Source organism: Helcococcus sp. KG196, assembly GCF_046035495.1.
Taxonomy (GTDB): Bacteria; Bacillota; Clostridia; order Tissierellales; family Peptoniphilaceae; genus Helcococcus; species Helcococcus ovis.
The window spans coordinates 1-57,671 of sequence record NZ_JBFNFI010000006.1; the positions used below are offsets into that span (position 1 = coordinate 1).

Genomic DNA, 57,671 nt, shown 5'->3' on the forward strand with positions numbered 1-57,671 from the left:
ATCATCTTTCAGATCATCATAAAATAAAATATTTAATTTATTTTGTATATTTATACCCCATTTTTCTGCCGTTAATGGTATTTCAAATGTATCATTTACACTATTTATTGTTTTATCTTCTAATTGTTCTTCATTAATTTTTGATGGAACAGGATTGTTATTATTAGCAGTATCAATTACAAATCCTTCTCCAATATTTTTAGTAGACAATTTTGGTGTTATTTCCTGATTTCTAATAGAATTTAATACTTCTTTTTGTGACATCCCACTATATTTACTTATAGGAAGTTTTATTATATTATTTTGAACATTTAAAACTGGTGTTTCCGGAACTAAACGAGCATAGGCGATATAAATATCTAAATCCTTTCCTTTATCTTTTCTACCTTTATTAAAATATCCGTAAAATATTGCATTTTCACTAGCTACTTTTTGAAAATCATTTTTACTATTTCCTGTTAATATTTTATAAGTTTTAACATTATAATCATTAGTTTTACCTTTTTCGTATCCTTCAGATGTATTATTTCCATAGCTAGATCCTTCAACTTTTTTAGTCCCTTTTATACCTATAGTCCCATTTTTATTATCCTTATATGAAAATTCTAACTTATAATTTGTATTACTATATAACAAAGCTTTCATTTCATATGCTGATTCATTATTCCTTCCTTGTTCATAAAATTTACCTTGATGTATTCTAAAAATTTTCTTACTTGGTGCTCTATTTTCACTTAAAATTTGTGTTTCTACCCTAGTACTTTTACTTGCTTTTTCATATGTTAATTTATCTTCATTTTTTACAAAATAAACAACAGGTAATTCTTGATTATCTATCTTAGTTGGTGTAACAAATCTAAAATCTTGATTAGACTCAGCCATAACAACCGACTCTACATTCAGTCCAGTATTTAATACTGAAACTCCTCCAAACAAAATTGTAACCCCTAACATGCATGACACAAATCCAATGCTTAATTTACGCATTGAATATATAGGCTTTCTAACTATTTCTGATTTTTTATTTAAATTATTGCGATTATACACAATTACCTCCCTTTTTTATAATTAAAATAAATTCTTCTCCTCAAATTTTAATTTTAATTATACGGTTTATAACTTATATATTTTCGTATATAAATTATTGTTACTTTCTTACTCAAAACAAAAAATAATTTAATTAAAGTTATCCTTTATTTTTTTACATTGTATTACATGTGTTTTAATATTTACAAATGTTTAAATTTTTTTTTTATAAAAAAAATTTAAAATTTAAAAAATTATTTTTTTATAAAAGAAGCTTTTTTCAATGGTTTAAAGCAATATTTATAATAATAAGGCTAAAAAATGTAGATAAATATTTTTTTGTCAAATTAAATATTTATGATATAATATTTATAGTAAATAATTAAATTTTTAACCATAAAATTTTTTCTAAAAAAAAATATAAATCAAATTTTTGAAAAAATTTCTAGAAATGAGACTAAAAATGATAAGTATTTTCAACAAAAATATTACAAGAAATTTAAATTTAATAAAGACATTAAATATTTATTCTGACAAAGTAAATAAAAAATTTTTAATGAAAAAACTAAAAATTGATGAAAAAACACTAAAAAATGATATTAATACCATTAATCAAAAATACAGTGCAATATTAAATATTAATATTCATAATTCAGATATAGAAGTTAAATATAAAAAAAACGCAAATATAGAGATGTTTTTTAGTTGTATAATAAAAAACTCTTCTATTTTTAAAATAGTTGAAGCGATATTTTTTAATGATTTTAACACATTAAATGATATAGCAAAACATGAATTTTTCAGTATAACAACTGTTTACAGAGCACTAAAAAAATTTAATAAATCTGTTAGTAAAATTTACGATTTTAAAATAAATAGAAAACTTTTTCAATTTGAGGGAAATGAAGACAATATAAGAACATTTTTGTTTCATTTATTTAGAGAAAAATATTCTTATAATGAATGGCCATTTGAAAAATATGATAAAGAAAAAATAATTAAATTGCAAAATACTTTTTTAAAAAGTATCGGTGTTAAAAAATTTCCATATATAGATAACGAAATTATGACTATTTTATATCCTATACATATTGAAAGATTAAAATCTGGACATTGTGTATTACCTTATTTAATAAAGGAAAACTTTAACACCATAAAAGTGCAAGAAGCATACAATTGCTCAGAATTAAAAAATTTATTTGAAGAGTTTGAACTTGAATTTACAAAAGAAAATATAATAGATATATTTTACTATTACTTACATAAAGATATTGCTTTTTCTTTTTTAGATTTAATAAAAAAGACTAAATCAAATACTCTTATTAATTTTTCAATTTATCAAGCACTTGAATCAACATATAAATTATCTGATAAATTTAATTTAAAACTAAATAATCCTTATGAATTAATAACATATATACATAATGCTAATGTTTTTTTATATGATAATTTTAATTCAAATTATATAGTATTTGATAAACATAATATATATATTTCAAAATTACAAATTGTATTTCCTGAATTTATGAAGGAACTTTCAAAAACTATAAAAAAATATTTACTAATTATTAAAGGAGAAGTAAAAAAATGTCATATTGAATACCTTATATATACAGTTATATCTACTTGGGATAATTTATTACCTCAACTTTACAAGTATAATAAAAAAATTAAAACCCTTGTTATTAGTAGATTTAATTACAAAAAATCTATCTCACTAAAAAATCAACTTGAAATTTTATTCCCCAATTTTTTAGATTTGCACTTATCTAATAATAATGATATATATTATAAAAATATAAAAGATAAAAATTACGAATTAATTATAGCAGATTTCAATATACCAAAATCAAAAAAATTTGAAACTCTATACATAAATGGGAATATAATGAAATTTGAAGTAATAGAAATAATTAAAAAAATTATAAAATTGAGATTTGAAGAGCATAATAAATTAAATTAAAAATTAAACATAATAAAATAAAAATAAGAGCTTGCTAAAGAATAAACCCTAAAATTTATATGATTATACTCTATGCAAGCTCTTATATCCTAAATTTCTCCTAATTTTACTGAAATTTCTTCAATCTCTGAAATTAGTGATCCAATATATGCTACCGTGTCTTTTAATGGAGCATCTGTTGACACATCAACCCCTGCTAACTGTGCTAATTCCTGAGGTGATTTAGAACCTCCAAGTTTTAAAACCTCTTTCCATTGATTTGCAACTTCTTTGCCTTCCGCTCTAATTTTTTTAGAAACTTGTGTACCAATTGTCAATCCAGCTGAATATGTGTATGGATATAGTCCCATGTAATAGTGGGGTTGTCTCATCCATGTTAATTCTGATCCTTCTACAAGTTCTACTGCATCTCCCCAGAATTTCTCTAGAGTTTCTCTAAATATTTTATTTAAAATTTTAGCATTAACTTGTCTACCTTCATCGACTAATTTGTAAACCTCTCTTTGATAATATGCTTCCAACAAATGTGTTACAAAATTGTGGTAATATGTTTTAGCAACCATTTGAGATAATACCCATCTCTTCATTCTTAAATCGTTATCTTTTTCAGCAACATTTAATAAATGATTTTCTACAATTAATTCATTCGTAGTTGATGGTGATTCAACAAAATACATAGAAGGTTCAGAGTTTAGTATGCTTTGGTGTTTATGTGTTAATTGAAAATGTCCAGCATGACCTAATTCATGAGCTAAAGTCATTACATCCGACATATTTTCATTAAATGACATCAAAATATATGAATTTGTGCCATATGGTGATGCACAAAATGCCCCTGTTGATTTTCCTTCACTATCAACATAATCAATCCATCTATTTTCAAAAGCTTCTTTCATTATTGCTAAATAATCATCTCCAAGAATTGACAAACCCTCCAATACATATTTTTCTGCTTCTTCGTATGAAACTTTTTTCGAATAATCTGGATCTACTTCCATCTTTAAGTCAGAATATTTTATAGTATCTAATTTATGAACTCTCTTTAATATACTTGCGTATTTTCTCATATGCGGAGCAAGCTCTTCCATAATTATATCCATTTGTCTGTTATATAATTCTTTAGAAACTTTTTGGCTGCTTAATAAATAATCAAAAACTGAATCATACCCTCTTAATTTTGAAATAATTTTTTCTTTTTGAACTTGTGTATTATATACTGAAGCTGTTGTATTTTCATATTTTCTTAATGTATTTGAAAAAGCTTCAAATGCATTTCTTCGTATTTCTGTATTCTTACTATATTCTAAACTTCCTTCAAATTTATTATATGATAAGGAATGCTTTTCCCCATTTGCTTCAAAATCCGGAAATGCTATATCTTTGAACTTTGTTTCACCATATAATCTATATGGTGAATTTAATATTGGTGATAAACTTTTCAATGCTTTTTCAACATCAGGACTTAAAGTATGTGCTTTTTGCTCTAAAATATCTTCAATAAATACCTTAAAATCTTTTTCTTTCTTTGCTTCTTCTAAAATCTTTGTATCTAATTCTAAAATTTCACTTTCATAAAAGCTTAACATTGCACCATATTCCGCAAATATTTGATTTAAATCATTAGCTCTATTTTCGGCTTCTTCATCAAATGTATTTGCTTCAACCGGTAAAGTTGCATAGTGACTTATTTTTGAAGCAATTTCTGAAAATTCAATCATATCCCTTATTGATGATTTCAATATTTCTAATGAATTAATCTTCCCTTTATAATTTTCTATAAATTTCAAAATTAAATCTTTATATCTTTCTAATTGTTGTTCATACTCTCCAACTGATTTATAAATTAAAGAAATATCCCATGTTTGTTCAATTTTCGCATCTTCTCTTTTCATGATTTTCTCCTATTCTTTATCAATATTTTATTATATTTTATCACAAAAATAAAAGCTGTAACAAAATAATCAAAAAATTAATTTGTTACAACTTTCAATTTTATTAAAAATTCAATTTGATAAATCATATAAATAACCAAATTCTATATATAAATTATTTACCAAATAGAATTAAAATATTTATGCCTATAAAGTTTAATAAATAACTTCTTAAAAAAAATTTCGCAATACCCCTGTTTTAATTTTATTTTTTTATAGAATTCCAAACTATTTCAAACATTTCTTCAAAATATTTATTAGGATCATCTATTTCTTTTTTTACATAATTCGTTACTATCATTTCTATAGGTGCATAAATCAATGGTAAAAATAATTCTTTAGAAATATTTTTTACTTTATTTAGTCTTATTCCCTTTTGTATAAAATTATTTAAAAATAAAACCATTTTTTGTTTACTTTCCTTGCTTTTCTCAGAAATGTAATATGCATTACTATTATATTTTAGAAATAATATTATCTTAGAATTTGCAATGCTAAATTCATAAAAATTTTTATAACATAGCTTGAATTCTTCTTTATAATCTTCTGTTTCTACACTATTTTCAATTAAATATTGATTTAATTTTTCAAAGATTTGACGATATATTTCATTAATTAAAGATTCCTTATTTTCAAAATAATTATACATTGTACCGACAGCTATATTTGCTTTTTTTGCAATCATCGGTATTGTCATTCCATCATAATGCCTATCTGAAAATAATTCAATTGTCGCCTCAATAATAGAATTCCTTTTTTCTGCCATGTCAAAACTCCTTTTTTACATTAATCCTCTATTTTCCTAATATTCTTTACATAAGCAATTATCATCAATACTAGGAATATTATAAACATTACACCCATGTAAATTACAGCATTTATATAGTGAACAAATCCTGTAGAAGTAAATAATGTATAAGTTATTCCCTTCATAGCATATGTCAATGGAATTAGTTTATTTAAAAATACATAAATACTATTTGAAAGTTCTATTGGGAATGTTCCTCCTGCGGTGGATAATTGTAATATAAAGAATAGTAGTACAACAAATTTACCGACATCTCCCATTGTATATGTGAAAAATGCTATAAAATAAGTATATGCTAATGAAATTATAACAATCAATAAGTAAAATAGCAATGGATTTGCAATTTGTACTTTAACAAAATATTGCAAACCGATTCCTGCAATTATTGCAGAAACTACAGCGTGTATTGTCAATACTTTCAATTTATCAATTATGCCCTTTGTTCCATTTTTATTAATTAATGGGAATACCAATACTAATGCTATTGATGCTAAGTATAATCCTAATGGAAGTTGATATGCTAAGAAGCTTGTTCCATAATTTGCAACTTTATTTGTCTGTTTCTCCAATGAAATTGGTGATGTTAAAATATTTGATGACTTTGATGAAAAATTAGATTTATCCAATTTTTCTTTTCCATCTTTTAATCCATTATGCAATTTATTTAACCCATTCGAAATTTGTGTATTTCCATCAGTTAGCTTAGTAGTTCCATCTTTAATTTTTTTATCCCCTTCTGATAATTCTGAAAATCCCGTTTGTAATTTTGAAAAGAACTCATTACCAAATCTATCTGACCCATCTGATATTTTTTGAATTCCATCTTGGATCTTTGAACTTCCATCAACTAACTTATCTCCACCATTTGAAATTTCTCCCATACCTTTATCAAGAGCTTCTATTCCAGACTGATATTTATTATACCCAGTATTTATTTTTGTACTGCCCTCTTTTAATTGAGAAATTCCATCAGCTAATTTTCCAATAGATAATTTTGATTCATTTACTTTAGAAATAAGTAGACTCACACCATTATCAAATTCTGGATATTTCGTATTTAGTTCACTTAATCCATTAGATAATTTTTCAGTCCCTTGTACCAACCCTTTATCCAGTCCGTCTCTAATTTTTATTAACCCATCTATTAAGTCCATTACTTTAGTTTTCTGTTCTTCTGATTTTTCCTTTATTTTTTTACCAATTTCTTTTTGAGCTGTTGCCAAAATACTTTGAATATTATTATTTTCTACTTTTTTAACTTTTTCTAATATATTATTTTGTTCATCCTTTTTCAAAGATAGGAAACTTTTATCATATTTAAGCTCATTATAAAAATTGTCACTCATTTTCTTAACTTCATTATTAACAGCTCTAATTATGGCAAATTTTTCACTATTACTTAAACCTATAGATTTATTTTTTACATCTTTTTTAGATTTTTCTAAAATTTCTGCACTAGGAATCCCTTGATTTATCTTCTTTATAGCATCATTTAGCTTAACAGACCCTTCAGCTAAATCACTAATACCTTTTGAAATTTTTCCACTTCCCTCCTGAAGTTTTGCTAATTTTTTAATATTTTCTGAACTACCAGATTCTTGAATAGATGATTTTAATTTAGAGTCAACATTTGTCAATCCACTTTGAATTTTATTTAATCCATCAGAAATTTTATGTCCATTATTTACTAATTTTGTAGTTCCTTCTTTAGCTTTATATATTCCATCTTTAATTTTTAATTGTCCATTATTAAACTCTTGATATTTAGAATTTAATAAATTTAATCCACTCGAAATTTGTCCGTATTTTTCTTCAGCAAATTTAACCTTTTCGATTACAGTATCATGACCATCTGCAACTTTTGACAATCCCTCAACTAATTGAACTAAACCATTACCTAATTTAATAGACCCATTATGTAACTTTTTAGTACCATCTTTAGCTTTTCCAATACTTTCTTTTATTCCATCAATTTTTTCTGCGATTGTTTCTAAATATTTTTTTGTTATCTCATCATTTAATTTTTCAGAAATAGACTTAACCCCATTTGATGTAATTAAATCTGCTACATAATCCCTACTTTGATTTGTAATATAGTTCATTTTAATTTTTCTGTTTGTATCAAGGAGCTTTACAGAATCTTTAGAAAAATTTTCATCTAAAAATAATGCCATATAATATTTTTCTTTTTTAATTCCTTCCTTTGCTTCATCCTTACTTACAAAACTCCAATTAAAACTTTTAGCGGATTTAAGCTTATTTTCTAAACTTTTACCAATATTTATCTCTTTTCCATTACTTATCGTTCCCTTGTCTTCATTTACCAATGCTACTGATAATCTATCAATTCTACCATATGGATCCCAAACAGACAATGAAAACATTGCTGAGTATATAAAAGGAATAAACATTACAGCAATTATAGAAATCACCAACATTTTATTACTAAAATTTTTCTTCATAATTAAACTTTATAAAATATTTAAATTTTATTTACCTCCATATTTATTTGATGAATATTTTCATTCTTTTCTTGAATGAATGTTCATTCAACTAAATATATTATATACTTTTAGTAAATTTGTCAAATATTTTTTATTTTTTATAAAAAAAATGGTTTGAATAAAATAAATTTTTTTAGTTATTTTAAACTACTGCCTATAAGCTGAACATATAAAATTACATTTTTAATTATTTTACAGCATTCCCTTAAATAATATATTATTTATTTAAATAAAGTATGTTATATATCAGAAAATAAGTTATACCATTTTCTACTAAAAAATCTTTATTATAAATAACTACCCATTTAACAAATCTAAACAAAAAAGAGATATAAACAGTTAATCTTCGTCCATATCTCTCTCTAATTAAACTAATTTCAAGAATTCTCTTGTTCTTTCAAATTTTGGATTTGTGAACATTTCTTCCGCTGGTAAATCTTCCAAAATTTTTCCTTTTTCCATAAATACTACCCTGTCTGAAACTTTTCTCGCAAACTCCATTTCATGAGTTACCACTATCATTGTAAATCCTAGATCAGCTAGTTGTTTCATCGTATTTAAAACTTCTCCAACCATCTCCGGATCAAGTGCTGATGTCGGCTCATCAAATAATAAAACTTTTGGTTCCATTGCCAAAGCCCTTGCTATTGCAACTCTTTGCTTTTGTCCACCAGAAAGTTGAGATGGTTTTGCGTTTTGAAAAGCATGCATTCCTACTAGATTTAAGTAATACTTCGCTTTTTCTTCTGCATCTTTCTGACTTTTTTTCAATACCCTTATTTGACCTATTGTGCAATTTTTCAACACATTCATATTATCAAATAAGTTAAATTGTTGAAATACCATACCCAAATTTTTTCTATGATTATTTTGATCTACATTTTTATCTAAAACATTTTTTCCTTCAAAAAAAATTTCTCCGGAATTTGGTTCTTCTAAAAGATTTAAACATCTTAAAAGTGTTGACTTCCCAGATCCTGATGAACCAATAATTGTAATTACTTCTCCTTCATTTACGGAAAAATCTATACCTTTTAATACTTCATTCTCACCGAATGATTTATGAATATTTCTAACTTCTAATATACCCATATATTCCTCCTAATTACTACTGCTTAATACATCATGTTCTATTTTCTTATATGAAGAATTTCCTCTTAAGTATCTTTCAAGCAAGTGTAATAGTGATGTTATACTCAATGTTAAAACTAAATATATTAATGATGTTATAAAGTATGTTTGGAAAAACTTAAAATTTGCTCCGGCAATTGACTTTGTCGAAAAGAATAGCTCTTGTACTGAGATTACATTCAGTACAGATGTATCCTTGATGTTAACGATAAATTCATTTCCAACATTTGGAATTATATTTCTAAAAACTTGTGGCAGGATTACATAAACCATTGTTTGTAGATGATTCATCCCCAATGCTTTTGCAGCTTCAACCTGTCCTTTATCTATCGAATTTATCCCAGCTCTAACAACTTCTGCCATGTAAGCTCCTGTATTTACAGAAACTATTATGAATGCTGACGTCATAGGGGACATATTTATATCATAAAATAACTGTAATCCGTAATAGAATAAAACAGCTTGTACCATCATTGGTGTTCCCCTTGTAACTTGAACATAAATATTAACGAATAATTTCGCTATATTTACAAAAATTTTCAATACCACATTTTTTACTTTTGGAATTGTCTTAATTATACCGACAAGCATACCTATAAAAAGTCCAATAATTGTACCAATAAATGAAATTACAATTGTATTGATTGTACCTGAAATAAAAGCTGACTTATTGTTAATCGCAATATTCCAAATACTTTCTTCTTTATCTTTTCCAAGTTGTATTTTAATAACTTTATCCATTATCTTTTCTTTTTCTTCTAAACTTATTTCAGCAAGAACCTTATTTATAGGAGCAAGAAGTTTAGAATTTTTTTTCACTCCAATTGCAATTGATGTATCTTCCGGATTTGTCTTAAATCCGGGATTTAATTCAATATATTTGAATGCTTTATTTGATATTTCAGCTGAAACTCCTTCAGGTTTCTCAGCAACATAAGCATCAACTTTTCCACTTTCAACTGCAACTCTCATCGCTGCAAAATCTGTCATAGGCTTTCCATGATTTACCCCTGGAATTTGATCTATTACAGTATCATGAAATGTATTTAATTGGGCAACAACGTTAGCCCCCTTTAACTCATTAATATTTTTGGCATTTGAATATTTTCCACCATTTTTTGTAACTAAAACTAATTTTGATTCGTAATAATTTTGTGTGAAATCTAATTCCTTCTTTCTTTCAGAAGTTGGACTCATTCCTGCAATAATTACATCAATTTTCCCTGATTGTACAGACGGAAGTAATCCATCCCACTCAGTCTTTACAACTACTAAATCCATTCCTAATTTATCTGCAATTTTTCTTGCAATTTGCACATCATATCCATTTGCAAATGAATTTGATCCTTCAATTTTTATCGCACCATTAGAGTTATCTTTCTGTGTCCAATTAAACGGAGCATATGCAGCTTCCATTCCTACTCTTAAAACTTTTTTATTACCAGCATTTATTTTCTGAAATGGAATAACTGTCAAAAATGTTGCAAATAAAAGCAATAATATAAAAACTCTCTTTCTCATTTCCCCTCCAAAAATATATTTATTTATTTCACATAGATATTCAATTTAAACTAAAAAACACCTCGTCCGGTCTTTCGACTTAGGACGAAGTGCATAAACTCCGTGTTACCACCTAAATTTATATATATTTCACAATATATACCTTAGCAAGTACTACCATACTCCTTTGCTGTAACGTGCAAACCACGTCGCCTCATCAACAAATAATGTATCCGAAACGCTGCTCAAAGTCTTTATTCTTTATACCATTTATTGTCTACTTTCACCTTGCTAGACTCTCTGTAAATAAAGAGGATATAAATACTCTTCTCATCTTTGCGTTTAATAAACATATATTAACAATTTATTTTATAAAAGTCAACTATTTATTATATTTTTGATTCCAATTGAATAAAATCTCTCTTATAGCAGAAGGAATACCTGAATCAGAATAATCCGTTTGTATCAAAAACATAAATGGCTTTTCTCCTAAAATAAATCCCAATTCTAAATTATAAGCATATTCATAACTTCCAACAAAGCCCATAAAATTATTTAAATAAATTTTATATATACTATCATAATGTTCTGCTGAATTTGATAAATTATTATATGTATATGGATAAATAAATTCATTGTTTTTTTTACTCAAAACTAAATTTAAAATCTTAAAAATATCTTCAATTTTCATTTCATTTTCTTTGTTGATTAAAATTTTATATTTTTTATTAGCATATGTTTTCCAATCATTTACATTAGTCTTTAATTTTTCTAAAACCAAATTTATTCTCCAATTTCCTCCTTTTATAATCATATCACTGATTAATTGCTGTAATGTAATAATTGTTTTTTCATCTTTTTCAACAAATTTAGATATATCAATATTCATACTATAATCCAATTTTTTTTCTTTAAACAAATCCTCAGCAATCATTGAAATTATAAATACGTTGTTGTTATTCATAGGTATTAAATTAGTTTCACTAATTTTTATAATCTTTTTATCTTTATCTTTTAAATTTAAATATCCAATATTAATATTTTGTTTTTTCAATTTTTGATTATCAATAAACGATTTAATTTCTGTTTTCAATACATTTTCTGAATTTTTCATAATATCTTCAATTTTTTTAATTAATACTTTTGAATTTTCATTTTTTAATTTACTATCATTTGAAATTAGATTTTTATCTTTGATTTGATTATTGCTATTTTTAATAGCAGATTTACTTGTTAGATTTCCAATTAAACTAAATATCTTTGTAAAAATAAGCAATAATATTATTATAAAAAATAACAATACAAAACCAAAAATAACAAGCTTTTTATAATTATATTTTATTTTTATATTTCTTTTTTTATACCTTGTATTTCTCTTTTCTATTAATATTTTATCTTTATCATCTCTTTTCATAAACACCTCATGATGATTATAACATATATTTGATGATTTTTATAACATACAAATTTATGATATAGTATATAATATATTATACATATTTTTATTAAATTAATATTATGAAAGGATTAATTATGAAAAAAATTAAAAACTTTGTAATGTACTTTATAAAGCTATTAACTGTAAGTGAATCAGATTTTGCCTCTTCATTTTTGGCATATTATTTACTTTTATCTTTTATACCTCTATTAGCTTTTCTTTCTCAGGTTTTAATATATGTTACACCAAATTTTGAATCATTTATATATAATCTAATGAAAAGCCTACCAAATGATGTAAATAAAATTTTTATGCCAATTGTAAAAAGTATTTTTAACGGGCAATCATCATCACTTTCATTGATTGCAATTGGTTCTTCCATATGGTTAGGATCAAGAGGATTTTTAGGACTAGTGCGATCTCTTAATAAAATATTTGATGTGAACACTAAAGGTAAAATTCCATATTATGAAGTTATTTTTTCTATATTTTATACAATTGGTTTTATGATTGTAATAGGATCTCTTTTACTGTTTTCTGTATATAATGAAAAAATTCTTTCACTTGTAAAAAATTTTACTAATAATATAATTATAATTGACAAGATTTCTGCATACTTAATTGACGGAATTGGAAATTTAATGCCTATGATAATTTCTACAATTCTATTTGTATTTTTCTATAGATATGCCCCATCTTTTGAAAAAGGGAAAAGAATTTCGTTTAAGCTATCCTTAATTGGTTCTATAATTGCTACTATAGGCATAGCTTTAATAACATTTTTTTATAAATTTACAAATGATACTTTACAAAGATCTCCCAGCTATTATGGATCACTTGGTAGTATCTTAGTCGCTTTAGTATGGTTACTAGGAATTTGTCAAATAATTATTTATGGTGCAGTCTTTATTAAAACTTATAAAGATGTTATTATAGATAAGAAAAATATTAAATATTTAGAGGATAAAAGTAAATGAAAAAGAAAAATATAAAATTTAAATTAAAATTATTTGCATTATCAATATTGATAATATCATTAATTTTACTAGGAGTTGCATCGGCATTTCTCGTAAATTATGCCCTTGCAAAAAAGGGAGATGGGAAAAATAGAAAAGTAAAAACTAACATAGTTTCAATTAATAATAATAAAAACTACAAACTTCAAAAGGAACGTACAAAAATATTTTTAAATGCGAATATAGAAAAAGATACGGAAATCAAATCAAATGATAATCTTAAATTAAAAGGTTACTATTTTGAAAATACCACAAATAAATGGGTTATTTTATTACATGGTTATAGAACAAACCACAAACATAATTATGATTATGCACAAAATTATTTTGAAAATGGTTATAATATACTAAATCCCGATTTAAGAGCTTCAGGAAATTCAGAAGGAAATTATGTTGGGATGGGATTATTGGAAAAAAATGATATTTTATTATGGATAGATTGGATAATAAAAAAAGATCCAAATGCTGAAATAATAATTCACGGCATGTCAATGGGAGCTGCTACTACGATGATGGTTGCAGGAGAAAAAACTCCACATCAAGTAAAATTATTTATTGAAGATTCAGGATATACCAATGCTTGGGATATATTTTCTTCAGAATTAAAACTTAGATTTAAATTACCGGAGTTCCCACTAATGTACACATCTAATATCTTTTCAAGAATAATGGCAGGTTACAAATTTAGTGATGCATCTCCTATTGATGCAGTAAAAAAATCAACAAAACCTATATTATTTATTCACGGCGATAAAGATGATTTTGTTCCATTTGAAATGATGAATAAACTTTTCGAAGCTAAAACTAATGGTGTAAAAGATAAATTAGTTTCCAAAGGTGCCGGACATACTAAATCAATATACATTTCGAATAAGGAATATTGGGATAAAGTTTTTGAATTTATTAAAAAAAATTAATAGTAAATGTTAGGTTATAAAAAATGAGATAATACTGTTTATATTAATATAGAAGCCCTAGATATTTAAATCTAGAGCTTCTATATGTATTTTATTAAAATTTTTACAAGTTATAATCTCTTGTCTATTTTGCAACATTTCCTTTACAAAAAAATAATTAATCAAATATAAATGATTCTATTGTAAGTGTATTATTCTTAAATCCAAATTTAACCTTTAAATCTCCATCATTTACGTTTATTACTTTTCCATAATTATCCTGCGTTTTATATTTAAAATGCAAATCCATTAAAAAACTATTTTCATCTATATACTTAATTTCATCAATATTTTTTTCATTTAATGTTTCAACACCTTTTTCTCCAGTCATTGTAAATCCTGTTGAAAATGTATTAAATGTAGCTATCGCAAGCGTTCTTATATTGGATGGTAATACTTTTATTTCTTCTTCATAAAGCTTATCTTTAGATTTTAATTCAAAGATTTCCTTTAATGCAGAATTCACTACTTGTATTGATTTTTTCTTTATATCTTTATCCAATACTTTTTTATCCTTATTAACCCACAAATAGGAAACTTTTTCTTTTATCACTTTAACTTCTTTTTTTGTTTCTACTTTTTTATCTTCAAATCTTGTGCAAGAAGATAATATTAATATTGAAAAACAAGCTAAAATTATAAATATATTTTTATTCAAATTTACCTCCATTTAGTAAATTATCTTCTCTAAAACTCTATCCAATTCTACAATTTCAGATTCATTTGTATTCCATGTTGTTACAAACCTACATAAACCTTTATTTTCATCTATTGCATCATATTGATACATAAATTTTTCTGACAATTTATCATGTATTTGATTATCTAATTCTACAAAAACTAAATTTGCTTCTGTATTATAAACAGTAGAAATATTATATTTTTCAAAAACATATACTAACTTTTGAGCCATATCTACAGCATTCTTTGCAATTTTAAAAAATAATCCATTTTCAAACATTGTCTTAAATTGAATTCCATATAAAAATCCTTTAGCTAACAATGCACCTCTTTGTTTTATTACCATTCTAGCATAAATATTTTTTAATTCTTCATTAACAAAAACTACTGCTTCACCAAACATAAATCCATTTTTAGTTCCACCTATTGTAAATACATCAAGATATTTTGGTAAATCAGAAAACTCTAAATCCGAATGTTTTGACATAATTGCATTTGCTATTCTGGCACCATCCATAAAAAGATACAAATTTCGTGATTTACAATATTCATATAATTTTTTTAATTCGTCCCTTTTATAAACAGTTCCCAATTCAGTAGCATTTGAAATATATACCACCTTAGGCTTAGAATTATATTCATATGAATGAGAATTTAATGCCTTTTCTATTTCCTCAACTGTCATTTTCCCATTTTTTTCTTTCACTAAAACAATTTGATGTCCAATAGCTTCTATAGAAGCATTTTCAGTATTTACAATATGCCCTGTATCGACCGAAATTACACTTTCATGTCTCTGCATAGTCATCATTAATCCAATAACGTTGGCGATTGTCCCACCATGCAGAAAATGTATTTCAACATCATGATTTTGTAAGTTATCTTTTATATTTGAAATAGCTTCTTGAACCAACTCATCTTTGGAATATCCCTCAAACTTTTCATTTTGATATTTTTGTAATTCATCCAAAATTTTAGGATGAGAAACTTCGTTATAGTCATTTAAAAAACTTATCATTTTTAATTATCCTCATTTTCTGTTTTACTAGATGCGACAGCAAAAAATGTTATATCAACATCATATTCATTTAATATTTCACTTGAAACTGCCTTAAACGTTGAACCAGTAGTTACAACATCATCAATTATTAATATTTTTCTGTTATTTATTTCTAAACCATCTATTATCTTAAAACTATTAGATAAATTTGTAAATCTATCTTTTCTGCTTAATTTGTTTTGATGCTTTGTAGAATTCACTTTTTCTAAAATATCTATTAATTTTATGCCTGTTTGTTTAGAAAATTCTTGTGCTAATAATTTTGATTGATTATACCCTCTATCAAACTCATCTTTTTTATACATAGGAATATATGATACATAATCAAACTCTAATCTATTTTCTTTGTAAAAATTAATTAAAATTTCAGATAAAGGTTTTACTAAATATGTATCACTATTATATTTAAACCTTTTAATAATTCCTTTTATATAATTATTATAAAATAACGGGTATAAACATCTTGAATTATCAATATATCTATTTCCAAAAATAAATTCCAATCTTTCCATGCATTCATCACAAATATATGAATTAGATTTATTTTCTTTACAAAAATAACAATATTCAGTTGAATAGAATAAATAATTAAGCATAAAATTCCTCAATTTTTAATTTTGCATTTCTTAAACTATAATTAAGGGATGAATTTCTAGGTTTTTTGTAAGAATTCTCAATCATTTTATTCATAATTTCTTGATTTCCAACAAGTACCACCAAACTTTTACCTCTAGTTATGCCCGTATATAAAATATTTCTTGTAAGCAGCATATATGGAGATGTAGCCATAGGTATTACCACAATAGGAAATTCTGATCCTTGAGATTTATGTATAGTCGCTGTATATGCCAAAACAATTTCACTAAATTCTTTGCTTGTATATGTTACAATCTTATCATCATAATTAGCTTCTATAGTATTATTATCCAAAAATATATTTCGAATGAATCCCATATCCCCATTATACAAACCTTTTGTAATATTCAAATTCTTATCCTTCAATTCAATATCATAATTATTTTTAATTTGCATTATTTTATCATTTTCTCTAAAAATAAAGTCTGAAAATTTAATTTCCGATTTATTAAATTGTGGTGCATTAAGTTTTATCTGCAATTCTCTATTAATGGAATCAACCCCACAAATACCTTTTCTAGTAGGTGTTAAAACTTGAATATCTGTCAACGGGTTTACATTATAGTGATTTGGAAGCCTATTTACAACTAAATCTACAACTGTATTTAATGTTTCAAAATCATTTTTTGTATTAACAAAAAAGAAGTCTTTATTTTCTTCATTTAATATTGGCTTTTCCCCTCTATTTATTAAATGAGCATTTTTTACAATATTTGAATCTTCTCCCTGTCTAAAAATAGTATCCAACTTGATAGTAGGAATAACTTCCGAATCAATCATATCATTTAAAATATTTCCTGGTCCAACACTTGGAAGCTGATCCGCATCCCCTACAAAAATAATAATTGAATCATCTTTTACCGCTTTTAATAAATTATCCATCAAATAAATATCAACCATTGAAACTTCATCAACAATTATAACATCATAGTCTAAAGGATTTGATTCGTTATATTCTAAAATTAAATCTTCATCAAAAGACTTATATCCCAACATTCTATGAATAGTAAATGCTGAATTTCCTGTAGATTCTTCCATCCTCTTTGCAGCTCTCCCTGTAGGAGCACATAAAACATATTTCATTTTTAAATTTTTTACTATAGAAATAATAGCTTTAATAATCGTAGTTTTACCTGTACCCGGTCCACCTGTAATTATTAATAATTTTTCAATAATAGCTGTAGAAATAGCTTTTTTCTGCATTTCAGAATATGAGATATTTTCTAATTTTTCAATATAACCAATTTCTTTTTTTATATCAATTTCTTTTAAAATATTTTTAGTATATAAAATATTTATCAATCTATTCGTAATATCTATTTCCAAATCATAAATATAACTACTATATATTAAAGTTTTACCATCAATCGAAACCTTTTTTACAATATCCGATATTATTAAATATGGAATTTGATTTTCAACTAAATTTTTATCTAAACTCAATAATTTTACAGCATAAGAAATAAGAATATCATATTCTAAATAACAATTACCATCCCTATTGGCTGATACATTTAACACATAAACAATACCTGATCTTATCCTAAATTCAGAATCAAATTTTATTCCAATCATACGTGCAATCTTATCAGCTGTAGGAAAACCTATGCCTTTTATATCCTCTACAAGTTGATACGGATTATTTTCAATAACTTCAATAGTATGATTTTTATATTTTGCATAAATGCTAGAAACAAGCTTATTTCCCATATTAAATTTTTGTAAATACATTGATACTTGTCTACTATCCTGAAGATTAATTATACTTTCATGTATTTTTTCAACAGTTTTTTTACCTATGCCATTAATATTTAACAATTTTTCAGGTTCTTCGGTCAAAACTCTTATAGTGTCTTCTCCAAATAACTTAACTATCTCTTTAGCTCTTTTTTTCTTTATATGAGAAATTATACCTGAGCTAAGATATCTCTCAATTTGAGATATAGAACTTGGTATAATTTTTTCATAACATTTTATTTGAACTTGTTCTCCATAACTTTGATGATAAACTATATCTCCATCTAACTTTAAGATGTCTCCAACATTTAAATCTAAAATTTTACCTACTGCTGTTATATCACCATCATCAGTTTCTAGTCTAAATACACTATATAAATTTTCTTCATTTCTATAGATAATATCAATAACGGTTCCATTTATTTGTATCATTTTAGTCCTCGATTGTTATTGACTCAATATCCGCCCCTAACTTTCTTAATTTTTCTACAAAATTATAGTATCCTCTATATATGTGATAAACATCATAAACTCTTGTTTCACCTTCTGCAACTAAACCTGCTAATACACAAGATGCCCCGGCTCTTAAATCTGTAGCTCTAACTTCTGCTGCCTGCAACTTATTTACCCCTTTAATCCTAGCTTCATTACCTTCTGTTATAATCAAAGCTTTCATCTTTTGTAATTCAGAAACATGCATAAATCTATTTTCAAAAACAGTTTCTTTAACTAATGAATCTCCTTCTGAAATAGTTAACAACGTCATAAATTGTGATTGAACATCTGTTGGTAATCCTGGATATGGCAATGTTTTAATATCAGTTGCCTGTAATTTATCTGTCCCTATAACTCTGATTTCATCTTCATCTTCATTAATTTCAACAGTACACCCTATTTCTCTTAATTTAGCAATTATTGGTACCAAATGCGAAGCAACAACATTTTTAACTAGTATATTTCCTCTCGTCATAGCTGCTGCAATCATATATGTTGCAGCTTCAATTCTGTCCGGCATAACTGAATGTTCGCCACCTTTTAATTCTTTTACTCCAGTAATTTTAATCGTCCTTGTACCAGCACCTATAACTTTAGCACCTAATTTATTTAAAAAATTTGCTAAATCGGTAATTTCAGGCTCTTGAGCAGCATTATCAATAGTAGTTACTCCATCTGCTAAAATCGCTGCCATCAAAATATTTTCAGTAGCACCAACTGATGGAAAATCAAGATATACATAATTTCCCTTTAATCCATTTTTAGCATTTACATCTATTGCATCTATTCCCATATGAATATCAGCCCCCAATGCCTTAAATCCTTTTAAATGTAAATCAACAGGTCTAGCTCCAATGCTACATCCTCCCGGCATATATGTCACAGATCGTCCAAATCTTGATAAAAGAGGACCTGTAACAACAAAAGAAGCTCTCATCTTATTCATTAACTCGTAAGGTGTTATGTAATCTGAAATTTCATCATTTTTAATTTTATAAGTCTTTTCATCTAATTGTTCTATTTTAGAACCTAAATATTTTAATAAATCCAACATTACTTTTACATCTCTTAACATTGGTAAATTATTAATTACAACTTCTTCTTTTGTCAGTAACGTAGCCGCCAATAATTTTAAACCAGAATTTTTTGCACCTTCAATTACAACTTCTCCCCTTAAAGGACCATTTGGTTTAACTTTTATAAATTCTTTCATCAAATTCTCCTAAATTAAAATTAAACTTACAAAAATTACATAAATAATTAATGAAAGTGTATCAACTATTGTAGTAATAAGTGGTGCAGCCATCACAGCAGGATCCATATTAAGCTTTTGAGCTATAATTGGCAACAAACCACCTACAGATTTTGCTATAAGTATTGTAAATACAAGTGTTAAAGATACTGTTAATGCAATTTCTTTACTTCCGCCAAAAACTATTATTCTAAAATAATTAAATAATGATAGACCTACACCTACTACTAATGATACCCCCAATTCTTTTAAAAAAACTCTGTGATAATCACATAATTCAATTTCTCCTACTGAAAGTCCACGAATAACTATTGTAGAAGATTGAGAACCTGCATTTCCTCCTGTACCGATAATCATAGGTAAAAACGCTATAACCCCTGTAACAGCTGTAAGTATTTCCTCATATTTACTAATTATTGAACCAGTAATTGTAGCTGTAAGTAATAATATTATAAGCCAAACAAATCTATTTTTTGCAATTTCTAATACAGATGACTTTAAATATGGTTTTTCTGATGGTGTCATAGCTGCCATAAGCTCAAAGTCTTCAGTACTTTCCTCTTTCATAACATCAACAGCATCATCGAATGTTACTACCCCTACTAATCTCTTTTCATTATCAACAACAGGAATAGCTAAAAATCCGTATTTCTTAAATAACTTAGCAATATCTTCCTGATCATCAAATGTATTTGCATAAATTACATCTTCTTCCATAAGAGTTTCAACTACAACGCTTTCGTCATTTTTTAATATAGTCCTTATGGACAAATATCCTTCAAGCTTCCTACTTGCATCTGTTATATATAAAGTATAAACTGTTTCACTCTTCATTCCTACTTTTCTAATATGTTCTAAAGTTTGTCCAACCGTCATATTTTTCTTTATATCTATAAACTCAGCAGTCATTATAGAACCTGCAGATTCTTCAGGATATTGTAAATATTGATTGATGATATTTCTCTTTTCAGGATTAATATCCTTCATGACTCTTTTTACAATATTTGCCGGTAACTCTTCCAACATATCAACAAAATCATCAATATACAAATCGTCAACTATCTCTGTCAACTCCGTGTTAGTCATCAAGTTTAATAAATGCAATTTCATATCAGAATCAAAATATGCAAATACTTCTGATGCAATATCTTTTGGTAAAATTCTAAATACAGCCAATGTCTGAACTTCATCAATTTCTTCTATAAATTCAGCGATATCAGCCTCATTATATTTAAGTAATTCTTCTCTAAGTTTTCTAACATTTTTTTCCTTAAGAAGATCTAATAAAAATTCTCTATTTTCCTTTTCCATAAATCCCCCTAAAGTAATAATAATTTTGCAATTGTAAAATAAACAAATAATGACATAGAGTCAACTATTGTAGTTAATAATGGAGCAGCCATAATTGTTGGATCCCATTTTAATAATGTTGCTCCAACCGGAAGCAATGCACCTATTAATTTTGAAAAAATTATTGTAATTAATAGCGACAATGATACTGAAAATGCCATTGTTGTACTAACTCCACCAAATAAAATTATTCTTACAAAATTAATAGCTGCTAATCCAAAGCCAACTACTAAAGCAATCATAAATTCTTTTGCTAAAATTTTTGGCGTATCGCTCAATTCTATTTCTCCTATGGATAAACCACGAATAATAGTCGTAGATGATTGTGAGCCTGCATTACCCGCTGAATCTGTAAGCATAGGCATAAATGCAACAAGTCCAGTTAATGCTGTAATTACATCATTAAAACTATTAATAACAAATTGTGATAAAGTAGATGACATCATAAGTAATAAAAGCCATAAAAATCTCATCTTGGACAACTCAAAAATAGATGTATCCAAATACTTATTTTCATTTGGTGTAATAGCCGCCATCTTTGAAAAATCTTCCTCAGTTTCTTCATTTAAAACTTGAATAGCATCATCAAATGTTACTACCCCTACCAGTTTTTTCTCTTTATCTACTACAGGAATTGTCAAAAATTCATACTTATCAATAAGCTTTGCAACTTCCTCTTTATCCTCTGTAGTTTCAACATATACAACATTTTCGTTTAATATATCACTAATCTTTGTATCAGGTTGATTGATCAACATTTCTCTAATTTCAACATATCCCTTTAACACATTGTTATTATCAGTAATATATAATGTATAGAAAGTTTCATCTAACAAGTCCAACTTTCTCATTTTTTTCAAAATATCTTCAATAGTTCTATTTTCATTAACAGAAAAAAATGCTGATGTCATTATGGATCCTGCAGAATCTTTAGGATAATTTAAATACTCATTAATTAAATTTCTTTTTTCTCCTTTAAGATTTCGCATAATCTTGTTAACAATACTATTAGGCATTTCTTCAAGCAAATCAACCATATCGTCAATATACAACTTGTCAACCAATTCTACAGTTTCATAACTTGTCATAGCAGAAATAAATTGTTCTTGAACATCAGATTCTAAATATGAAAAAGTTTCAATTGCAATAGCTTCCGGCAACAATCTAAATATCGCCAAAGCCTCTAATTTATCTATCTCTTGTAAAAATTCAGCAATATCAACTTCGTTATATTTTATTAAATTGTTTTTTAATTCTCTATAATTATTGGTTTCCAGCAACTTCAATAATTCAATTCTATTTTCTTCATTCATAAAAAACTCCACAACATTTGCTATATTAATAATACCATATCAATTAAAAAAATTCATTTATTAAGTTTTTGCAAAAAATATTTCCCGTGTTTATGATTTAGCACTACTTTTAAGACTTGACCACTCCATATACCTTATACTTACATATTTACTAGACTTTTTAAATTTTTAAAAAATTAGGCAAAAAATTTTCATCTATTTTTTAATATATTAAATAAATGGTGATATGATGTCCTTGGTGATAAAGATGTCCTTGGTGATATGATGTATATTTTATGACTTATTTCTAATAAAGCTAACTAAAAACATGTAATTTTAATTTTTTATGTAATTTTAATTTTTTAATGATATACAGGTAAATTTTTTTAAAAATCATGTATTATAATAATTTTTTTATATTACAGGTAAAAAAGGTTAAAAATAATCATGTATTACAAATATTTTAATAATTTACATGAAAAATTTTACAAATTACTGTTTTGCATACATGTAATTATTACATTATTAAAATTTACAGGTAGTTGTCCTAAAAAATTTACCTGTATATTTGAATAAACTCCTATTTACATGATTTATAGCTATCATAAAATCTTAAACTACTACCTATAAGCTGGACATAAAAAATTACATTTTGACAGTATATATTAAATGGTTATACCAAAAATTATACAGTCAAATGTAATAAACTCTAATGATAAAAAAACTTATAAGAACAGTAATGAAGCAAAGGAGAATGTAATATAAAAAAAGTATGTGAAATTGCCTACTTGTAAATGTTAATAATCAAATAATGATAGCCGAAAAATGGTTCTATTATTTAAAATTACCACATGTCATACATAATTTGTAAGTAGATAAAAGGAATGATAATATAGTGGATAAACATGCTATAATTTACAAACTCTAATTTAATTTTATTATTCACAATTACCACTCTAATTCCATAAATTATTAAAATTCTTTCAGTAATTATATTTCAAATGTACTAAAAGTCGATAAATTCTCCGTCCATTTATAGTTTTATTTTTTCCTTTTAATAATTTGATATAAATGGTATAATATTTTTTGTAAGTGGAAAGGTACCGAAGTGGTCATAACGGGGCGGCCTCGAAAACCGTTAGAGTGTCACAGCTCACATGGGTTCAAATCCCATCCTTTCCGCCATTTAATATGCTGGAATGGCTCAATTGGTAGAGCTACTGAATCGTAATCAGTGGGTTGCGGGTTCGACTCCTGTTTCCAGCACCAATATAAAAAAAACAGGCAGATTCAAAACAATTAAAAGTGTTGTTTTGAATCTGCCTGATTTTTACATTATTTTATCAAAAATAACGGTAAATATAACTCCTAAAACTGCACCGATAGAAATTAATTTTATCATTCCTACTTTTTTTATGTATAAAAAAAATCCCACAAAAAACGTTATTAGTGCTACATACGATATATTTTCAAATTTAAATATTAATCCATTAAACACAGAACCCTTTATCATTTGTATTGTTGCGATAAAAATCAGTCCCGCAACTGCCGGTCTTAATGCTTTAATAATTTTATTCATAAATTCCATTTCTTTATCCGAAAAATATAATTTAGCTAAAATTATCATAATAATAAGCTGAGGTAGTATAATTGCTGTAGTTGCTACGATTGAACCCATTAACCCGGCTACCTTCGTACCGACAAATGTTGCCCCATTTAATGCTATAGGACCCGGTGTCATTTGAGAAATGGTAACTACATCAGTCATTTCTCGTAAAGTCAACCAACTATGTTTATTTACAACTAATTCTTGAATAAACGGCAAAATTGCATAACCTCCACCAAACGCAAATACACCAATTTGAAGGAATGTTATAAATAAGGTAAAAATTACTAACATTATCTTACTCCCTTAGATCTTTCTTCATCTTCTATTAAAGAATACACAAATAGCCCCAAAATTGCAGTAACTAAAATTATTATCCCTGTATTTACACTAACTACATAACTTGCAACAAATGTACAGATAATAATAAAAGCACTTACAAAAGTATGAGTTTTTAGAGCTTGCTTTGCCATATCATATGAAGTAATTAAAAGTACCCCTGCAATAGCACCCCCCATCCCTGTTAAAGCAGCCATCACATAATAATTTTCAGAAAATTCTTTATAAAAATATGAAATTATTGTAATAATAACCAAAGATGGAATTGCTGAAGAAATAGCAGCCATAATTGCTCCAAAAACTCCATGCAATCTATATCCGGTAATAATAGCACAATTTATCGCCATAGGTCCGGGACCGGAAGTAGAAATAGAAACTATATCCAGCATTTCTTTTTCATCAATTAATTTTCTTTTTACTGAAAATTCATCCTTCATAACAGGAACAATTGTATATCCTCCACCAAATGTAAATGATGCTATTTTCAAAAAAATCATAAACATCTTGGCAATACTAATCGTAGTTTTCTTTTGATTCATTTCAACTCCTTATGTAATTTACTTTACCTAAAACCAATATAATACTATTATAATCTATTTATAATAAAATTGGCGAATAAAAATATTATTTAAATATACATAAATTAAAACTTTTAAGAAACATACTCTCTTGTAATCTTTATTATATCATTAATCTTGGGTATAAACTGATCCAAGAAAGATTGATGACCACAAAAATCAAAAGTATTATCAACGTATTGGGCATCTCTCATTCTCTTACAACCTCCCCTACAAATATTGTAATATTTACAATTTTTACATTTTAATGGTAAATTAATCGGTTTTCTGCTGTTTAAGAATATTTGAGCAGATTTTTGATAAAACATCTCTTTTATTCCCATTTCTTGTATATATCCCATTCGATATTCATCAAGTGCAAAGAAATCACATGGATATACACTTCCATCGCCTTCAATTACAAATTGAACTCGACAGAATCCCACCACTCCACAAGCTGTAACTTGTCTTTTTACAACTAAATTAAATATGTCATCGAAATATTTTATTGATATATAATTTTTATTTTTTAATTCGTTTAACCATAATGGTAAAAGCTCAGAATAAAATCTGTAAAATCCTTGAGGTGTTAAGGCATATTCACTTCTTTCTTCATCCGGATTTATGTAAAGTTTGTCTAAACAAGGAATAAATTGAACATATTTTATTTTATTTTCCAATAAAAAATCAAATACTTCTTTTCCACAGTGTGATAATTGTTCAGTTAATACTGTTAAAACATTGTATTCTATTTCATATTTATCAAATAGTTTTTTTGTATTTATCACTTTATTATAAGTCCCGTTTTTACAAATATCTAAACGATTTGAGTCATGATATTTTTTTTCAGCATCTATTGATAATCCTACAAGAAAATTATATTTTTTTAAAAATTCACACCATTTTTCATTTATAAGCATACCATTTGTTTGAATAGCAAAATTTACTCTTACATCTTTGATTTGATTATTGATACATACTATTAAATGTTCAAAATATGGCAATCCCGCCATAGTAGGCTCTCCTCCTTGAAATGCCATATTCAATTCATCTCCATCATCTAAATCTTTATATATATTTTCTATCATCTTTTCTGTTGTTTCTTTCGTCATATTACCAAATGTTCTTACTTCTCGAAGTGATGAAACATTCGAATAAAAACAATATTTACATCTCATATTACAAAATGATGATGCCGGTTTAACCAGTATTGATATTTTCTTCATTATGATTCCTTCATTTTAAATATTAAAAATCTATTTTAAATTCAAAGTTTTCATTAATTTTCAAAGTAATTTTAAGGTTATCAATATACCTTTCAACAAATAAAGTTTTATCTTTAGAATATATCTTAACCTCTCCATTTTTCAGCAATTCATTTTCAGATTTTATATTTAATAAAGTCTTTATTTCATCCATAAATTTGCTATCCCATTCCCCCTCATTCCAATTGAAAGTTCTTCTTGAATCAGGGTCAAATCCTCCCTCCATTTTAATTTCAGTCCCGTAATAAATCATTGAAGACCCTGGGAAAAATGTCATTAGTGCAATAGCTGACAATAGTTTTTTACTATCTTTTTGTACCTGTGTATAGAATCTTAAAGTATCATGAGAATCTAAAAGATTTAACATCATATTATTTACCTGAGTCTTATTTCTGATTAAAATTGAGTTTAACCTATTTGCCATTTTCTCAACATTTATATTTTCCCAAGCAAAATAATCTAAACATGATTTTGTAAATGCATAATTCATTATTGAATCAAATTGATCTCCTTGTAAAAAAGAATATGAATTATGCCAAGATTCACCAATTATTGCTATATCTTCATTAATAGATTTTATCTCTTTTCTAAATTGTCTCCAAAAATCATGTGACAATTCATCAGAAACATCAAGTCTCCAACCATCTATTCCAATTTCATTTGTCCAATATTTTGCAACTCTTAATAAAAATGAAGCTACTTCTGAATTTGACGTATTAAATTTTGGCATATATGCAACTGAAGCAAAAGTCTCATAATTCACATTTTCCATATCAGGATAATCACCATCTATAATAAACCAATTATGATATTTTGATTTCAATCCATTTTTCTTAACATCTTCAAATTGCATTAATTGATCTGAACAGTGATTAAACACAGCATCTAAAACTATTCTTATACCTAAATAATGTGCCTTATCCACTAATTCTCTTAAAACTTTTTTGCTACCAAAATGTTTATCAACTTCAAAAAAATCATTTATATCATATTTATGGTTTGATATTGATGAAAATATTGGTGTTAAATAAATTACATTAACCCCCAAAGACTTAATATAATCAAGTTTTTCTATAATCCCTCTTAAATCTCCTCCAGCAAAACTTTTAGGGTTAGGTTTTTCTCCCCATTTAAGATTAATATATGATTTGTCTTTTTCTTCATCACCCATTAAAAATCTATCTACGAAGATTTGGTAAAAAACAGCATTTTTAAGCCATTTTACTTCTTTATGTACATCAACTTCATTTATATAAGGTATTTGAAAAAAATTATAAAAACTATTAAAGAAATCATAGTTTTCACTTAATCCATCTTCACTGTAATAATATGTTTCACCATTTTCAATAATCTTAAAAATATATGCAAACCTTTTATCTTCAACCTCTATTGTAGTTTCAAAATAAGCAAAAAATTGATCCTCATATTTTATATACATTTCCATTTCATTTTGCTCATTTTGATAATCATATTTTTTACCATAAACTAGATAAACCCTTAAATCATCAAACTTACTAACTCTTAACCTTATTACTATTTTATTATTTTCCATTGCAAATGAATAATTTGATTCATGATTATGAAAAATTGCCGAAACATTCATATTTACTCCAATATCTTTATACTTTTATTATATGCTATTAATTATATCAAATTTGCAAATTTATTTTAATAGTTGTACAATTTTTATATAAATAAAAAACTAGGAGACAATATGAAAAAACAAAATAAAGTATTAGCTTTTTTACTGATCTTTATATTGTGTTTAAACGCATGTTCCCAATATAAAAAAATAGATGAACCAAAAAAAGAGTTAAAAACTGAAAAAAAATTAAAAGGAACGATATCTGTAACAGCAGATAAAAAATGGATTCCCTATTATGAAAAAATTGCTAATGAGATAATGAGAAAAAATCCTGATGCAAAGATAAATATAAAGGAAATATCAGCTTTTGAGGCACTTAATGTTATAAATATAGATATGTTAAATCCTGATGCCCCTGATGTTTTTGCATTTCCTTTAGATAAATTTTCAAATCTATATTCTAAAAATGTTTTATCATCAATTCCAGGTAAAGAAATATCAAATAAACTTGGAGGTTTTGAAAATTTTGATAAGGGATTAGCAGGAAATATGAAAGTAAATGATAAATATTATGGTTTTCCTTATAATTTAGAAACTCTAATAGCGTTTGTAAATACTAAAAACGCAAAGAGTGAAAATATAGATCTAAATAAAAAAATTGAATTTACTAAAGTAAAAGATAAAGACAATATTTTATTTCCAATTTTTGATGGATGGTATACTGCATCATTAAATAATGCATCCGGTATTAAATTACTAAATCTTGAAGGGGGAAAATTTACATCTGATTATGCTATTGAATACAACAAATTAGAAAAAAACAAACAACAAGCATTCAACGCTATATTTGATTATTGGAAAAAACATAGTGAAAAGTCGATTGATATACTAAATCCTACATCTAGTTCTAAATATATAAATGAGAACTTTCAAACCGGAAAAAAAGGAGTTGTAGTGATAGATGGCCCATGGGTCTCATCTAGCGATGGGATAATATCCAATGAAATATATAAAGGAAATGTTGATATATACCCTCTATCTAATATAACTATATTTAACAACTCTCTTTCTCATTGGAAAAGTGGATGGGGACTGGGTATAAATTCCAGACTTAATGATAAATTAGAACAAAAGAAATTAGCTATAAAATTAATCACAGAGCTGGTAAATCCTAAAAATGCAATCGAACTATATAAATCAACAGGTAAAATATTAGAAAATGTAAGTTATAAGACATATGAAGAATCCGAACTTAATAAAAAGGATAAAGATCTGATAAAAATAGTTATAGATTCTTATGCAAAATCAAAAAACAAACCTATATTTAAGGAATATGACGAAGTATGGACAACATGGAAAAATGCTGTTTTATCATGGAATACATTAAAACCAAAATCTGCCGAAGATGCCTATAAAAATATATATTTATCATTTAAAAAATTAACCGACAAACTTAACAAAGAAAGAGTTGATAACTTCAAATTAAAATAAAATAAAAATTCCACTTAAATATATTAAAATCTCATTAAAGATTAAAATATTCTAAAGTGGAATTTTTTATTATTTTATTTTAAAACTTCTTTAATATCCCCACCATTAAATGTTACCATTACATGTGAAACATTAAATAATATTTCTGCAACTGCCGCATTTTCCTCTGGAGATTTACCAAATATAACAACAATATCTTTTGATGTAAAATCTTTTAAACTATCGTTTTTGAAGTTTGCCAATTTTTTTGATGCAACTGCTTTTAAAGCTTCAGCACCATTTAAATTAATAGCTCCTTCAATTGTTTTTTCACCAAAAGATTTAGCATCTCTTGTGTCAACAACTTTTACATTTTTAACTTTTTCTGTTAATTTTTGATAACCTTGAATTGATAATGGAAATCCTACTTTAACTCCCAACATTTCTAATTCTTTATCGAATTTTAATTTATTACCTTGAATCTTTGCAGGATCAATCTTAAATTCATATTTATTACCCATTGTTAATTTTGGATGATATTTTGAACTTAATTCATATATTTCAAATGTTTTATTATCATTCGTTGCAATAGCATGTTTATCATCAATAGCTACTGATGTATATTTCTTTTCCGCAGAATTTTCTACCTTTTTTTCTACTTCCATTGTTTCTTTTTTAGTTTCTTTCTTTGTTTCTTTTTTTGTAGTAGAACTACAAGCAACTAAAGAAAAAACCATCACTAAAGCCATAATTGAACTTATAATTTTTTTCATAAATTCCTCCTAATATATTTTACTTTTAAAATGATAACATATAACAAAAAAATTTTAAATACTTACTTAATACAAAAGATTTTTTAAATCTCCTTTATTAAACTAAATATAAATATATTTTTTAAAATCAACTTATAAAATTAAGTAAATGATAAAATTTAATTATTTATTAAAAAAATTTCCTATAATTCTTATAAAATTAATATTTACATTATTTGTCAAATTTAATTTTAATAAAATTAAAAGCTGCAACAAAATAACCTCTATAATTATTTTGTTGCAGCCCTTCAAGTTATTAATCAACTAAAACATCTATAGCTTCTTCATTAGTTCCTCCCATGAAATATTCATTAATGTTTACGCTATTTATAACTTTTTCTACTGATTTTCTATCATATCTGATTCCTTGTAATTTTTGAGCTAATTCAACAACATCCTTAACTCCAAAAAAATCTCCATAAAATTTAACATTTTCTATAACATTATTAATTACATTAATATTAGCTTCCACCTTACCAGTAGGTAATTTTCTCTTTCTTTGAACTGTGAATTCAGGATTTTTTCCATAAACCCAATCCCAAGAATCATTTTTTTCAGCTTTAATAGCTAAAACTTTCTTTTCATCTTCTTCAGTTAAAACGTACTCTTCCATATGATACTTCTTATCCATAAAGTTTCTTAAAGTATTCATAAAATCTTTAACTGTTAAAGTTTGATCTTCCAAATGTGGCTTAATGTTTGTAACTCTAGCTCTTACTGATTTCTTACCTTTCGACTCATATTTATCTTTTGAGACTGTTAAAGCTTTTGTAAGAACCGATAAATCAACATCAAACATAATACACCCATGATGCATTATTCTCTTACCTTTAATGTACTGAGCATTTCCGCAAAATTTTTGATCTCCAATTTGCAAATCATTTCTTCCTGTAAACTCAGCCTTTACTCCCATTTCCGCAAGAGTATCTATTACCGGTTGACTCAATGACTTAAAGTTAAAGTCCGCTTCATCGTCTTCATTTGAAATAATTGTATAATTTAGATTATTATAGTCGTGGTAGACTGCTCCACCTCCGCTAATTCTTCTAACAATCTTTATGTCATTTTCATCACAGTAATGTTGATCTATTTCTTCCCTTGTGTTTTGATTTTTTCCAACAACAATACATGGTTGATTAATCCATAACATAAATACATTATCTTTTTTCGCAAGTTCATTAAAAGCAAATAGCTCTAAAGCTGTATTATATGCAGGATCATTACCTTTAGCTTCTAAATATATCATTTCTCACTTCTTCCACATTAAAATTATTTTTTCTTTTTAGGTAAATGTATACTAATATCTAAACAATCAGCAAATGCCTCGTATAAAGCTTCTGAATATGTTGGATGTCCATGCATTGCTTCCAATACATCATCTACTGTCATTTCTGTTTCTATAATTGTTACAGCTTCATTGATAATTTCTGCTGCACTTGGTCCTACAATGTGTACACCTAAAATTTCATGATATTTTGTATCCATGATTACTTTAATAAATCCTTCAGCCTTGTTTGCACCTAATGCTCTACCATTACCTGCAAATGAGAATTTACCTACTTTAATATCGTATTTCTTCTTAGCATCTTCTTCTGTTAAACCAACTGTTGCAACTTCCGGGAATGTATATACTGCTGAAGGAATTGACTTCAAGCTTACTTTCTTACGGTGTCCCATTGCATTTTCAGCAGCTCTTTCACCCATCTTAAACGCAGCATGAGCTAGCATCAATTCACCATTTACATCACCTGGTGCGTAGATATCCGGATCAGATGTTTCCATGTATTCGTTAACTACTAATCTTCCTCTTTCCTGTTTTAGTTCGATTTCACCTAAACCACTTAAGTTTGGTACACGACCTACTGACAATAGTAAATAATCAGCAACTATATCATCTTTACCTTCTAATTTAACTTTAATTTCATTTCCATTTTCTTCAACACCAGCAAATCTTGCATCCGTGATAATTTCAATTCCATCTTTTTGGAATCTCTTTGTTACAACATCTGATAAATCTTTATCTAACACATTTAAGATTCTATCTGAACCTTGAACTATTGTAACTTTTGACCCAAATGATGAGAATGCTTGCCCAATTTCAGCACCGATTACACCACCACCAACAACAACTAATCTATTTGGTAATTCTTCTAAATCTAATATTGTATCAGATGTTAATACTCTCTTGCTGTCTAAACCTGGTAAGTTTAACATTCTTACATTAGAACCACCAGCCATGATAATCTTATCAGCATCAATTACATGTTCACCACCATTTACTAAAACTTTCTTATCTTTAGTAATTGTTCCTAAACCGTTGAATAACTTAATTCCGTATGATTTAAATAAACCGGCGATACCACCTGTAAGTTTCTTAACAACACCATTTTTTACAGCAACTGTTTTAGCCATATCTACTGAGAATGCATCGTTAACTAACTTAATACCTCTACTTTCAGCTTCTTTAATGCTATGAATAATTTCTGCATTGTGTAAGTATGCTTTTGTCGGAATACATCCTCTGTTTAAGCAAGTACCTCCAACTACACTATTTTCAACAACAGCAACTTTACCACCTAATTGAGCAGCTTTAATTGCAGCCACATAACCAGCTGGTCCACCACCAATAACGACAACATCGTATTCACCTTTTCTTTCTCTCTTTGGTGCTGCTTCTTCTGCTGCTTTTGCTACTGATGCAGGCATAACATCTTCTTTCGCTTTTTCTACAACTTCTTCTACTTGAGCTGAATCTGATGCCGGTGCTGCTCCCCCAGCTGCCGGAATTTCTTCTCCCGGTTCACCAATCCAAGCTATTGTAGTTACAACCGGAACTACTTCTCCTGCTTTGTGTAATATTTTTAATAATGTACCAGCATCTTCTGCTTCAACTTCCATATTTACTTTATCTGTTACGATTTCTAATAAAGGTTCCCCAACTTCTACTTTATCACCTTCATTTTTAAGCCATTGTACAATTTCGCCCTCTTCCATTTCTGAGCCGGCTTTGGGCATGATAACTTCATATGCCATATTTTATCCTCCTAATTAAATTAACAATCCAACTGGATTTTCTAAATTATTCTTCAATGTTTGCATGAATTTAGCTCCTTCTAAACCATCAATTACCCTGTGGTCAGCATTTAAGGATACATTCATCATAGGTCTAACTACAATTTCACCATTTACTACAACCGGTTTTTGAATTGTTGCACTCACACTCAAAATAGCTGTATTTGGTTGATTAATTATTGATGTAAAGTTATCAACACCATACATACCTAGGTTAGATATTGTAAATGTTGAGCCTTGCATTTCTGCAGGTTTTAATTTTTTATCCAACGTCGCTTTAATTACTCTCTTACTTTCAACAACTAATTCTGTAAAACTCATTTCATCAGCATTTTTTACAACTGGTACATATAAACCTTCATCTGTACCTACAGCTATCGCTAAGCTTACATGTTTGTGTAATAAGATATTTTGTCCATCTTCGCTGACTGATGAATTTACATATGGATGTTTTTGTAATGTTTTAACTGTAGCTAATGAAATATAATCTGTAACAGATGGTTTTTGTCCAACTCTATCAACAACCATATCAACCGTTTGTTTTCTAAATGCTAATAAGTTTGTCATATCAACAGAAACACTTACCATATATGTTGGTGAAATATCTACAGATTCCCTCATTCTCTTACCAACAACCTTCTTAACCGGTGAAATCTTAACTACTTCATAGTCTGGATTTTCTTCTTTTTCAACCGGTTTTGCCTCCGATTTTGCTGCTACAGCTTTTTCTTCTTTATTATCTTCACCATGTAGAAGTGCCAATACATCTTCTTTCATGATCTTACCTTTTGGTCCTGTACCTTGAATTACTTGAACATTTAGCCCTTCGACTTCTGCAATTTTTAATGCTAATGGAGAAATTTTAATTCTTCCATGTAACTTAAATTCTGTTATATCATCTAAATGCACACGACCTTTTGCTCCAGTACCTTTAACTTGTGACAAGTCAATACCGTGTTCTTTAGCATATCTTCTTGCGGCTGGAGTAGCTCTAAATTTTTTGTCTGACATAGCTTCTCCTTTTACTTTTTATTAACTGTTAATAATACTGCCTCTTTAACTTTTTCAACACTTGGTTGAACTGCTTTTTCTAAATTTGGAGCTGATGGTACATGTGTATCCGCACTGGCAACACGTCTGATTGGAGCATCAATAAAATCAAATGCTTCACTTTCAACCACTCTTGCTACTATTTCACCACCAAAACCACTAGTTTTGAATGAATCATGTACAACAACTAATTTTCCTGTTTTCTTTACAGAATCAAAAATTATTTTTTCATCTAATGGAATTAATGTCATAATATCCACTAATTCTACATCAACGCCTTCCTTAGCTAATTCTTCAGCAGCTTTTTCACATAAAACAAAAGCTTTCCCCCAAGATACAATTGTTACATCTTTACCTTCTCTAACAATCTTACCTTTACCGATTTCAGCAATATTATCATCACTTGCATCAACTTCACCCTTCATACCAAAGTGTGATTTTGGTTCTAAATAAATTACCGGATTATTATCTCTAATAGCTGCTCTTAATAATCCATATGCATCATTTGGATTTGATGGTGCAACAACTTTTAATCCCGGAATATGTGTAAACCATGATTCTAAAGTTTTACTATGTTGTGATGAAGCCCCTGTACCTGCCCCATTAGCACATCTAAATACCACCGGAACTTGTACTTCTCCACCTAACATATATCTCATAGGTGCAGCTTGGTTAACAATCGAATCCATAGCAATTGTAACAAAATCCATAAATGTCATATCAACAATTGGTCTCATACCTACTGAAGCAGCACCTGTAGCTAAACCACTTATTGCTGCTTCTGAAATTGGTGTATCAATAACTCTTTTTGGTCCAAATTCTTCAATCATTCCTACTGTTGTACCAAAATCACCACCAAAAATACCTACATCTTCACCAATTAAAAATACATTTTCATCTAAACGCATTTCGTCTACCATAGCGTATTTTATTGCTTCACGAAATTGCATTATTTTCTTTTCACCCATACTTTTCTCCTTTTCTCTGCTTAATCTAAATATATAAACTCTTTACTATTCTGCTAAATTATCTTCAAAAGCAACATTTTCTTGTGGGAATGGTGCATTTTTAGCAAATACTACCGCCTCATCAACTTCTTTAATTGCTTCATCTCTAATTTTATCTAATTCATCAATATTAGCTACTTTTGTATCTAATAAAACTTTTCTATAAGCTTCGATTGGATCTCTTTCTTTCCATGAATTTATTTCTTCTCTTGATCTATATGCCCCTGCATCACTTGCTGAATGACCAAACCATCTATATGTTTCAACTTCCATTAAAACCGGTCCTTTACCTGATCTTGCATGTTCAATTGCTTCATTCATGGCATCATAAACTGCTAAAACATCATTACCATCTTCAACATGAATAGCTTTAACCCCATAAGCTGAAGCTCTATCTGTAATATGTTCAACATTTATAGCATCATGTATATCCATTGAAATACCATATTTATTATTAATTACATAGTAAACAACTGGTAAATCCCAAATTGAAGCCATATTTAATGTTTCGTGGAATGAACCTTCATTTGTTGCTCCATCACCCATACATGAAACTACTACATTACCTGTTTTCTTTTGTTTTTGTACAAATGCAGCTCCGATACTTATACCATGTCCACCACCTACAATACCATTACATCCCATATTATTTACTTCTAAGTTAAACACGTGCATCGAACCACCACGACCTTTACAATATCCCGGTTCCCTACCTAGGATTTCAGCCATCATTCTATTAATATCTATACCTTTAGTAATAGTTTGCCCGTGACCTCTGTGATTTGAATACATCAAGTCTTCTTTTCTCATTGCATATATACCACCTACATTAGCTGCTTCTTCTCCCACTGAATAGTGTGTCATACCCGCAACTAAACCTCTTGCAAACAATTTTGATAATTGTAAATCAAAATGTCTACAAACTTCCATTAATTTAAGCATTTCTAATTTTTGTTCTTTAGTTAGCTTATCTGAATATTTACCCATTAAAGTCTCCCTTCAAATTTTTTATAGCGTATTGCTTCATTTATTATTATACCTCATATTTCCCAGTTTTTCCAATAAGTATATTATTAACGAACATTTGTGATAACGGTCACAAATTTCACTCTTTAAATGTGATCTCAATCACATTTTGTATATTTTTTAGTTATTTTATTATAAATATACTATATATTATTTTTTTATAACTAAATAATCCACTTTTTCTTGCACACACTCTATAAAAATTTTTCCACAATATATAAAATTATTTTTTTAACACCATTTTTATAAATTGATCTATTTCATCAAAATCCTCAGAAAATAACAATTTACTTCTATCTTCTTTTGTTAAAAAACCATTTTTAACCATATTGTCATACATGTTTTTCAGTTCATCATAATATCCATTTTTATTAAACAAAATACAGGCATTCGGGTTTTGACCTACCAAATGAAGTGAAAAAGCTTCTGTGATTTCTTCCATTGTACCCGGTCCTCCAGGCAGAGCAATACATACTTCCGACATTTCTCTCATAATATCTTTTCTTTCCTGCATAGTTTCAGTTTCTATAAATTGAGTAAGATTTTTTTTAACAGTTTCAATTTCCTTTAAATAAGTTGGCATCACTCCTATAACTTCTACATTTTTAGATATTGCTCTTTCCGCCAAAATACCCATAAGTCCTTTTTCATTTCCACCATATACTAATCCATATCTATTAAAAGCTATCCAATCTGCAAGCTCCACAGCTGCATCCTTAAAAATTTCATTATTTCCTAGTTTTGAGCCTAGGTAAACTAAAACATTCATCCTTATTCTCCTTTAAAAAAAGCTCTATTTGCAATTTAAATTTTGTAAAACTCTAATTTAAAATATATTTTTCAATATATTCTGCCACTCCATCTTCATCATTAGTTTTTGTAACAAAATCAGCAATTTCTTTTAATTCATCAATGGAATTTCCCATAGCTACACCAGTACCAGCTAATTTTATCATTGTAAAATCATTACCTTGATCTCCAAAAGACACTGTATCAGAAATGTTATATCCTAATTTTTCAGCAACTTCTACTAATGTTTCTCCTTTTGAAACATTTTTAGGCATTGCTTCAAAATAAAATGGTTCAGAATATACAAATTCAAAATCATATTTAAATTTTTCAAAAATATTTTTAGATGGTTCAGTCATTTTTGAAGCATCTTGTGTAAATAAAATATTATTAGGCTTAAAATCTATTGAATCCACAAGATTAGGTACATATTTTAATAATGTATCATTTTTAATTAAAATATCATCTAAATTATATGTAGATAAATTATCTGTATATACTATATTATTAAAATAAATAACAAAATAAATATCCTGAGTTTTTGAAAATTTAAGCATTTCCCTCATTTTTTCAAGATTTAATGTGTGATTTATAATAATTTCATTTGTTTTTACATCTGTGACAACAGCACCATTATAATTACAAATATATCCCTCATATTTGTCTAACTCTAATTCTTTATAGTATTTTTCAACACCTCTTTGCGAACGACCTGATGAAATCATAATTTTATGACCTTGCTTTTGAGCTTCAAGTAAAGTTTTTTTAGTTCTTTCAGATATTTCATGTTTACTGTTTATCAGCGTACCATCAATATCTATCGCTATTAATTTTTTCATTTTTTCTCCTTTACATATAAAAAATCTTTTTTGTATTACCGTTGTTAAACATTCGTGATACAATTTATTTATATTAATATCATCTATAACAGTCTATCTAAAAGTTATTTTAGTTTGCTTAATTTAGATAGTGTCTTTATTTTAATACATATTTTTCTAAATATTTAGCAATCCCATCTCTATTATTTGTATCGGTTACATTGTCTGCTACATTAATTAATTCTTTTGAAGAGTTTTTCATAGCCACACCGGTTCCGCATAAAGTAATCATTGAAATATCATTACCATAATTACCAAATGCAATAGTATCCTCTCTAGGTATACCTAATTTTTCAGCAACTTTTAATACACTTCGGCCTTTAGATGTATTTGCTGGAGTTATTTCTATAGATACTGGAGATGAAAAACTAATTTCTAATTTTCCCTTAAATTTTTCTTCTATTAATTTTCTTGTGATTTTCAAATTTTTCATTGAGTCATTTAATAAAATTTTATTTACTGAAAAATTTATTTTATCAAAATGTCTGTCATCTTTAATTACATTTTGCCCAATTGCCTTTCTATAAATTCTAAATAACCACTTGCTATGATAATTTGTGTATAGATTTTTATCATGTAAAATTGAATAATCTACACAAAGTTCATCTATAAACTCAATAATCTCTTTAAGCAAATTAATTTCAAACTTTGTATCTGAGATTATTTCATTAGTCTTTATATTTGTAATTAGACCTCCATTAAAATTAGATATGAATCCTCCATATTTATCAACTTTAACAGTTACAGCATGCTTTAATGAAGATTCAAAAGGACGTCCTGTTGCAATCATAACCACATGTCCTTGTTGTTGAGCCTTTTCCAAAGCATCAATTGTTCTTTTAGTTATTTTTTTTCTCCAATTTAGAAGTGTACCATCTAAATCTAACGCTATTAATTTTCTCAATTTTAACTCCTGTAATTTTTTATTATATATATTTTAACACAAAACACTATAGCTAAATAGTAGAATACAAAAATAGTCTAATCATATTTCAGATTAGACTATAGTTATTATATTATTCACCTTTACCAGTATATTCTTCTATTTTTACTCCATCTAATTTTCCACGAGGATCTTCATGAGTAATATATTCTTTACCATTAGCATCAAATAAATGCCAATGATCTCCATGAACAGAAGCTTTTACAATCCCCTTATCTTTCAATTCTTCAATCTTATAATATCTCATAAGATTTAGGCTCTTTTTAGGTTTTTCTTTTTTCTCTTTATTTTTAGTTAAATTTATATTTTTTTCTTTTCCGTCATGGCTTCCTTCATATTTTCCAACTTTTACATTAGGAATAATTTGTGTAGGATCATCATGTGTAATATATTCACTACCATCATCCAATTTTACATGCCAATGATCTCCATGCTTATAAACTCCAACAATTCTTGAATTTAAATCATCTCCACTCGCCTCTTTACCTGCACTTGGCTTATCAAAAAATTGTAAAGTTTCTCCATTTTTTAATAATACTTGATAAAATGTACCATATTTTCTATATGTATCAATATTATTTTTATCAAAATTTTCAATAATCTTTTTATCAAATGTTAAAAGTAATTTATTATCCTCTTTTTTTAATTTTTCATATTGACTTTCATCTAAAACAAATAATTTATCCTTATATTCAACATTATATTTCTTAACGTTTTTAAATACTTTAACTTTTTCTTTTTTTCCATTAATATATAAATCTTGCTCTTGAATTTCTTGTTGTTTTTTAACGGTACTATGTGATACCTTACCAGAATTATTAGAACAGCCCACTATTAACATAAGAGTAAATATTAAAAATGAAAAATATTTAATTTTATTCATTATCCCCCCTGTAAAGCTATTAAAATCCACACATTTGAGGTGCCTCATCTTCCTTATCTTCATCAATTTTTTCTGTAACACCTTCTAATTTGTATACATCGAATTCAATTGTACCATCATCTAATAAAAATGCCGGTATACCAATTTTCCCATCTGACTTTGCTTTGTCAAATTCAACCCTAGAATCTCTTAATGCTAAAAATTCTTTCATAAATCTTGTCTTAGCTGTAATGTCAATATATTCTACTTCTATTTTGTTTTTTCTTAAAACTTTATCTGCGTGTATTGTGTCACCACAAATCATTGTTCCATAAAATTTCATAATTCCCCTTATAATTTTAATTCTTTCTTTATTTTTAATAAAAGTTCTTCATATTCTTCAGGATATCTATGTTTTAAAGCAAAAGTGTCTGTAGATAATATCAAGTCCACATAACCCTCACTTAGATAAGTTAATTCCATATTTTTCACACTATCCCATCTTATAAATTTTGCTAGGAAAGTTATATTCCCCGTTGTAATAATCCCTCTTCTATTAAATCCTTTACTTATAATACCCGAAATTGCAAATAATAATAACAAGATAGCCAAAATATAATTATAAAAATTATATCTTGCAAAACTTATAACCACAAATAACAATATCGCCATTGTTATAAATGAAATATAATTAGATTTTGTAATTGCAGTTCTATATTGAATATCAACGTATTTTACTAAATTATAAACTATCCCTATCGATAAAAATAATATCAAAACTATATAAATCATATTTACTCCTATATTTTTATTAATTATATCATAAAAAGTTTAATATTTTTAATTTGGGTATAATTAAAATATAAGTAATAATAAAATAATGTTATAAGAAAGAGGTATATAATGAAAAAATTAAACACATATTTAGCAAATCTAGCATTTGGAAACGTAAAGTTACACAACTTACACTGGAACTTAGAAGGTAGTCAATTCAAACAAGTACATGAATATTTAGAAGTTCTTTATGATGAAGGTTTTGCATATTTAGATGAAGTTGCAGAATTATTAAAAATGCAGGGAATAACTCCTCTATCATCAATGAAAGAATACGTTGCTGAAACAACACTATCAGATTTAGAACAAAGATCTTTTACAGATAGAGAAGCTATAGAATTAGCTTTGGAATACGTAAAAGAAATGAACGAATTCGCTTTAGATGTAAGAAAAGCAGCTGATGAAGAAGGTAATTTCTATGTAGCAAACATGATGGAAGATCATTCAACAGCATATTTAAAACATAAGTGGTTCTTATCAAGTATGTTAAAAAATTTAAAATAATAATTTAATAATTAAATAAAATTTAAACCTGTGATCAAATAAACTTAAAATCATTTGACCACAGGTTTTTATAATATTTTCATTTTTCATATTCATCTAAAAATGAATGTTTTTCTCCATCATCTATATATCCTAATACAGCTTTAATCCCTACATTTTCTGATGATTTAAAAATAGACTTTTCTACATTTGGATTTGTTTTTTTCATATTTTCAATGAGTTCTTTAATATTTGCCCTTTGACTATCTTTTTCTTTTTTTGTTATTGGGCAAGCTTCGTCCATCGGCACTATACCAGTGTTATTTATCCACCTAATAATATCTCGTTCTTCCACAAGATATAAAGGTCTAATAAGCTCAAGTCCCTCAAAATTTTGACTTTTTATTTTAGGTAACATTGATTTGTACGCTCCAGCCCATAAAATATTTAGCATAATTGTTTCAATTACATCGTTAAAATGATGTCCAAGTGCAAGCTTGTTACACCCTAATTCCTTAGCCTTACTATACAGACTCCCTCTTCTCATTCTCGCACATAAATAGCAAGGACTATCTTTTGCTACTTCTGAAACCACATCAAATATGTTGGTTTCAAAAACTTTTACAGGTATATCTAAATATCGGCAAATTTCTTCTAATTTTTTTCTATCACTTTGTCTGAATCCAGGATCCATAGCGATGTATTCCACCTCAAATTTCACTCTGGAAAATCTTTGAAGCATTTGAAACATCTTAGCCAAAAGGAGAGAATCTTTCCCCCCACTTACTCCCACTGCTATTTTATCTCCATTCTCTATTAAATTATACTCATCGAGTGCTTTTAAAAATTTTGAAAACGTCTCTATTTTATATGTTTTTTGAATAGACCTTTCAATTTCTTTCAAAGAAATTGCATTTTTTAAATGTAAATCGTCCATAGTACTACCTTTACTAAATTCCTAATATTTTACTATTATAAACAAAATTGTCTTGTAATTCCAATTTTTCATACATAGAAGCAATTTCCTTAACTTTATCTAAAACTCTTACATCAGGCGTTTGTTTTTTTTGAACTACAAAAATATCTGTAATATAGGTAATTAAATAATTCATAGATTTAGGATGACTTTTCACATAATCATAAACATCAATATTCAAAATAAAATCAAATCTTTGATTTTCATATTTCGGCAATTTATTGAACAATCTAAAAGCATCTGATTCATCAGAAATATTTACCAGTATTTGAATAATATATTCTAATTCATCAGCTTTTAATTTTATAGGCAAATTGTTTAATCTATTAAAAATAAACTCCTTAATCCAATTTTCCCACATTACTAATTTATTTTCTTCACCATTTTCACTCAAATAATTTACTAAAACTTGATAAAATACGATTACATATTCTTTTTTTAATAGAAATATATTTGGAATATAATTATCTAGTGGATTATCCGTTATATTTAAAATGTGCTTTGAATATGATTTTACAAATTCTTGATGATATTTCAAATCTCTTAATTCACCAATTCTTCTTATGGCAGATTGAAAATTACTATTCATCAATATAGAAATTTCCGGATATATACGTGAAAATGTTAAAAATCCCTTCCAAGCAATTTCAAATTCTGATGAATCTTCACTGCTAAATATTTCTATCAAATTTTCACAAGTCCAGTTTTTATCTATTGTATATAAATTTGACAAATTCCCAACTATGACAAATTTTGAATCCTTCGCTTCAGAATTATTTAACAAAGAAAGAATATTTTTTTCCATAAATAATTTTATTTCTTCATTGTTAAAATTAAATTCATAATTTTTTTGAGTAATTCTTATATAACAATGAGCAATCACACCATATGTAGAACTAAACGTTATATCAGACCATGCCAATACTTTATCAGGATTATAATTCTTAGCATTTTGTATCAATTTTATTAAAAATTCTACCAAAATATAAATCATATCCTTATATTTTGAAAAATCATTTTTTTCAATAATTCTTTTTATAAAAAGAGATAAAATATAAGTCTTTTCTTTAAGAATCATAGGATGATCAAGCTTTTTCAAAACATCCATCAACTTAATTAATACAATTTCATTTTCACTTAATCCCTTTATTAAATAATCCCAAATATCTGAATTTAGCTTATTTTTATATATTAAAACATCCAAAACTTTCATTGCAAAATCATAATTTTTAACGGAAATTTCCGAAATATCCTTCAATATAGATTTTCTGGATTTATTCGCCCCCTCATAATTTAATATATAATTAATATTTTCTACAACATTCGCCTCTAAATCAGATTTTGTGATGTTTCTTATTTCTATATTACTATTTTTATATTTTAATAAACTTTCATTTTTTTCACTCGGATAAAACTTTTTAATCAAAAATGTTATTTCTTCCTTTTCAAAATCAGAAAGTTTTCTCATATTATCAAATAAACTTATAAGATTTTCATTATTTCTCAAAATATACACATAAGAACTTAATCTTCTAAGAATTTTTATGTCCGAATTAAAAAACTTATTAATCCATATTTTAAGTTCGGTGTCATTTACAATCTTAGTAGTTATTTGTTTCATAACATTTATATATGCATCAATCTCAGTATTAACTTCATCATTTTTAAAAACATCAAAGTTCGAAAAAGTCATGTCTATACTACCCAAAGATTTTTTGTTATATAAATTTATAATTTGATTAGTCATAAAATAGAGCAAATCAATCAAACTTTCATCAGAAAAATTAGAAAATAAATTCCAGTATTTCATTATAGAATTTTTATTAGCAAATGTAGTAGCATTTATCTCTATTTGCTTATTTCCAGAATTTTTTTCTAAAAAGTTTGTAAGTTTCCTATATTCGTACTTAAATCGTATTAAATTTTTAAAAACTTTCAACTTATAATATTCAAGTTTAGTCATTGAAATTCTTTCAGATATTTTTTTTATTATTTCTACATCCATTTTTTCTAACTTAATAAAAGATAATATCTGTTCAATTTTATCATCACTAATATTTTCAAAGTCATCGATAATCATTTTTTGAAAATTTAAATTTAAATTAAAATTATTTTTAACACATAGATACTTGAATTCTTCAAAATCCTTTCCCAAAAAATTTTTCAAAATCCAATTACCGAATATATAATCAAAGTCCGTAAAATTATCATTTTTAAACAAATTAGATAAATATCCCTTGTAATTAAAATAAACTAACCAACCTAAATTGTTCACATTTTTCAAAAATTTATCCATTAAATGAATATCATTTAAGATGTGTTTTAACTCTTCATCAGTTTGTAAATCTAAAAAGCTTGGATTCGCACTTGAAATTTCAGTAATTCTACTTTCCCACGAAAAAGCATCCCTATTTGTAAATTCAATTATTTTACTTATAGCCTTGTGAACTGTTTCATAATCTCCATCTTCATATAAAATTGGTGTAACTCCCAAAGAAGACACTGTCCCTACCAGGCTTTTTTCAATAAATATAAATCTATTCGACTCATCTAAATTAGGAATCGCTCTAGTAAAATATCTCATAATTAAATCATTATAGCTATAACCAACGAATAAAACTACATAATTAGAATTAAATAAATCAGATAAAAACTTCGTTACATTTGAATGATACATATATACTCTTCCAAAATCTTTATCAGTAATTACAATATTTTTAGGTTCATCTACAATCCCATGAATATGAACTATTCCACTAAAATCATCTCCATATGGTAATGCCGGATTTGAATATATATTTACATTTAAACCTTTTTCCTCACAAACTTTTTCAAACATTTTATCATAATTAGTTGTAACTATCTTAACCTTTTTTCTTCTTCCAAAAAGATCCACCAATGATTTATGCCAATCATTATATTGTAAGTTTTCTTTAGAAAACATATCTGCAACGCTTGTATGCACAAGTGCATTTTCATTTTCAATTTTTCCCAAATATTGATCATTTCGATTAAAATTGTCATCATATGTAATAAAATTTTTAAATCTTCCTTTTGAGAAAAACCTTACTAAATCGTTAAATTTAGGCAAATTTGTGGGCATATCAACAGATACCCCAGCCCCGGCAAATATTACAAGCTTATCGTCTCTTAGTGCGTCAATTATTTTATTAGGAATTTCTATACCATGTAAGTTCATATATCCCTCACTTTCCTATTCTTCAAGTAGCCAGTCAATAATGTTTTTGTAAAGTATAATTTACAAAATAGGGTTTATTTAAATTTTCATTAAATATAATTTACAAAATAAGTTTTTTATATTTTTGTTAATTATACTTTACGAAAATATCTTATAAGCACAATAACAATTATAAAAACAATCCAAATTACTATACCAATGTAATCTTTATTCTTTATCTTTTCCTTAATATCAATAAATGAGTAAATCACAAGAAAAATTAGTGCTATTGAAAGAAATAAAATAAATAAACTTAGCAAAATACTAAAAAGCGTTTCCGGATATTTAGTTTTTGTTATAAATATTATAATACCTGATATTAAAGCCATTAATGCAAATATAATGAATAGCTTTTTAGATTTATTCTTAAACATAATTTCTCCTATATAAAATGTATTATTTTATATTATTATAGCACAATACAAAAATAGATATAGGCTATTACTACCAAATCTAATATTTTCTATCTTTCAACTTTTCCTGATGCATCTCCTTTTGAAATCTTTAATATTTCTTCTCTAGTACAAATATTAAAATCCTCCATTACTGTATGCTTAAATGAAGAACAAGCTATAGCAAATTCTAAAATATCTCTACTTGATGAATCATATAAATATTCTGATAAAAATCCTGCTGTATAAGCATCTCCAGCACCGATTCTGTTTGCAACCCTTATTTTATATTTTTTTGATACCAATAAATCATTCCCATCATATAAAATAGCGTACAATTTATTATCGGAAGCTGATTCTGATTCCCTTATGGTACTTGTAATTAGCTTAATATTATATAATTTTTTAAGATTTTCAAAACCATTTTTTACTTCATCAAAATTAATTTCATTAGTTTCCCAATCTATCCCTTTTGGAATATAACCAATTAAAATATCCACATATGGTAAAATTTCTTCTAAAAATTCAATACTTTCCTCTCTTTCCCAAAGCATTTTTCTGTAATTATAATCATAACTTACCAAACATCCCTTTTCTTTAGCTTTTTTTATAGCAAATTTTGTCAATTCTTTACATTCTTTAGAAATTGCTGCAGTAATGCCCGAAATATTAAATAAGTCACAATTTTCAAAGATAGAATCAAAATCATACTCATCAAAATTTGATTTTGAAAATGAAGAATTTTTTCTATCATATATAACTTTTGAAGATCTCATAGAAACACCAGGTTCAACATAATATATGCCAATTCTATCTCCCCCTCCAATAATATTTGAAGTATCTACTCCATAATATTTCAGGGTATTAATTGCAGATTTTCCCCAATCATTCAATGGTAATTTTGTTACAAATTTTGCGTTATGTCCAAAATTAGACAATCCTATCGCAACATTGGCCTCTCCTCCACCATAATGTATTTCTAAATTTTTAGCACCTACAAATCTTTCAAAACCACTTGTAGAAAGTCTCATCATTATTTCACCTAAAGTTACTATATTTTTCAATTTATGCCTCCAAACACACTTTTTCTATATATTATTATATTATTAAAATGTTGGTTTTTCAATATAATTAACTAGTTTACTAAAGTTTGTTAAAATGATATAATTTAGTTAAATAAATCATACAAGGAGAAAAATATGGATATATTAGAAAGATTTAAAAATTGTGGAATAATTCCTGTAGTAGTACTAGAAAATAAGGAAGATGCAGTTCCACTTGCTAAAGCATTATTAAAAGGGGGAATAGATGTTGCAGAAATTACTTTTAGAACAAACGCAGCTATTGATAGTATAAAAGAAATTTCAAATAATGTTCCAGAAATGATTGTTGGAGCCGGCACAATATTAAATTCCCACCAAGCACTTGATGTAATTAATGCCGGAGCAAAATTTATTGTTTCTCCAGGTTTTGATAAAAATGTAGTTGAAACTTCTCAAAAAAATAATATTACCGTTATACCCGGTGCCATTACTCCTTCAGAAGTAATGCAAGCAATAAATTCAGATTTATCAGTTGTAAAATTTTTCCCCGCCGGAAATTATGGCGGGCTAAAAACTATTAAATCATTATCAGCCCCATTTGGAAATCTATTATTTATGCCGACAGGATCTATAAATATAAACAATTTAAGAGAATACTTAGAATTTGATAAAATTATTTCCGTTGGAGGATCATGGATATGTGATAAAAAACTTATTGAAGAAAAAAAATGGGATGAAATTACAAAATTATGTTTAGAAGCAAGAAAAATACTAAAAGAAGTTAGAAAATAATTATAAAATCAAAAAAGTTGCTGTTGCAAAATAAGTAAAATTTTTATTATGCAACAACAACTTTTTAAAATTATAATAAAATATTTCTATAAATTATATCCCCATAATTCAATTTGGGTCAATGCAGCAAAATCTCCCTCTTGCCCTTTAATTAAATCTTTTACCTCAACCCAAGAAATTTCTTTTTCATCAATATCAAAATATTGAGTCTTTGAAGATTTTTCTAAATTAATTTTCAGTTTACTATTATCTGAAAAATGTAAGGTTAAATTTTTCCAATATGTATCATGAGGAAAATCTGCTCTTAAGGTAATTCCTAATTTATTTATTTTTACATTTCTGCCAAATTCAATTTTTAATTTAGCATCATCTTTTTGATTTGTTCCCCAAGATTGATATGGATACACCCCGTGATCATCATTTGCATAAATACCATCTATAGCATTTTTAGCCATAAATGCCGGTCTTGATGTCCCGGAATTTGTAGATGCAAAAGGATATACATTTTGATTAACATCCACCGCATGTCTATTTTTACTTAAATTTTGATAAGACTTAATTTCTGATTCATCAGGAAACCTAGCACTTATTAACACCGACCTACCTGAAAAAGATTCGGCTTTCATAGCTTCTTTTTGAGAACCAAAAGGAATTTTATAAATAAACTCTGTTGTATCACCAAAATAAATTAATGATTCTTCAAATGTTTCATCTAATTTCACAAATAAAAAACTATTTTTATCTGATACAGAAACTTTTATGTAATCTCCGGGGTTATATTCCAGCGTCCTAGTAGCAAGTATAATTTCATCTTTCCCAGAAACTAACATTTTTTTATTTTTTGTACTTGATACCGCATATCTTATTTCATCATTAATATCATAAATTCCTACTGTAACCATAAATTACTCATCCCTATATTTTTAAATCCGTACTATCATTCCAATTTACATGACAATCCAATATATGTTGATGTAATTTTTCATCATCATTTTTGATTAAATCAATCAAAATTCTTGCTGTTTCCTTCCCCTCGTCATATGCTGGTTGAACAATAGTTGAAATACTTGGATTTGTAAAATTAGTCCATTCAGTATTATCAAATCCTAAAAGCCCTACCTTAGGAGAATATTTCATGTAATCTTGTAATGCAGTCCTTACATTTTGTAAAGCCCAGCAATTCGGAACGAAAATCAAAGAATTTTTATTTAAATCTATATTTGAATTAAAAAATTTTCTTATTTCTTCAATCTCTGTTACATTATCTTCTATAACAAGATTTTTATATGTTAATCCTCTATTATTTAATGCATCTATAAACCCTTGAGATCTTTCTAATCTAGTACTTAGCATAGACGGATCCGCAGCTATTAAATAAAAATCTTCATATCCTCTATCAATACAACTATTTATAGCATTATAAACCGCATCAAAATTATTAGTTTTGACCCAGTTATTTTCCTTATCATACAATTTAGAATCAAAGAAAACCATAGGTTTGTTTGATCTAGCAATTTTAGAAGATATCTTAACAAAATTTGTAGTAGGTTGAATTATAAATCCATCAACACCCATTTGCAACATCCTATCAATATATTTTTCTTCAGTTGCAGGGGAATAATTACTATTTCCAACTATAATTTGATATCCATTTTTACTAGCCATTTCTTCAATACCCTTTACTATTTGATTTGAAAATACATTAGTTATATCACCTATCAAAACCCCAATCAAATTTGAATTTTTTAAGTTTAAAGACCTTGCTAATCTATTGGGTACAAAATTTGTAATATCAATTACTTTTTTTATTCTCTCATATGTATCTTTAGACATTTTATCAGTTCTACCATTTAAATAAAATGAAACCGTCGTCTTAGATGTGTTTGCCATCTCTGCAATATCTTTAATAGTTAATTTTTGTGCCATCTTTTCCTCATATTTTATGATTTTATTCTACAATATTTACTATCTGTATTATTTATAATAACACATTTTCCTCTTGTTAGAATATCATTTTCATAAATTTTTAAAATTTTACTTCCTGTTATTATTTGCTCAGTATTAAGATTCAATATGTATTCTTTTTCATCTCTTATCTTCCATGCAAAGGAACCCATTAATTCTTCCCCTTTATTAGTTTGACTTATACTAATTTTTTCAATATCAATACTTTCATCATAAAAAACTGTAGAAATATATAAAGAATCTTCAAACTCCTCTTCTCTAACCAACATTTGTGAATTTCCCAAAGTATTATATTTTTTGGATATCTTTGTTTCTTTACAAAAATATTTTTCTTCACCTAATATTTTTAACCCATAATTTTTTATTTCATTAATATTTTCATCTAAAATAAATCTAATATTAGCCTTATGTTTCCCTTTCATTTTAACCTTATCTATTACAAATAAGCACTTATCCTTAAATTTTATTAAATATCTAGTATGAATGTAATTATAATTACTTATTTCTCCATATACAGCTGACTCAATATATTGAATAAATTCATTTTGAATAAGCTCTAGAGATAATGATTCCGGATATCTATTATAATCCCATGAACCTTTTACAATTTCCGGACATTCATCATCAACTATCAAAGAAGAATGTGCCTCCATGCTTTTTAATAAATTCCTATAATTACCATCAACATATGTATATCTTCCCGAATCTATAACAATCGGTTTTCCTTTGTAATAAAAATTTATACTATTTAAATCACTATGAGTATGCGAGCTTCCCATTACTCCATTTTTGAAAAATACATGAAAATTCTCATCTTTTAAAAATATATGTCCACTATCTTTATAAAATTTATTAAAATTTTTTTCCGGATTTGGACTCATCATCTCAAAATACAATATATCTTCTTCAGAAAATCTAAAATAGCTTATAATGTCCGGGTGTTTAAACGCCTTTGACTTAAATTTCTTATCCTTAAAATATATAGATAACCAAGTCATAATATCTCTCGTATCTGTAAAATCTGAATCACCAATAGCAAATTGAATATTATCCGGACCTATAGCGTGATACAAATATTGTCCCATTTTATATACTTTATCCCTTAAAATATTTGAATATTTTTCATCACAAATAAGTAAAAATAATAAATACATCATAACATCATTATGATACATTATTGATTGTTCCCATTGAGTTCCGTCTTCATATATAGAAATATTTACATTTTTAACAAGAGCATTTTCAAAAAAACTTATTACTTTTTCGTTTAAAATTCCTTTATAAAGTGAGTTAAATTGTAAAACAGCAACAATTTGTATACTTCCCCAATTACTTAAATAATATCTTTCTTCAAAACTTTCATATAAAAATTCTATTTGTTTCACTATACTGTCTTTAATTAAACTTACTTCAAAATCTGTAAATAGTTCGTATTGATAATTATTTTTTAATAGAAAAATCCACTGAGAAATTCTTATTCCTGTATCCAATGTTCTAGAATATAATTTTTTATTATTCATTTCATTTTGATTTAGACTTTTTATTTTTTCAAAAATATGTCTCTTTATTTTATCCAAATATTTTATATCATTTTCCAACACATATGTAACAAATAAATCTATCAAATACTCTTGACGATTAACCATAAATGCCCACTCAGGATCATTATTATAAATTTTATTCCAATTAAAATCAGAAAAATCTACAATATCCTCACATCTTTCCATAGCCCAATTATTTACAAATCTAACTTTGTCTTCCAACAAAAAATCTGCATTTTCCTTTATCAATTTATATTCTTCAATATTAAATTTTTTTATATAGTTTATAATAACTTCTTTTTTCAAAATACACCTTCATATAAAAATAGATGGTATCGAAAATGTTTAACACTCTCAACACCACCTTTTAATCCTTATTATATTATGCTAAAATTCCTGTTACACTACCTAATATCCCTATTGCAACAATAAGTAATACAAGTTTATATGTGCTCCACTTTTTATTTTTGATTAACCAATAAATAAAGAATGTAAATAATATTGGTAATAATGCCGGTGCAATTTTATCCATCATACCTTGGATAGATAATATTTGTTGCTTTACTCCTTGTTCAACTTTACCTGCAGCTAATTGAATTGGAATATTTATTTTTACAAATGTTGCTGCTAAACCAGCAATTACTGTAACACCTATAATATTTGCTACTCTTGAAACTGTAGCCATTTTATCACTCATTTTATCAATAATGCTTGTACCAACTTTATATCCATATGTAGCATTTAATATTTTTATAATTGTTAAAATAGCATTAATTGCTACAAAAAATAAGATAGGTCCTAAAATTAAACCTTGTCCAGCTAAAGAAGCTGCAATTGTTGACATTAATGGAGCAATCATAAATTGTGATAATGAATCACCAATACCCGCTAATGGTCCCATTAAAGCCATTTTAATACCACGAATTTCTTCATCTGTTCTATCATTTTCCAACATTACCATGTGCATACTTGTAATAAATGGTACAAAATGTGGATTTGTATTATAAAATTCACAGTTATCTTTTAAAACTTCACATAATTTATCTTTATCATTTCCATATTTTTTCTTTAATGCTGGATATAGCATATTTGCATATCCTAAACCTTGAAAATTACTATAATTAAAACCATTTTGCAAGAAGAAACCTCTTAAACCGGTTTTAATATAATCTTTTAATGTCCATTTAGATCCAGTCATCTGTTCCCCCTTCATTTGTTTCTGTTGTTTCAACAACAACTTTTGGTTTATTATATAATTCATTCAATGCAAAAATTGTACCAACCAAAGCAATACCTATAACAGGTAATTTGAAATATGCTGCTAATACGTATCCTAAAATTGCAAATGGTATAACTTCTTTCTTTACCATTGTTGCTAATATCATAGCAAAACCGATTGCCGGCAACATCTTACCTGCTATTGTCAAACCTTTCATTAACCATTGTGGAATATAATCTACTAATGATGTTAATGTAGTCATTGATACGGCTCCTAAAATACCTAAAACCAAACCTATTAACGCAAATAACCAAATTGTTGCATTAGCTTCAAATTTAAATTTATTTAAGTTTTTTTCTTCTAATGCTTTAATAGCTGCTCCTTGTGCTCCAGATCTTACAGTATATGCTGCTGTTTGTAAAAATTGAATTGCAACAGCTATTGGTGTTGATAATGCTAATGCAGCTTCAGGTGTAATTTTACCTCCACTCGTTATAGCCATCAATGTACCAAATATCCCCGGTCCGATTGGGTTTGGTGGAACTGAACCCCCTGGGCCAACACCGAATCCCATATATGCTAATTCAGAAATGGCTCCTACTGAAAGAGCTGTTTGGATATCACCCGTTATTACACCTACACCGAATGATAACACAATACATCTATTGGAATAAATACCTAGAAGCATCCCGGATAAACAGAACGCTGTCCATAAGCCAATTAAAATTGCTTGAATTAATGATAATTCCATTCTTCCCTCCTATATGTAATTTAATATATTAACTTCTTTACCTCCATCATCACCATTTGGTGTTGTTTTAGTATTGAAGGTTAATCCAAATTCATCATGCAATTCTCTAAGCATTTTCTTTTCTTCATCACTTAAATTGATAAATCTAGAAATACTTTCTTTATTAGGTGCGGCATGAATATTCCCAATATTTAATTCTTTAATCGGAACTCCACCCTTTACTAATCTATAAGCATCTTTAACATCTTTGATGATTATAAAAATACTTTGCTTAGGATTTGCTTTCCCAATGATGTCGATAACTTTTTGAACATCATAAAATCTAACAAAAATTGATTTTGGAACTACAGTTGTCATTAAAGTTTGTTGCATTTTATCATTGCAAACATCATCATTCGCTACAATAACAGTGTTGCACCCTAATGCTTTTACCCACATTTGACCTTGTCCATGAATCAATCTTTCATCTATTCTTGTCATTACTATGTTAGGTTGTGTCATATTTCCTCCTACCAATAAATTTCCCAATCTTTATAAAATCTTATTAAAGCTTCTACATAATAGTAGTCACCCCAAATATTTCCTTCATCAACACCTTTTCCGCTATGCCAAGAATATACTCCATGATCTAGCAATGGTGCTCCTTCAATTTTATCCCTATTCGCATAATTTTCAATCAGTGATTTTAACATCACATGCATTGCCTTTTTATACACTTCTTTTTCAGCATAAACTTCAGGCATATATTTTAACATTTCATGAATACCACATACAGCAATTGCAGTAGCAGATGAATCTCTACTATGTCCACTTTCATCTAAAAAAATTAAATCCCAATAAGATACATTATCTTTAGGCAATCTATTTAAGAAATAATTTGTAACTGCCTTAAACACATCAAAAATCTTTTCATCTTTTAATTTTCTATAACTTAATGAACTTCCATAAATTCCCCATGCTTGACCTCTTGCCCAACTGGAATCATCACTAAAGCCTTGTCTTGTAACACCTTTTAATGGTTTTCCTGTTTGCGGATCAAAATAAAATGTATGGAATGTTGAAGCATCATCTCTAATTACATTATTTACTGATGAATAAAAATGATTTTTAGCAATTTCATAATACTTAGAATCACCGGTTTTTTCTGAAACAAAAAACAATAATTGTATATTCAATAAACAATCTATTATTAGTCTATAATTGTCTTTGTTTCCTAATTCACCCCACGCTTGAATAAATTGTCCTTTTTCTTGATATCTTTCTATAAGCTTATCAGCCGCCTTTATAGATGCTTCTAATGCTTCTTCATTTTTATTTATCCTATATTCCGCCATACATGATGGTGTATATAAAAATCCTAAATCATGATGATCAAGTTCGATTCTCTTATTTACTCTATCTAAAAATGATAAAACATTTTTATGAGCAATCTCTTTAATAGATTCATCTTTAGAATATTCATATAGTATCCACAATACTCCTGTCCAAAAACCATTAGTCCATTCAGTATTATCCATTACAGGATAAATATTTTCTTTTGTAGCCGGAGTAGGATAATTTTCACCAAAATAACTTAAATTTATTTTAGTTTTTTCTAAAGCTAAATCTAAAGCTTTCTTAACTTCATCTCTACTCAATAAATCAGAAGATAAAAATTCTTTATTTTTTTTTATATCTTCTATTTTTATATTTTTTATCATAATCCCCTCTAAATTCCATCTTCAAATACATCATCTTCCTCGATACCCGGATTTAATATATTTCTTAAATCATCTATACCTGAAATCGCTGCAGATTTTACGGAACTGGTTAAAACGTCTATATTTTCCTCTGTTGAATTAAATACAGCTTCTAAAAGCATATTCAAATTCATCCCTGTAACTACATTTAAATTTTTTTCTGAGTTTTCATTTACAACCATACTTGCCATTTTAAAAGGAGTCCCCCCTAATAAATCAACTAAAATCAAAACATTATTTTTATCTTCTATGTAGTTTTCGATTTTCTCTTTTACATCTTCCTGTGACATACCTTCAAGAAAATTAATAATTCCAACATTTTCTTGTTTACCAGCAATCAATTCTGCTGAACTTAATAGCCCTTCAGAGTATCTACCATGAGCTACTAATAATACATCCATATCTCCTCCATATCTTTTAAACTAGTTTACTTGATAAATAGTATATTCATTAATTTTATAATTGTCAATATTATTTTAATTTTTTGAAAACATTTTCTATAAAATATTACTTTTTTTTAATTTTTAAATTATTTTCTTTGTAAATGTTAAATTTTCAATATTTTTATACAAGGATTGTAAGAAGATAATAAATGATATCTCTATTTTCATTACAAAATTGACAATTATATTTTTATTTACTATAATATATTTAACTAGTTTACCATTAAGTTTACTATAAAATTTATGGAGGTTAAAAATGGATTATATAAATAAATCATTCTCTCTAGAAGGGAAAGTAGCACTTGTTACAGGTGCAACATATGGAATTGGATTTGCTATCGCAAAGGCATTTCATAAAGCAGGAGCTACTATTGTATTTAATAACAGAACTCAAGAATCTCTTGACCAAGGTTTAGAATCATACAAAAAAGAAGGAATAGATGCTCACGGATATTTATTTGACGTAACAGACGAAAAAGCTGTAGAAGAAAATATAAAGAAAATAGAGTCAGAAGTAGGACCAATTGATATTTTAGTAAATAATGCCGGGATAATTAAAAGAATACCTATGATCGAAATGACTGCTGAAGAATTTAGACAAGTTGTTGACATTGATTTAAATGGACCATTTATAATGGCAAAAGCAGTATTACCTAGCATGATTGAAAGAAGATCAGGAAAAATAATCAATATTTGTTCAATGATGTCAGAATTAGGTAGAGAAACTGTTAGTGCATATGCCGCTGCTAAAGGTGGATTAAAGATGTTAACAAGAAACATAGCATCAGAATACGGAAAATACAATATTCAATGTAATGGTATAGGACCGGGATATATAGCAACACCTCAAACAGCACCCCTAAGAGAAGATGGGCACCCATTCAATAACTTTATAATCAGTAAAACACCGGCTGAAAGATGGGGTACACCTGAAGACTTAATGGGTCCAGCAATATTCTTAGCATCAGATGCTTCAAATTTTGTAAACGGACATGTATTGTATGTTGACGGTGGTATACTAGCATATATTGGTAAGCAACCAAAATAATATAAAAGGAGAAAATAAATGAGAATAGCATTAATAAATGAAAATAGCCAAGCTGCAAAAAATGAATTAATTTATAACACATTAAAGTCAGTAACAGACGAAAAAGGATTTGAATTAGATAACTATGGTATGTATTCTACAGAAGATGAATCACAACTAACATACGTTCAAAATGGTCTATTAGCAGCGATTTTACTAAATTCAAAAGCGGCTGATTTTGTTATAACAGGTTGTGGTACAGGAGTTGGTGCAATGTTGGCATTAAATTCATTCCCAAATGTACTATGTGGATTTGCATCAGAACCAACAGATGCATATCTATTTGCTCAAATAAACAATGGAAATGCACTATCAATTCCTTATGCAAAAGGATTTGGATGGGGAGCAGAATTAAACTTAAAATTAATCTTTGAAAGACTTTTCGCTGAAGAAGGTGGAAATGGATATCCAAAAGAAAGAGTAATACCTGAACAAAGAAATAAAAAAATCTTAGATGAAGTAAAAAAAGTAACACATCAAGATATTATGTATGTATTAAAAAACATAGATCAAGATTTCTTAAAAGAAACAGTTAGCGGTGCTCATTTCCAAGAACTATTTTTCAAAAATTGCCAAGTACAAGAAATAGCCGACTACATCAAAGAAGTATTAAAATAGTTAATAAACTTATTTAAATCATATTCCCCGAAAATTTGAATCAAAAATTCAATTTTCGGGGTTTTTTATCGAAAAAATTATTTATTATAGATATATTTTTTGATAAAATTATATCATAAATATGTAAAGGAAAAAATATGAAAAACATAATTAACTATATAAAAAAACATGGTGAAAATAGCTTTTGCAAATTAAATTTTAATGAATTAGATGCGTTAATATTCGCACAATTAGTATATTCTAATTTAAATTTAAGTAATGATTCCCTGCCATTCAAAATAAAAGATTTAAAAAATCAAAATATTGATAAAATGGTTAGAAACAATATGTTAAATCATAATGATAAAACCTCCATTGAACTTCTAATAAACTCTTCAAGATATAAAAATTTGAAAATCCTGGATATAGCAAAATATAACAATGAACAAATAAAAGAGCAGTTTTATGCGATTTCTGTAGAAATAGCAGATCAAATATTAATTACATTTAGAGGTACAGATACAACTTTCAATG

The 57,671-nt window shown here is 26.9% G+C and carries 51 protein-coding genes, 2 tRNA genes and 1 other annotated feature (1 of these 54 running past the window's edge); of the genes, 11 read left to right on the top strand and 42 right to left on the bottom strand.

All coding sequences use genetic code 11. The features are described 5' to 3' along the window. Positions 1–1,047 (bottom strand): YSIRK-type signal peptide-containing protein (locus ABGF45_RS03685; RefSeq protein WP_408125369.1); only part of this gene is annotated, 1,047 nt, incomplete at its 3' end. A gap of 442 nt (positions 1,048–1,489) precedes the next feature. Between ABGF45_RS03685 and ABGF45_RS03690 the strand changes: the two genes are divergently transcribed. Further along, the gene (locus tag ABGF45_RS03690) at positions 1,490–2,989 is read left to right on the top strand and encodes a helix-turn-helix domain-containing protein (protein WP_167554099.1); all 1,500 of its coding nucleotides are present in this window, start codon (positions 1,490–1,492) and stop codon (positions 2,987–2,989) included. Between the two features lie 89 nt (positions 2,990–3,078). Here ABGF45_RS03690 and pepF read toward each other — a convergent pair whose 3' ends face one another. From pepF to ABGF45_RS03720, 6 genes are all read right to left on the bottom strand, one after another. Continuing rightward, a complete protein-coding gene (gene pepF, locus ABGF45_RS03695; RefSeq protein ID WP_408112628.1) occupies positions 3,079–4,881 on the bottom strand; it encodes an oligoendopeptidase F in 1,803 nt (600 codons plus the stop codon). Positions 4,882–5,125: 244 nt separating this feature from the next. Next, positions 5,126–5,686 (bottom strand): TetR/AcrR family transcriptional regulator, encoded by a 561-nt coding sequence (locus tag ABGF45_RS03700; protein WP_134711995.1) that lies wholly within the window; start codon positions 5,684–5,686, stop codon positions 5,126–5,128. A gap of 20 nt (positions 5,687–5,706) precedes the next feature. Next, entirely contained in the window at positions 5,707–8,190 is a 2,484-nt protein-coding gene (locus ABGF45_RS03705) for a YhgE/Pip domain-containing protein (protein WP_134744327.1), read from the bottom strand. A gap of 408 nt (positions 8,191–8,598) precedes the next feature. Further along, the gene (locus ABGF45_RS03710; RefSeq protein ID WP_134711997.1) at positions 8,599–9,324 is read right to left on the bottom strand and encodes an amino acid ABC transporter ATP-binding protein; all 726 of its coding nucleotides are present in this window, start codon (positions 9,322–9,324) and stop codon (positions 8,599–8,601) included. Positions 9,325–9,333: 9 nt separating this feature from the next. Further along, a complete protein-coding gene (locus ABGF45_RS03715; RefSeq protein WP_134711998.1) occupies positions 9,334–10,884 on the bottom strand; it encodes an ABC transporter substrate-binding protein/permease in 1,551 nt (516 codons plus the stop codon). 77 nt (positions 10,885–10,961) lie between these two features. Continuing rightward, positions 10,962–11,209 (bottom strand) — a binding site (T-box leader). 36 nt (positions 11,210–11,245) lie between these two features. Then, positions 11,246–12,277, bottom strand: coding sequence for a hypothetical protein (locus tag ABGF45_RS03720; RefSeq protein ID WP_134711999.1), 1,032 nt, complete (start codon positions 12,275–12,277; stop codon positions 11,246–11,248). A gap of 119 nt (positions 12,278–12,396) precedes the next feature. Between ABGF45_RS03720 and ABGF45_RS03725 the strand changes: the two genes are divergently transcribed. Together ABGF45_RS03725 and ABGF45_RS03730 are read left to right on the top strand one after the other, a co-directional pair. After that, a complete protein-coding gene (locus ABGF45_RS03725) occupies positions 12,397–13,278 on the top strand; it encodes a YihY/virulence factor BrkB family protein (RefSeq protein ID WP_167554098.1) in 882 nt (293 codons plus the stop codon). Beyond that, the gene (locus ABGF45_RS03730; RefSeq protein ID WP_134712001.1) at positions 13,275–14,234 is read left to right on the top strand and encodes an alpha/beta hydrolase; all 960 of its coding nucleotides are present in this window, start codon (positions 13,275–13,277) and stop codon (positions 14,232–14,234) included. The genes ABGF45_RS03725 and ABGF45_RS03730 overlap by 4 nt, the downstream gene beginning before the upstream one ends. Positions 14,235–14,391: 157 nt before the next feature. Here the strand turns inward: ABGF45_RS03730 and ABGF45_RS03735 are convergent, their stop codons facing one another. The 7 genes from ABGF45_RS03735 to mgtE (ABGF45_RS03765) are packed head-to-tail and all read right to left on the bottom strand — an operon-like array spanning position 14,392 to position 22,797. Further along, entirely contained in the window at positions 14,392–14,931 is a 540-nt protein-coding gene (locus ABGF45_RS03735; RefSeq protein WP_134712002.1) for a hypothetical protein, read from the bottom strand. Between the two features lie 12 nt (positions 14,932–14,943). Continuing rightward, the gene (locus tag ABGF45_RS03740; protein ID WP_134712003.1) at positions 14,944–15,972 is read right to left on the bottom strand and encodes a low specificity L-threonine aldolase; all 1,029 of its coding nucleotides are present in this window, start codon (positions 15,970–15,972) and stop codon (positions 14,944–14,946) included. Positions 15,973–15,974: 2 nt separating this feature from the next. After that, positions 15,975–16,610 carry a ComF family protein gene (locus tag ABGF45_RS03745; RefSeq protein ID WP_134744326.1) on the bottom strand — a complete coding sequence of 212 codons (636 nt, stop codon included), beginning with the start codon at positions 16,608–16,610 and terminating at the stop codon, positions 15,975–15,977. Continuing rightward, a complete protein-coding gene (locus tag ABGF45_RS03750) occupies positions 16,603–18,819 on the bottom strand; it encodes an ATP-dependent RecD-like DNA helicase (RefSeq protein WP_134744325.1) in 2,217 nt (738 codons plus the stop codon). The genes ABGF45_RS03745 and ABGF45_RS03750 overlap by 8 nt, the downstream gene beginning before the upstream one ends. 1 nt (position 18,820) lies before the next feature. Beyond that, a complete protein-coding gene (murA, locus tag ABGF45_RS03755; RefSeq protein ID WP_134712006.1) occupies positions 18,821–20,095 on the bottom strand; it encodes a UDP-N-acetylglucosamine 1-carboxyvinyltransferase in 1,275 nt (424 codons plus the stop codon). Between the two features lie 9 nt (positions 20,096–20,104). Continuing rightward, complete coding sequence (gene mgtE / locus ABGF45_RS03760) at positions 20,105–21,445, bottom strand: magnesium transporter (RefSeq protein WP_134712007.1); 1,341 nt, start codon at positions 21,443–21,445, stop codon at positions 20,105–20,107. A gap of 8 nt (positions 21,446–21,453) precedes the next feature. Continuing rightward, positions 21,454–22,797, bottom strand: a complete 1,344-nt coding sequence (gene mgtE, locus ABGF45_RS03765; RefSeq protein ID WP_134712008.1) for a magnesium transporter — start codon at positions 22,795–22,797, stop codon at positions 21,454–21,456. A gap of 1,073 nt (positions 22,798–23,870) precedes the next feature. Between mgtE (ABGF45_RS03765) and ABGF45_RS03770 the strand changes: the two genes are divergently transcribed. Both ABGF45_RS03770 and ABGF45_RS03775 read left to right on the top strand, forming a co-directional pair. Beyond that, positions 23,871–23,961: transfer RNA gene (locus ABGF45_RS03770), tRNA-Ser, on the top strand. A gap of 8 nt (positions 23,962–23,969) precedes the next feature. Further along, positions 23,970–24,045 (top strand) — tRNA-Thr (locus ABGF45_RS03775). A gap of 61 nt (positions 24,046–24,106) precedes the next feature. Here ABGF45_RS03775 and ABGF45_RS03780 read toward each other — a convergent pair. From ABGF45_RS03780 to ABGF45_RS03795, 4 genes are all read right to left on the bottom strand, one after another. Further along, positions 24,107–24,676 carry a chromate transporter gene (locus ABGF45_RS03780; RefSeq protein WP_134744324.1) on the bottom strand — a complete coding sequence of 190 codons (570 nt, stop codon included), beginning with the start codon at positions 24,674–24,676 and terminating at the stop codon, positions 24,107–24,109. Further along, on the bottom strand, positions 24,676–25,260 hold the full coding sequence (locus ABGF45_RS03785) for a chromate transporter (protein ID WP_134744323.1): 585 nt from the start codon (positions 25,258–25,260) through the stop codon (positions 24,676–24,678). The genes ABGF45_RS03780 and ABGF45_RS03785 overlap by 1 nt, the downstream gene beginning before the upstream one ends. A gap of 113 nt (positions 25,261–25,373) precedes the next feature. Then, complete coding sequence (locus tag ABGF45_RS03790; RefSeq protein ID WP_134744322.1) at positions 25,374–26,504, bottom strand: radical SAM/SPASM domain-containing protein; 1,131 nt, start codon at positions 26,502–26,504, stop codon at positions 25,374–25,376. Positions 26,505–26,526: 22 nt separating this feature from the next. Next, the gene (locus ABGF45_RS03795) at positions 26,527–28,146 is read right to left on the bottom strand and encodes a glycoside hydrolase family 13 protein (RefSeq protein ID WP_134744321.1); all 1,620 of its coding nucleotides are present in this window, start codon (positions 28,144–28,146) and stop codon (positions 26,527–26,529) included. A gap of 111 nt (positions 28,147–28,257) precedes the next feature. On the opposite strand from ABGF45_RS03795, the gene ABGF45_RS03800 reads away from it, so the two are divergent. Beyond that, positions 28,258–29,619, top strand: a complete 1,362-nt coding sequence (locus ABGF45_RS03800) for a sugar ABC transporter substrate-binding protein (RefSeq protein ID WP_134744320.1) — start codon at positions 28,258–28,260, stop codon at positions 29,617–29,619. 74 nt (positions 29,620–29,693) lie between these two features. Here the strand turns inward: ABGF45_RS03800 and ABGF45_RS03805 are convergent, their stop codons facing one another. The 12 genes from ABGF45_RS03805 to ABGF45_RS03860 form a co-directional block, all read right to left on the bottom strand. Continuing rightward, the gene (locus ABGF45_RS03805; RefSeq protein ID WP_134744319.1) at positions 29,694–30,371 is read right to left on the bottom strand and encodes a rhodanese-like domain-containing protein; all 678 of its coding nucleotides are present in this window, start codon (positions 30,369–30,371) and stop codon (positions 29,694–29,696) included. A 295-nt stretch (positions 30,372–30,666) separates the two neighbouring features. Beyond that, positions 30,667–31,656, bottom strand: coding sequence for a lipoate--protein ligase (locus ABGF45_RS03810; protein WP_134744252.1), 990 nt, complete (start codon positions 31,654–31,656; stop codon positions 30,667–30,669). A gap of 23 nt (positions 31,657–31,679) precedes the next feature. After that, positions 31,680–33,443: a dihydrolipoyl dehydrogenase gene (gene lpdA / locus ABGF45_RS03815; RefSeq protein WP_134710960.1), complete on the bottom strand. Its 1,764-nt coding sequence runs from the start codon at positions 33,441–33,443 to the stop codon at positions 31,680–31,682. Between the two features lie 15 nt (positions 33,444–33,458). Further along, positions 33,459–34,493 (bottom strand): dihydrolipoamide acetyltransferase, encoded by a 1,035-nt coding sequence (locus tag ABGF45_RS03820; protein WP_134710959.1) that lies wholly within the window; start codon positions 34,491–34,493, stop codon positions 33,459–33,461. An 11-nt stretch (positions 34,494–34,504) separates the two neighbouring features. Next, positions 34,505–35,500, bottom strand: coding sequence for an alpha-ketoacid dehydrogenase subunit beta (locus ABGF45_RS03825; RefSeq protein WP_134710958.1), 996 nt, complete (start codon positions 35,498–35,500; stop codon positions 34,505–34,507). Positions 35,501–35,545: 45 nt separating this feature from the next. Next, positions 35,546–36,526 (bottom strand): thiamine pyrophosphate-dependent dehydrogenase E1 component subunit alpha, encoded by a 981-nt coding sequence (locus ABGF45_RS03830; RefSeq protein WP_134710957.1) that lies wholly within the window; start codon positions 36,524–36,526, stop codon positions 35,546–35,548. Between the two features lie 262 nt (positions 36,527–36,788). Continuing rightward, positions 36,789–37,334 carry a TIGR00730 family Rossman fold protein gene (locus tag ABGF45_RS03835; RefSeq protein WP_134744251.1) on the bottom strand — a complete coding sequence of 182 codons (546 nt, stop codon included), beginning with the start codon at positions 37,332–37,334 and terminating at the stop codon, positions 36,789–36,791. A 52-nt stretch (positions 37,335–37,386) separates the two neighbouring features. Then, positions 37,387–38,193 (bottom strand): Cof-type HAD-IIB family hydrolase, encoded by an 807-nt coding sequence (locus ABGF45_RS03840; protein ID WP_134710955.1) that lies wholly within the window; start codon positions 38,191–38,193, stop codon positions 37,387–37,389. Between the two features lie 136 nt (positions 38,194–38,329). After that, complete coding sequence (locus ABGF45_RS03845; RefSeq protein WP_408112629.1) at positions 38,330–39,136, bottom strand: Cof-type HAD-IIB family hydrolase; 807 nt, start codon at positions 39,134–39,136, stop codon at positions 38,330–38,332. A gap of 112 nt (positions 39,137–39,248) precedes the next feature. Then, a complete protein-coding gene (locus ABGF45_RS03850) occupies positions 39,249–40,058 on the bottom strand; it encodes a hypothetical protein (RefSeq protein ID WP_134744249.1) in 810 nt (269 codons plus the stop codon). Between the two features lie 19 nt (positions 40,059–40,077). Further along, positions 40,078–40,380 carry a glutaredoxin gene (locus ABGF45_RS03855; RefSeq protein ID WP_134710952.1) on the bottom strand — a complete coding sequence of 101 codons (303 nt, stop codon included), beginning with the start codon at positions 40,378–40,380 and terminating at the stop codon, positions 40,078–40,080. Positions 40,381–40,388: 8 nt separating this feature from the next. Then, the gene (locus tag ABGF45_RS03860) at positions 40,389–40,829 is read right to left on the bottom strand and encodes a hypothetical protein (protein WP_134744248.1); all 441 of its coding nucleotides are present in this window, start codon (positions 40,827–40,829) and stop codon (positions 40,389–40,391) included. A 111-nt stretch (positions 40,830–40,940) separates the two neighbouring features. Between ABGF45_RS03860 and ABGF45_RS03865 the strand changes: the two genes are divergently transcribed. Beyond that, a complete protein-coding gene (locus tag ABGF45_RS03865) occupies positions 40,941–41,375 on the top strand; it encodes a DNA starvation/stationary phase protection protein (protein ID WP_134710950.1) in 435 nt (144 codons plus the stop codon). A 79-nt stretch (positions 41,376–41,454) separates the two neighbouring features. On the opposite strand, the gene ABGF45_RS03870 is transcribed toward ABGF45_RS03865, so the two are convergent. The 4 genes from ABGF45_RS03870 to ABGF45_RS03885 all read right to left on the bottom strand — a co-directional run bounded on the left by ABGF45_RS03870 (position 41,455) and on the right by ABGF45_RS03885 (position 47,024). Next, positions 41,455–42,291, bottom strand: a complete 837-nt coding sequence (locus ABGF45_RS03870; RefSeq protein WP_134710949.1) for an ATP-binding protein — start codon at positions 42,289–42,291, stop codon at positions 41,455–41,457. Between the two features lie 13 nt (positions 42,292–42,304). Further along, positions 42,305–45,529: an SIR2 family protein gene (locus ABGF45_RS03875; RefSeq protein WP_134744247.1), complete on the bottom strand. Its 3,225-nt coding sequence runs from the start codon at positions 45,527–45,529 to the stop codon at positions 42,305–42,307. A gap of 131 nt (positions 45,530–45,660) precedes the next feature. Next, a complete protein-coding gene (locus ABGF45_RS03880) occupies positions 45,661–45,942 on the bottom strand; it encodes a hypothetical protein (protein WP_134710947.1) in 282 nt (93 codons plus the stop codon). 89 nt (positions 45,943–46,031) lie between these two features. After that, positions 46,032–47,024: a sugar kinase gene (locus ABGF45_RS03885; protein ID WP_134710946.1), complete on the bottom strand. Its 993-nt coding sequence runs from the start codon at positions 47,022–47,024 to the stop codon at positions 46,032–46,034. A 135-nt stretch (positions 47,025–47,159) separates the two neighbouring features. On the opposite strand from ABGF45_RS03885, the gene ABGF45_RS03890 reads away from it, so the two are divergent. After that, on the top strand, positions 47,160–47,795 hold the full coding sequence (locus tag ABGF45_RS03890; protein ID WP_134710945.1) for a bifunctional 4-hydroxy-2-oxoglutarate aldolase/2-dehydro-3-deoxy-phosphogluconate aldolase: 636 nt from the start codon (positions 47,160–47,162) through the stop codon (positions 47,793–47,795). An 86-nt stretch (positions 47,796–47,881) separates the two neighbouring features. Here ABGF45_RS03890 and ABGF45_RS03895 read toward each other — a convergent pair whose 3' ends face one another. The 8 genes from ABGF45_RS03895 to ABGF45_RS03930 form a co-directional block, all read right to left on the bottom strand. Then, on the bottom strand, positions 47,882–48,697 hold the full coding sequence (locus ABGF45_RS03895) for a hypothetical protein (RefSeq protein WP_134710944.1): 816 nt from the start codon (positions 48,695–48,697) through the stop codon (positions 47,882–47,884). A gap of 13 nt (positions 48,698–48,710) precedes the next feature. Continuing rightward, positions 48,711–49,721 carry a LacI family DNA-binding transcriptional regulator gene (locus ABGF45_RS03900; RefSeq protein ID WP_134710943.1) on the bottom strand — a complete coding sequence of 337 codons (1,011 nt, stop codon included), beginning with the start codon at positions 49,719–49,721 and terminating at the stop codon, positions 48,711–48,713. 14 nt (positions 49,722–49,735) lie between these two features. Continuing rightward, positions 49,736–51,607: a heparinase II/III family protein gene (locus ABGF45_RS03905; RefSeq protein WP_134744246.1), complete on the bottom strand. Its 1,872-nt coding sequence runs from the start codon at positions 51,605–51,607 to the stop codon at positions 49,736–49,738. 76 nt (positions 51,608–51,683) lie between these two features. Continuing rightward, on the bottom strand, positions 51,684–52,499 hold the full coding sequence (locus ABGF45_RS03910) for a PTS system mannose/fructose/sorbose family transporter subunit IID (protein ID WP_134710941.1): 816 nt from the start codon (positions 52,497–52,499) through the stop codon (positions 51,684–51,686). After that, positions 52,486–53,271: a PTS mannose/fructose/sorbose/N-acetylgalactosamine transporter subunit IIC gene (locus ABGF45_RS03915; protein WP_134710940.1), complete on the bottom strand. Its 786-nt coding sequence runs from the start codon at positions 53,269–53,271 to the stop codon at positions 52,486–52,488. Before ABGF45_RS03915 ends, ABGF45_RS03910 begins: the two co-directional genes overlap by 14 nt. 9 nt (positions 53,272–53,280) lie before the next feature. Beyond that, positions 53,281–53,772 carry a PTS sugar transporter subunit IIB gene (locus ABGF45_RS03920; protein ID WP_134710939.1) on the bottom strand — a complete coding sequence of 164 codons (492 nt, stop codon included), beginning with the start codon at positions 53,770–53,772 and terminating at the stop codon, positions 53,281–53,283. Between the two features lie 8 nt (positions 53,773–53,780). Further along, positions 53,781–54,971: a glycoside hydrolase family 88 protein gene (locus tag ABGF45_RS03925; RefSeq protein ID WP_134744245.1), complete on the bottom strand. Its 1,191-nt coding sequence runs from the start codon at positions 54,969–54,971 to the stop codon at positions 53,781–53,783. A gap of 8 nt (positions 54,972–54,979) precedes the next feature. Beyond that, positions 54,980–55,411, bottom strand: coding sequence for a PTS sugar transporter subunit IIA (locus tag ABGF45_RS03930; RefSeq protein ID WP_134710937.1), 432 nt, complete (start codon positions 55,409–55,411; stop codon positions 54,980–54,982). A gap of 298 nt (positions 55,412–55,709) precedes the next feature. On the opposite strand from ABGF45_RS03930, the gene ABGF45_RS03935 reads away from it, so the two are divergent. The 3 genes from ABGF45_RS03935 to ABGF45_RS03945 form a co-directional block, all read left to right on the top strand. Continuing rightward, a complete protein-coding gene (locus ABGF45_RS03935; protein ID WP_134710936.1) occupies positions 55,710–56,501 on the top strand; it encodes a gluconate 5-dehydrogenase in 792 nt (263 codons plus the stop codon). Between the two features lie 18 nt (positions 56,502–56,519). Further along, entirely contained in the window at positions 56,520–57,158 is a 639-nt protein-coding gene (locus tag ABGF45_RS03940) for an RpiB/LacA/LacB family sugar-phosphate isomerase (protein WP_134710935.1), read from the top strand. A 137-nt stretch (positions 57,159–57,295) separates the two neighbouring features. Then, positions 57,296–57,671, top strand: the start of a protein-coding gene (locus ABGF45_RS03945; RefSeq protein ID WP_134710934.1) for an Mbeg1-like protein. The gene runs 719 nt beyond the window's last position; only the first 376 of its 1,095 coding nucleotides appear in the window; it begins with the start codon at positions 57,296–57,298; its stop codon lies off the right edge, out of view.

Bases quoted from the DNA above. Each gene is read 5' to 3' on its own strand.
- ABGF45_RS03940 (WP_134710935.1), top strand. From the start codon at position 56,520: ATGAGAATAGCATTAATAAATGAAAATAGCCAAGCTGCAAAAAATGAA.
- ABGF45_RS03800 (WP_134744320.1), top strand. From the start codon at position 28,258: ATGAAAAAACAAAATAAAGTATTAGCTTTTTTACTGATCTTTATATTG.
- ABGF45_RS03875 (WP_134744247.1), bottom strand. From the start codon at position 45,529: ATGAACTTACATGGTATAGAAATTCCTAATAAAATAATTGACGCACTA.
- ABGF45_RS03840 (WP_134710955.1), bottom strand. From the start codon at position 38,193: ATGAAAAAATTAATAGCGATAGATATTGATGGTACGCTGATAAACAGT.
- ABGF45_RS03895 (WP_134710944.1), bottom strand. From the start codon at position 48,697: ATGGTTACAGTAGGAATTTATGATATTAATGATGAAATAAGATATGCG.
- ABGF45_RS03865 (WP_134710950.1), top strand. From the start codon at position 40,941: ATGAAAAAATTAAACACATATTTAGCAAATCTAGCATTTGGAAACGTA.
- ABGF45_RS03915 (WP_134710940.1), bottom strand. From the start codon at position 53,271: ATGGAATTATCATTAATTCAAGCAATTTTAATTGGCTTATGGACAGCG.
- ABGF45_RS03830 (WP_134710957.1), bottom strand. From the start codon at position 36,526: ATGGGTAAATATTCAGATAAGCTAACTAAAGAACAAAAATTAGAAATG.
- ABGF45_RS03835 (WP_134744251.1), bottom strand. From the start codon at position 37,334: ATGAATGTTTTAGTTTACCTAGGCTCAAAACTAGGAAATAATGAAATT.
- ABGF45_RS03740 (WP_134712003.1), bottom strand. From the start codon at position 15,972: ATGATAAGTTTTTTAAATGACTATAACGAAGTTTCTCATCCTAAAATT.
- ABGF45_RS03910 (WP_134710941.1), bottom strand. From the start codon at position 52,499: ATGACTGGATCTAAATGGACATTAAAAGATTATATTAAAACCGGTTTA.
- ABGF45_RS03935 (WP_134710936.1), top strand. From the start codon at position 55,710: ATGGATTATATAAATAAATCATTCTCTCTAGAAGGGAAAGTAGCACTT.
- ABGF45_RS03790 (WP_134744322.1), bottom strand. From the start codon at position 26,504: ATGAAGAAAATATCAATACTGGTTAAACCGGCATCATCATTTTGTAAT.
- ABGF45_RS03700 (WP_134711995.1), bottom strand. From the start codon at position 5,686: ATGGCAGAAAAAAGGAATTCTATTATTGAGGCGACAATTGAATTATTT.
- ABGF45_RS03745 (WP_134744326.1), bottom strand. From the start codon at position 16,610: ATGCTTAATTATTTATTCTATTCAACTGAATATTGTTATTTTTGTAAA.
- mgtE (WP_134712007.1), bottom strand. From the start codon at position 21,445: ATGGAAAAGGAAAATAGAGAATTTTTATTAGATCTTCTTAAGGAAAAA.
- ABGF45_RS03855 (WP_134710952.1), bottom strand. From the start codon at position 40,380: ATGAAATTTTATGGAACAATGATTTGTGGTGACACAATACACGCAGAT.
- ABGF45_RS03780 (WP_134744324.1), bottom strand. From the start codon at position 24,676: ATGTTAGTAATTTTTACCTTATTTATAACATTCCTTCAAATTGGTGTA.
- ABGF45_RS03720 (WP_134711999.1), bottom strand. From the start codon at position 12,277: ATGAAAAGAGATGATAAAGATAAAATATTAATAGAAAAGAGAAATACA.
- ABGF45_RS03725 (WP_167554098.1), top strand. From the start codon at position 12,397: ATGAAAAAAATTAAAAACTTTGTAATGTACTTTATAAAGCTATTAACT.
- ABGF45_RS03870 (WP_134710949.1), bottom strand. From the start codon at position 42,291: ATGGACGATTTACATTTAAAAAATGCAATTTCTTTGAAAGAAATTGAA.
- ABGF45_RS03930 (WP_134710937.1), bottom strand. From the start codon at position 55,411: ATGGATGTATTATTAGTAGCTCATGGTAGATACTCTGAAGGGCTATTA.
- mgtE (WP_134712008.1), bottom strand. From the start codon at position 22,797: ATGAATGAAGAAAATAGAATTGAATTATTGAAGTTGCTGGAAACCAAT.
- ABGF45_RS03805 (WP_134744319.1), bottom strand. From the start codon at position 30,371: ATGAAAAAAATTATAAGTTCAATTATGGCTTTAGTGATGGTTTTTTCT.
- ABGF45_RS03925 (WP_134744245.1), bottom strand. From the start codon at position 54,971: ATGATAAAAAATATAAAAATAGAAGATATAAAAAAAAATAAAGAATTT.
- ABGF45_RS03860 (WP_134744248.1), bottom strand. From the start codon at position 40,829: ATGATTTATATAGTTTTGATATTATTTTTATCGATAGGGATAGTTTAT.
- ABGF45_RS03900 (WP_134710943.1), bottom strand. From the start codon at position 49,721: ATGGCACAAAAATTAACTATTAAAGATATTGCAGAGATGGCAAACACA.
- ABGF45_RS03825 (WP_134710958.1), bottom strand. From the start codon at position 35,500: ATGGGTGAAAAGAAAATAATGCAATTTCGTGAAGCAATAAAATACGCT.
- lpdA (WP_134710960.1), bottom strand. From the start codon at position 33,443: ATGGCATATGAAGTTATCATGCCCAAAGCCGGCTCAGAAATGGAAGAG.
- murA (WP_134712006.1), bottom strand. From the start codon at position 20,095: ATGAAAGAATTTATAAAAGTTAAACCAAATGGTCCTTTAAGGGGAGAA.
- ABGF45_RS03850 (WP_134744249.1), bottom strand. From the start codon at position 40,058: ATGAATAAAATTAAATATTTTTCATTTTTAATATTTACTCTTATGTTA.
- ABGF45_RS03920 (WP_134710939.1), bottom strand. From the start codon at position 53,772: ATGACACAACCTAACATAGTAATGACAAGAATAGATGAAAGATTGATT.
- ABGF45_RS03750 (WP_134744325.1), bottom strand. From the start codon at position 18,819: ATGATACAAATAAATGGAACCGTTATTGATATTATCTATAGAAATGAA.
- ABGF45_RS03820 (WP_134710959.1), bottom strand. From the start codon at position 34,493: ATGTCAGACAAAAAATTTAGAGCTACTCCAGCCGCAAGAAGATATGCT.
- ABGF45_RS03710 (WP_134711997.1), bottom strand. From the start codon at position 9,324: ATGGGTATATTAGAAGTTAGAAATATTCATAAATCATTCGGTGAGAAT.
- ABGF45_RS03730 (WP_134712001.1), top strand. From the start codon at position 13,275: ATGAAAAAGAAAAATATAAAATTTAAATTAAAATTATTTGCATTATCA.
- ABGF45_RS03785 (WP_134744323.1), bottom strand. From the start codon at position 25,260: ATGAATCAAAAGAAAACTACGATTAGTATTGCCAAGATGTTTATGATT.
- pepF (WP_408112628.1), bottom strand. From the start codon at position 4,881: ATGAAAAGAGAAGATGCGAAAATTGAACAAACATGGGATATTTCTTTA.
- ABGF45_RS03795 (WP_134744321.1), bottom strand. From the start codon at position 28,146: ATGAATGTTTCGGCAATTTTTCATAATCATGAATCAAATTATTCATTT.
- ABGF45_RS03810 (WP_134744252.1), bottom strand. From the start codon at position 31,656: ATGATATATTTAGAAGCTAAAGGTAATGATCCTGCATATAATACAGCT.
- ABGF45_RS03690 (WP_167554099.1), top strand. From the start codon at position 1,490: ATGATAAGTATTTTCAACAAAAATATTACAAGAAATTTAAATTTAATA.
- ABGF45_RS03890 (WP_134710945.1), top strand. From the start codon at position 47,160: ATGGATATATTAGAAAGATTTAAAAATTGTGGAATAATTCCTGTAGTA.
- ABGF45_RS03705 (WP_134744327.1), bottom strand. From the start codon at position 8,190: ATGAAGAAAAATTTTAGTAATAAAATGTTGGTGATTTCTATAATTGCT.
- ABGF45_RS03715 (WP_134711998.1), bottom strand. From the start codon at position 10,884: ATGAGAAAGAGAGTTTTTATATTATTGCTTTTATTTGCAACATTTTTG.
- ABGF45_RS03880 (WP_134710947.1), bottom strand. From the start codon at position 45,942: ATGTTTAAGAATAAATCTAAAAAGCTATTCATTATATTTGCATTAATG.